Annotated in this window: 58 protein-coding genes, 2 tRNA genes and 1 pseudogene (1 of these 61 cut by a window edge); 23 read left to right on the top strand and 38 right to left on the bottom strand. The window is 69.8% G+C overall.

The window, feature by feature from the left end:
* Positions 1–170 precede the first annotated feature (170 nt).
* From urtD to LXN57_RS23000, 5 genes are all read left to right on the top strand, one after another.
* The gene (urtD, locus tag LXN57_RS22980) at positions 171–974 is read left to right on the top strand and encodes an urea ABC transporter ATP-binding protein UrtD (protein ID WP_251800244.1); all 804 of its coding nucleotides are present in this window, start codon (positions 171–173) and stop codon (positions 972–974) included.
* A gap of 1 nt (position 975) precedes the next feature.
* Entirely contained in the window at positions 976–1659 is a 684-nt protein-coding gene (locus LXN57_RS22985) for an ATP-binding cassette domain-containing protein (RefSeq protein ID WP_251800245.1), read from the top strand.
* Between the two features lie 90 nt (positions 1660–1749).
* Complete coding sequence (locus tag LXN57_RS22990) at positions 1750–3441, top strand: purine-cytosine permease family protein (RefSeq protein WP_251800246.1); 1692 nt, start codon at positions 1750–1752, stop codon at positions 3439–3441.
* Positions 3441–4007 carry a TetR/AcrR family transcriptional regulator gene (locus LXN57_RS22995; protein ID WP_251800247.1) on the top strand — a complete coding sequence of 189 codons (567 nt, stop codon included), beginning with the start codon at positions 3441–3443 and terminating at the stop codon, positions 4005–4007. Before LXN57_RS22990 ends, LXN57_RS22995 begins: the two co-directional genes overlap by 1 nt.
* Positions 4008–4015: 8 nt before the next feature.
* On the top strand, positions 4016–4591 hold the full coding sequence (locus LXN57_RS23000) for a TetR/AcrR family transcriptional regulator (RefSeq protein WP_251800248.1): 576 nt from the start codon (positions 4016–4018) through the stop codon (positions 4589–4591).
* A 124-nt stretch (positions 4592–4715) separates the two neighbouring features.
* Here LXN57_RS23000 and LXN57_RS23005 read toward each other — a convergent pair whose 3' ends face one another.
* From LXN57_RS23005 to LXN57_RS23060, 13 genes and pseudogenes are all read right to left on the bottom strand, one after another.
* Positions 4716–8543, bottom strand: a complete 3828-nt coding sequence (locus LXN57_RS23005; RefSeq protein ID WP_251800390.1) for a ThuA domain-containing protein — start codon at positions 8541–8543, stop codon at positions 4716–4718.
* Between the two features lie 973 nt (positions 8544–9516).
* Positions 9517–9672 carry a hypothetical protein gene (locus tag LXN57_RS23010; RefSeq protein WP_251800249.1) on the bottom strand — a complete coding sequence of 52 codons (156 nt, stop codon included), beginning with the start codon at positions 9670–9672 and terminating at the stop codon, positions 9517–9519.
* A gap of 8 nt (positions 9673–9680) precedes the next feature.
* Entirely contained in the window at positions 9681–9812 is a 132-nt protein-coding gene (locus tag LXN57_RS47960; protein WP_285904663.1) for a hypothetical protein, read from the bottom strand.
* A gap of 142 nt (positions 9813–9954) precedes the next feature.
* Positions 9955–10302, bottom strand: coding sequence for a hypothetical protein (locus tag LXN57_RS23015; RefSeq protein ID WP_251800250.1), 348 nt, complete (start codon positions 10300–10302; stop codon positions 9955–9957).
* 170 nt (positions 10303–10472) lie between these two features.
* Positions 10473–10982: a hypothetical protein gene (locus LXN57_RS23020; protein WP_251800251.1), complete on the bottom strand. Its 510-nt coding sequence runs from the start codon at positions 10980–10982 to the stop codon at positions 10473–10475.
* 64 nt (positions 10983–11046) lie between these two features.
* Positions 11047–11337: pseudogene (locus LXN57_RS23025) on the bottom strand (hypothetical protein); the annotation flags it as partial.
* A gap of 49 nt (positions 11338–11386) precedes the next feature.
* Entirely contained in the window at positions 11387–11941 is a 555-nt protein-coding gene (locus LXN57_RS23030) for a Uma2 family endonuclease (RefSeq protein WP_251800252.1), read from the bottom strand.
* A 215-nt stretch (positions 11942–12156) separates the two neighbouring features.
* Positions 12157–12230, bottom strand: a tRNA-Ile gene (locus LXN57_RS23035).
* A 56-nt stretch (positions 12231–12286) separates the two neighbouring features.
* Positions 12287–13549: an NAD(P)/FAD-dependent oxidoreductase gene (locus LXN57_RS23040; protein ID WP_251800253.1), complete on the bottom strand. Its 1263-nt coding sequence runs from the start codon at positions 13547–13549 to the stop codon at positions 12287–12289.
* Between the two features lie 185 nt (positions 13550–13734).
* Positions 13735–14448, bottom strand: coding sequence for a chitinase (locus LXN57_RS23045; RefSeq protein WP_251800254.1), 714 nt, complete (start codon positions 14446–14448; stop codon positions 13735–13737).
* A 2-nt stretch (positions 14449–14450) separates the two neighbouring features.
* On the bottom strand, positions 14451–14966 hold the full coding sequence (locus tag LXN57_RS23050; protein ID WP_251800255.1) for a lytic polysaccharide monooxygenase auxiliary activity family 9 protein: 516 nt from the start codon (positions 14964–14966) through the stop codon (positions 14451–14453).
* Between the two features lie 59 nt (positions 14967–15025).
* On the bottom strand, positions 15026–16213 hold the full coding sequence (locus tag LXN57_RS23055; RefSeq protein WP_251800256.1) for a beta-1,3-glucanase family protein: 1188 nt from the start codon (positions 16211–16213) through the stop codon (positions 15026–15028).
* 571 nt (positions 16214–16784) lie between these two features.
* Positions 16785–16857 (bottom strand) — tRNA-Asn (locus LXN57_RS23060).
* A 190-nt stretch (positions 16858–17047) separates the two neighbouring features.
* Here LXN57_RS23060 and LXN57_RS23065 point away from each other — a divergent pair.
* Positions 17048–17362 carry a hypothetical protein gene (locus LXN57_RS23065; protein WP_251800257.1) on the top strand — a complete coding sequence of 105 codons (315 nt, stop codon included), beginning with the start codon at positions 17048–17050 and terminating at the stop codon, positions 17360–17362.
* Between the two features lie 70 nt (positions 17363–17432).
* Here LXN57_RS23065 and LXN57_RS23070 read toward each other — a convergent pair whose 3' ends face one another.
* The 3 genes from LXN57_RS23070 to LXN57_RS23080 all read right to left on the bottom strand — a co-directional run bounded on the left by LXN57_RS23070 (position 17433) and on the right by LXN57_RS23080 (position 20563).
* Positions 17433–18437, bottom strand: a complete 1005-nt coding sequence (locus tag LXN57_RS23070; RefSeq protein WP_251800258.1) for a sugar phosphate isomerase/epimerase family protein — start codon at positions 18435–18437, stop codon at positions 17433–17435.
* Positions 18438–18596: 159 nt separating this feature from the next.
* Entirely contained in the window at positions 18597–19511 is a 915-nt protein-coding gene (locus LXN57_RS23075; RefSeq protein WP_251800259.1) for a sugar phosphate isomerase/epimerase family protein, read from the bottom strand.
* Between the two features lie 410 nt (positions 19512–19921).
* On the bottom strand, positions 19922–20563 hold the full coding sequence (locus LXN57_RS23080) for a response regulator (RefSeq protein WP_251800260.1): 642 nt from the start codon (positions 20561–20563) through the stop codon (positions 19922–19924).
* Positions 20564–20646: 83 nt separating this feature from the next.
* Here LXN57_RS23080 and LXN57_RS23085 point away from each other — a divergent pair, with 83 nt between their 5' ends.
* From LXN57_RS23085 to LXN57_RS23095, 3 genes are all read left to right on the top strand, one after another.
* Positions 20647–22305 carry a GAF domain-containing sensor histidine kinase gene (locus LXN57_RS23085; protein ID WP_251800391.1) on the top strand — a complete coding sequence of 553 codons (1659 nt, stop codon included), beginning with the start codon at positions 20647–20649 and terminating at the stop codon, positions 22303–22305.
* 75 nt (positions 22306–22380) lie between these two features.
* Positions 22381–23331: an Acg family FMN-binding oxidoreductase gene (locus tag LXN57_RS23090; protein ID WP_251800261.1), complete on the top strand. Its 951-nt coding sequence runs from the start codon at positions 22381–22383 to the stop codon at positions 23329–23331.
* A gap of 12 nt (positions 23332–23343) precedes the next feature.
* Positions 23344–24303 (top strand): Acg family FMN-binding oxidoreductase, encoded by a 960-nt coding sequence (locus LXN57_RS23095; RefSeq protein ID WP_438872902.1) that lies wholly within the window; start codon positions 23344–23346, stop codon positions 24301–24303.
* 62 nt (positions 24304–24365) lie between these two features.
* Here the strand turns inward: LXN57_RS23095 and LXN57_RS23100 are convergent, their stop codons facing one another.
* The 3 genes from LXN57_RS23100 to LXN57_RS23110 all read right to left on the bottom strand — a co-directional run bounded on the left by LXN57_RS23100 (position 24366) and on the right by LXN57_RS23110 (position 25951).
* Positions 24366–25091, bottom strand: coding sequence for a metallophosphoesterase family protein (locus tag LXN57_RS23100; RefSeq protein ID WP_251800262.1), 726 nt, complete (start codon positions 25089–25091; stop codon positions 24366–24368).
* 87 nt (positions 25092–25178) lie between these two features.
* Positions 25179–25514: a hypothetical protein gene (locus tag LXN57_RS23105; protein WP_251800263.1), complete on the bottom strand. Its 336-nt coding sequence runs from the start codon at positions 25512–25514 to the stop codon at positions 25179–25181.
* Positions 25515–25546: 32 nt separating this feature from the next.
* Positions 25547–25951: a hypothetical protein gene (locus tag LXN57_RS23110; RefSeq protein WP_251800264.1), complete on the bottom strand. Its 405-nt coding sequence runs from the start codon at positions 25949–25951 to the stop codon at positions 25547–25549.
* Between the two features lie 431 nt (positions 25952–26382).
* Between LXN57_RS23110 and LXN57_RS23115 the strand changes: the two genes are divergently transcribed.
* Positions 26383–26910 (top strand): hypothetical protein, encoded by a 528-nt coding sequence (locus LXN57_RS23115; protein WP_251800265.1) that lies wholly within the window; start codon positions 26383–26385, stop codon positions 26908–26910.
* 5 nt (positions 26911–26915) lie between these two features.
* Positions 26916–27248, top strand: a complete 333-nt coding sequence (locus LXN57_RS23120) for a hypothetical protein (protein ID WP_251800266.1) — start codon at positions 26916–26918, stop codon at positions 27246–27248.
* Between the two features lie 37 nt (positions 27249–27285).
* Here LXN57_RS23120 and LXN57_RS23125 read toward each other — a convergent pair whose 3' ends face one another.
* The 6 genes from LXN57_RS23125 to LXN57_RS23150 all read right to left on the bottom strand — a co-directional run bounded on the left by LXN57_RS23125 (position 27286) and on the right by LXN57_RS23150 (position 34505).
* The gene (locus LXN57_RS23125; protein WP_251800267.1) at positions 27286–28467 is read right to left on the bottom strand and encodes a DUF1996 domain-containing protein; all 1182 of its coding nucleotides are present in this window, start codon (positions 28465–28467) and stop codon (positions 27286–27288) included.
* 75 nt (positions 28468–28542) lie between these two features.
* Positions 28543–29133: a class I SAM-dependent methyltransferase gene (locus LXN57_RS23130; protein ID WP_251800268.1), complete on the bottom strand. Its 591-nt coding sequence runs from the start codon at positions 29131–29133 to the stop codon at positions 28543–28545.
* Between the two features lie 10 nt (positions 29134–29143).
* On the bottom strand, positions 29144–29560 hold the full coding sequence (locus LXN57_RS23135) for an iron chaperone (protein WP_251800269.1): 417 nt from the start codon (positions 29558–29560) through the stop codon (positions 29144–29146).
* Positions 29469–32750 (bottom strand): helicase HerA domain-containing protein, encoded by a 3282-nt coding sequence (locus tag LXN57_RS23140; protein ID WP_251800270.1) that lies wholly within the window; start codon positions 32748–32750, stop codon positions 29469–29471. The genes LXN57_RS23135 and LXN57_RS23140 overlap by 92 nt, the downstream gene beginning before the upstream one ends.
* On the bottom strand, positions 32750–33379 hold the full coding sequence (locus LXN57_RS23145) for a hypothetical protein (RefSeq protein ID WP_251800271.1): 630 nt from the start codon (positions 33377–33379) through the stop codon (positions 32750–32752). The genes LXN57_RS23140 and LXN57_RS23145 overlap by 1 nt, the downstream gene beginning before the upstream one ends.
* A complete protein-coding gene (locus LXN57_RS23150) occupies positions 33366–34505 on the bottom strand; it encodes an endonuclease domain-containing protein (RefSeq protein WP_251800272.1) in 1140 nt (379 codons plus the stop codon). The genes LXN57_RS23145 and LXN57_RS23150 overlap by 14 nt, the downstream gene beginning before the upstream one ends.
* 275 nt (positions 34506–34780) lie before the next feature.
* On the opposite strand from LXN57_RS23150, the gene LXN57_RS23155 reads away from it, so the two are divergent.
* The 7 genes from LXN57_RS23155 (at position 34781) to LXN57_RS23185 (ending at position 38003) form a co-directional block, all read left to right on the top strand.
* Positions 34781–35515 (top strand): hypothetical protein, encoded by a 735-nt coding sequence (locus LXN57_RS23155; RefSeq protein ID WP_251800273.1) that lies wholly within the window; start codon positions 34781–34783, stop codon positions 35513–35515.
* A 10-nt stretch (positions 35516–35525) separates the two neighbouring features.
* Positions 35526–35876, top strand: a complete 351-nt coding sequence (locus tag LXN57_RS23160) for a hypothetical protein (protein ID WP_251800393.1) — start codon at positions 35526–35528, stop codon at positions 35874–35876.
* 73 nt (positions 35877–35949) lie between these two features.
* On the top strand, positions 35950–36228 hold the full coding sequence (locus LXN57_RS23165; RefSeq protein WP_251800274.1) for a hypothetical protein: 279 nt from the start codon (positions 35950–35952) through the stop codon (positions 36226–36228).
* Positions 36229–36254: 26 nt separating this feature from the next.
* Positions 36255–36629, top strand: a complete 375-nt coding sequence (locus LXN57_RS23170) for a YbaB/EbfC family nucleoid-associated protein (RefSeq protein WP_251800275.1) — start codon at positions 36255–36257, stop codon at positions 36627–36629.
* On the top strand, positions 36622–36936 hold the full coding sequence (locus LXN57_RS23175; protein ID WP_251800276.1) for a type VII secretion target: 315 nt from the start codon (positions 36622–36624) through the stop codon (positions 36934–36936). Before LXN57_RS23170 ends, LXN57_RS23175 begins: the two co-directional genes overlap by 8 nt.
* Positions 36933–37625 (top strand): WXG100 family type VII secretion target, encoded by a 693-nt coding sequence (locus tag LXN57_RS23180; protein WP_251800277.1) that lies wholly within the window; start codon positions 36933–36935, stop codon positions 37623–37625. The genes LXN57_RS23175 and LXN57_RS23180 overlap by 4 nt, the downstream gene beginning before the upstream one ends.
* A 66-nt stretch (positions 37626–37691) precedes the next feature.
* A complete protein-coding gene (locus tag LXN57_RS23185; protein WP_251800278.1) occupies positions 37692–38003 on the top strand; it encodes a hypothetical protein in 312 nt (103 codons plus the stop codon).
* A gap of 70 nt (positions 38004–38073) precedes the next feature.
* Here the strand turns inward: LXN57_RS23185 and LXN57_RS23190 are convergent, their stop codons facing one another.
* The 13 genes from LXN57_RS23190 to LXN57_RS23250 form a co-directional block, all read right to left on the bottom strand.
* On the bottom strand, positions 38074–39261 hold the full coding sequence (locus LXN57_RS23190; RefSeq protein ID WP_251800279.1) for a Gfo/Idh/MocA family protein: 1188 nt from the start codon (positions 39259–39261) through the stop codon (positions 38074–38076).
* A 41-nt stretch (positions 39262–39302) separates the two neighbouring features.
* Complete coding sequence (locus LXN57_RS23195; RefSeq protein ID WP_251800280.1) at positions 39303–40349, bottom strand: substrate-binding domain-containing protein; 1047 nt, start codon at positions 40347–40349, stop codon at positions 39303–39305.
* 48 nt (positions 40350–40397) lie between these two features.
* Complete coding sequence (locus LXN57_RS23200) at positions 40398–41414, bottom strand: ABC transporter permease (protein WP_251800281.1); 1017 nt, start codon at positions 41412–41414, stop codon at positions 40398–40400.
* Positions 41411–42928 carry a sugar ABC transporter ATP-binding protein gene (locus tag LXN57_RS23205; protein ID WP_251800394.1) on the bottom strand — a complete coding sequence of 506 codons (1518 nt, stop codon included), beginning with the start codon at positions 42926–42928 and terminating at the stop codon, positions 41411–41413. The genes LXN57_RS23200 and LXN57_RS23205 overlap by 4 nt, the downstream gene beginning before the upstream one ends.
* A 110-nt stretch (positions 42929–43038) precedes the next feature.
* Positions 43039–44283, bottom strand: a complete 1245-nt coding sequence (locus LXN57_RS23210) for an ROK family transcriptional regulator (protein WP_251800282.1) — start codon at positions 44281–44283, stop codon at positions 43039–43041.
* A gap of 245 nt (positions 44284–44528) precedes the next feature.
* Complete coding sequence (locus LXN57_RS23215; RefSeq protein ID WP_251800283.1) at positions 44529–45614, bottom strand: YihY/virulence factor BrkB family protein; 1086 nt, start codon at positions 45612–45614, stop codon at positions 44529–44531.
* A 164-nt stretch (positions 45615–45778) separates the two neighbouring features.
* On the bottom strand, positions 45779–46588 hold the full coding sequence (locus tag LXN57_RS23220) for an ABC transporter permease (RefSeq protein ID WP_251800284.1): 810 nt from the start codon (positions 46586–46588) through the stop codon (positions 45779–45781).
* A 2-nt stretch (positions 46589–46590) separates the two neighbouring features.
* On the bottom strand, positions 46591–47349 hold the full coding sequence (locus LXN57_RS23225; protein WP_251800285.1) for an ABC transporter permease: 759 nt from the start codon (positions 47347–47349) through the stop codon (positions 46591–46593).
* Positions 47349–48272 (bottom strand): ABC transporter ATP-binding protein, encoded by a 924-nt coding sequence (locus tag LXN57_RS23230; RefSeq protein ID WP_251800286.1) that lies wholly within the window; start codon positions 48270–48272, stop codon positions 47349–47351. Before LXN57_RS23230 ends, LXN57_RS23225 begins: the two co-directional genes overlap by 1 nt.
* 43 nt (positions 48273–48315) lie before the next feature.
* Positions 48316–48846: a hypothetical protein gene (locus tag LXN57_RS23235; RefSeq protein WP_251800287.1), complete on the bottom strand. Its 531-nt coding sequence runs from the start codon at positions 48844–48846 to the stop codon at positions 48316–48318.
* The gene (gene dnaG, locus LXN57_RS23240) at positions 48843–50705 is read right to left on the bottom strand and encodes a DNA primase (protein ID WP_251800288.1); all 1863 of its coding nucleotides are present in this window, start codon (positions 50703–50705) and stop codon (positions 48843–48845) included. Before dnaG ends, LXN57_RS23235 begins: the two co-directional genes overlap by 4 nt.
* 11 nt (positions 50706–50716) lie before the next feature.
* Positions 50717–51931, bottom strand: coding sequence for a deoxyguanosinetriphosphate triphosphohydrolase (locus LXN57_RS23245; protein ID WP_251800289.1), 1215 nt, complete (start codon positions 51929–51931; stop codon positions 50717–50719).
* A 20-nt stretch (positions 51932–51951) separates the two neighbouring features.
* Positions 51952–52305, bottom strand: coding sequence for a VOC family protein (locus LXN57_RS23250; RefSeq protein ID WP_251800290.1), 354 nt, complete (start codon positions 52303–52305; stop codon positions 51952–51954).
* Positions 52306–52767: 462 nt separating this feature from the next.
* Between LXN57_RS23250 and LXN57_RS23255 the strand changes: the two genes are divergently transcribed.
* The 5 genes from LXN57_RS23255 to LXN57_RS23275 form a co-directional block, all read left to right on the top strand.
* Positions 52768–53115, top strand: coding sequence for a roadblock/LC7 domain-containing protein (locus LXN57_RS23255; protein ID WP_251800291.1), 348 nt, complete (start codon positions 52768–52770; stop codon positions 53113–53115).
* Between the two features lie 17 nt (positions 53116–53132).
* The gene (locus LXN57_RS23260; RefSeq protein ID WP_251800292.1) at positions 53133–54155 is read left to right on the top strand and encodes a DUF4388 domain-containing protein; all 1023 of its coding nucleotides are present in this window, start codon (positions 53133–53135) and stop codon (positions 54153–54155) included.
* A 36-nt stretch (positions 54156–54191) separates the two neighbouring features.
* Positions 54192–54680, top strand: a complete 489-nt coding sequence (locus LXN57_RS23265) for a roadblock/LC7 domain-containing protein (RefSeq protein WP_251800293.1) — start codon at positions 54192–54194, stop codon at positions 54678–54680.
* Between the two features lie 70 nt (positions 54681–54750).
* Positions 54751–55122: a hypothetical protein gene (locus tag LXN57_RS23270; RefSeq protein ID WP_221376489.1), complete on the top strand. Its 372-nt coding sequence runs from the start codon at positions 54751–54753 to the stop codon at positions 55120–55122.
* Between the two features lie 71 nt (positions 55123–55193).
* Positions 55194–56083, top strand: the 5' portion of a protein-coding gene (locus LXN57_RS23275) for a DUF2786 domain-containing protein (protein ID WP_251800294.1). It continues 196 nt past the right edge of the window; the window shows 890 of its 1086 coding nt (coding positions 1–890); the start codon lies at positions 55194–55196; the stop codon falls past the right edge of the window.

The following is a 56083-nucleotide window of genomic DNA, read 5'->3' on the forward strand; positions in this document are numbered from 1 at the left end:
CTGCACCGAGCAGCACTTGCATAAGTTGCACGCCCAGGCCACAGGCGAGGGCCAGAAGGGCACGACAAAGGAGGCTCGGTCGTGACCGCCTGCACCGAGCAGCACTTGCATAAGTTGCACGCCCAGGCCACAGGCGAGGGCCAGAAGGGCACGACAAAGGAGGCTCAGTCATGACCGACGCTTCACTCGTTGTCACCGACCTCCGCGTCGAGTTCTCGGGTTTCGTCGCGGTCGGCGGCGTCTCCTTCGACGCGCATCCCGGCGAGGTCCGGTTCCTCATCGGCCCGAACGGCGCCGGCAAGACGACCTGCATCGACGCCATCACGGGGCTGACCAAGGGCACCGGGTCGGCCAAGCTCGGCGAGAAAGAGCTGCTGGGCAAGCAGGTACACAAGATCGTCCGGCTCGGGGTCGGCCGTACGTTCCAGACCGCGAGCGTCTTCGACGAGCTGACCGTGCTGCAGAATCTCGACATCGCCGCCGGGCTCCACCGCTCCTCGGCCTCGCTGCTGCGGGCCCGGCGCGGCGTCGACCCGTCGATCGAGCAGGCGCTGGAGGAGACCGGCCTCGCCGGCGAGCTCGCCACGCCGGCCGGCATCCTGTCGCACGGCCAGAAGCAGTGGCTGGAGATCGCGATGCTGCTCGTGCAGGACGCGAAGGTGCTACTGCTCGACGAGCCCGTCGCCGGCATGAGCCACGACGAGCGCACCGCGACCGGCGAGCTCCTTCAGCGCATCGCGGCGAAGCGGATCGTGCTCGTGGTCGAACACGACATGGACTTCATGCGCCGTTTCGCCACCCGCGTGACCGTTCTTCACCAGGGCAAGGTGCTCTCGCAGGGCACGGTGGCCGAGGTCCAGGCCGATCCCCAGGTGCAGGAGGTCTACCTCGGTACCGCGGGCGCCGCCACCACGGCCGCCATGTCGGTCGTGCCCGAACCGGTGGCCGAGACGCTGAAGCTGACGGAGGACTGACATGCTCGAGATCACCGACATCGAGGCCGGCTATGGGCGTACACGGGTGCTGCACGGCGTGACGGTGCCGGCCGGCAAGGTGGTGGCCGTGCTCGGCCACAACGGCGCCGGCAAGACGACCCTGCTGCGCCTCGCGATCGGCCTCATCAAGCCGACGAAGGGCCGCGTGCTGTTCGACGGCGAGGACATCTCGTCGCTCGCCCCCAACAAGCGTGTTGCCCGCGGTATGGCGTACGTGCCGCAGGGTCAGCAGTCGTTCGGCCAGCTCACGACAATGGAGAATCTCCAGCTCGTCGCGGACGGGCGCCGGCGCGGCAAGGCGCTCATCGACGCGCAGCTGGCCCGCTTCCCCGCCCTGGAGAAGTTCGCGACCCGGAAGGCGGGCCTGCTCTCCGGCGGGCAGCGCCAGCAGCTCGCGATCGCCCGCGCCCTCATCACCGAGCCGAAGCTGCTCATCCTCGACGAGCCGACCGAGGGCATCCAGCCCACGATCGTCGCCGAGATCGAACAGACGATCATGCAGCTGGCCGGCGAGGGCATCCACGTGCTGCTCGTCGAGCAGCACATCGGCTTCGCCCTCGAGGCTGCCGAACGCTACGTCGTGCTCGCCTCGGGCTTCGTCACACACACCGGCGAGGGCGGTTCGGCCGCCGCCTCCACCGTGCGAGCCGCCATGGCGATCTGAGCCGACATGACCGGCTTCCACGCCGGAAATACCGTCGTAACGCGGGACAGGGAGCATGCCTTACGCGAAGGTGCCTTAGGGGATGCCACTGTGTCGACGGACAACGCGCGTGCGGCCGCGGAGGACAGCCTCGAGGACTACGCCTTCCGCTATGTGCCACGCACATTCCGGCGCTGGAGCGCGGCCTCCGTCGGCGCGACCGCCCTCGGGTCCATCGCGTTCCTCGCCGACTTCTCGATCGGCGCGAGCATCGGCATCGACCACGGCACGGACAACGCCGTGCTCGGCATCCTGTTCGCGTCGGTCATCATCCTCATCGTGGGCGTGCCCGTCGCCTACTATGCCGCCCGCTACAACCTCGACCTCGACCTCATCGCCCGTGGCTCGGGATTCGGCTACTACGGCTCGATGATCACGACCGTGATCTTCGCGGGCTTCACCTGCATCTTCTTCGCCCTGGAGGGCGCCATCATGGCGCAGGGGCTGCAGGTGGCGACGGAGCTGCCGCTGTGGCTCGGCTACCTCATCTCGACCGTCGTCGTGATCCCGATCGTCATCTACGGCATGCGGGCGCTGGAACGCCTGCAGTTCTGGACCACGCCCCTGTGGCTCGCTCTCGCCCTGCTGCCGCTGCTGTGGATCCTCGTCTCCGACCCCGAGTCGGTGCGCGCCTTCACGTCGTTCACCGGCAACTCCGACGGCTCGGTCAGCTTCGGCGCCGTCGTCTCGAGCGCGGCCGTGTGCTTCGCCCTCACCCCGCAGCTGGCGGAACAGATCGACTATCTCCGCGCCATGCCGCCGCGCACGCCGTCGAACGCCCGCTCGTGGTGGACGTCGTTCGTGTTCTCCGGCCCGGGCTGGATCATCTTCAGCGGCACCAAGCAGGTGATCGGGGTGTTTCTCGCCGTCTACCTGCTCGTGAAGGTCGAACCCGCTCTCGGGCACCGCGCGGCCGAACCGGTCAAACAGTTCGTCGGGATGTACCAGACCCTCATCCCCGACTGGCTCGCGATCATCCTCGCCGTCGTGCTCATCGTGGTCGCGCAGGTGAAGATCAACGTGACGAACGCGTACTCGGGCTCACTCGCGTGGTCCAACGTCTTCACCCGGGTGGCGAAGCACTACCCGGGTCGTACGGTCTTCGTGCTGTTCAACCTCGTGATCGCGTACGTGCTCATGATGTTGGACGTCTTCACCCTCATCACGTTCGTGCTGAGCCTGTACGCGAACGTCGTCATGGCGTGGCTCGTGACGATCGCCACCGATATCGCGATCAACAAGTGGTTGCTGCGCATCTCGCCGCGCTACCCCGAGTTCCGTCGCGGCATGCTGCACGACTGGAACCCGGTGGGGCTCGTGTCGGTGGGGCTCGCCTCGGTGCTGTCGCTGCTCGCGTTCGCCGGGCTGCTCGGCGCCGCCGTCAAGCCGTTCTCGGTGCTCATCGCGATCGGCGTCGCGGTCGTCACCACGCCGGTCATGGCCGTCGCCACACGGGGGCGCTACTACCTGCGCCGCCGGTCCGACGGCATCGACTCCCCCCGGTTCGACGACGACGGCAACCCATCGGGCGAGCGGCTCCGCTGCCATGTCACCGGGTACACCTTCGAGCGGCCGGATATGCTGGCCTCGGCTGAGAGAGGACCGCACGGCCAGGTGCAGTACGTCTCGTCGCTGGCGCTAGCACTCGACGATTCCGACCGCTACGTGCTCCCGCCGGAAGTCACCGGGCCCCCACGCTGGGCGACCGCCCGCAGAGCATCCCAACGACGGGGGGAGTCGTGATGGAGGAGTCGGTCGACACCGCGACCGCGATTCTCGCGAGCGCCGCGGTGCTGCTGCGCGAGCGCATGTTCGACGACATCTCCTATCGTGCCCTCGCCGACGAGGTCGGCATCTCGGAGCGCACGATCTACCGCCAGTACCCCACGCGCGCGCACCTGCTCGCCGCCCTCTCGAACTGGATCGAGCAGACCAGCTTCCCGCTGCCGCCATTCGTGACCGTGTCCGATTTCCGCGCTGCCGTCCACCAGCGCTTCCGGGCCTTCGACGCGTTGCCCGCGTACGCGTACGTCAGCGCACGGGCATCCGCGATCTCGCCGACGCTCGACACCGAGCCGGCCTACATCACCCGTGCGATCGAGGCGATGCTCGACGTGGCGGCGCCGACGCTCAACCGACGGGATCGGCGACGGGTCGCGGCGTCCCTGCGCTACTTCTCGTCGGCGATGTTCTGGGCGCGCCTGCGCACGGGCTTCGACCTGGATGCCGGCGACATCTGCGACGCGTTCGATCGCGCCGTCGACACCGTGCTCGCCAAGCTTCCCGACCCGACGTGGGCGGAACGGTGACCGGGTCGATGACCATCCCGGAGCTGAGCGGCACGCAGGCGGCCATCCTCGCCGCCTACGCCGAACTGATCGAGGAGGTCGGCAGCGACGACGTGTCGTACCGGGTCATCGCGCGCCGCGCCGGCATCGCCGAGCGCACGGTGTTCCGCAACTACCCCACGCGCGTCGATCTGCTGCTGGCGAGCGCAGAGTGGATCGAGGCGACGCTGTTCGCCCGCGAGGAGTCGCATTCGATCTTCGACATCCCCCTCGCGATCCGCGACGCGATGCAACGGTACGACGCGCGACCGGAGCTCGCGCACGTCGTCGCGGAGACGGCGATGCGCGGCGTGAGCGGCGCGGCGCCCTCGCCCGGCCGGGCGCAACTCGAGCGGCTGCTGGATGCCGAGGTGCCATCCCTCGACGCGGCGCAGCGCAGGGCGATCATCGCGGCGCTGTCGCACCTCGACTCCGTCGGCGCCTGGGTGACGTTCCGCCGCGAGTTCGGTATGGACCGGCGAGACATCGCCGACGCCGCCGCGTGGGCGGCGGAGGCGGTGCTGGACACCATCCGCGACCGCGTCGCCCCGGAGCGGCACGCATAAGCCCAGTTCGCGGCCCGGCACGGCCGGTCCTTGGAGGCCGAGATCCGCCCAGCTCCCGCCAAGACAGACCAGGGTGCGGGAACCCCCGAAGGTCCCCGCACCCCGTCGTACGCGGTCTATCCGATCAGCGGTAGACCTCGAACTCGAACAGCGAGTAGCCCCAGGCGGTGGCACGGGTCGTGCCGTTGATCCGCACATACCGGCCGGTGGTGGCCAGCGCGGTGTGGTCGTCGACCCCACCGTCGCCGCCGGTGATCGTCCGGGCTGTGGTCCAGGTCGTCCCGTTGGCCGACGTCTGGATCTGGTACGCGGACCCGTACGCCCCCTCCCAGGTCAATTTGACCCGATTGAGGGGGTAGGACTGACCGAGGTCCACCTGGATCCACTGCGGGTCGGCGAAGGCGCTCGCCCACCTGCTGGTCAGCGAACCGTCCACCGCCGCGGAGGCCGGGAAGGCGACCGCCTCGGTGCTCGACGCCGTCGCCGGCTTGTTCAACGCCAGGTTGCCCGAGGGCTGCACGACAACGCCGCCGTACACCTCGAACTCGAACAGCGAGTAGCCCCAGGCGGTGCCGCGGGCTGTGCCGTTGATCCGAACGTAGCGACCGGTGGCGCCCAGCGCTGTGTTGTCGTCCACCCCACCGTCGCCGCCGGTGATCGTCCGTACCGTGGTCCAGGTCGTCCCGTTGGCCGACGTCTGGATCTGGTAGCCGGAGCCGTAGGCCGTCTCCCAGGTCAGCTTGACCCGGTCGATGGAGATCGACTGGCCGAGGTCCACCTGAATCCACTGCGGATCACTGGACGTGCTCGCCCATCTGGTGGTCGGCGAACCGTCCACCGCGGCCGACGCCGGGTAGGCGACGGACTCCGTGCTCGACGCCGTCACCGGCTTGTTCAACGCCAGGTTGCCCGTCTGCGGCGGGGTGGTGCCGCCGGAGGTGAACGTGAAGTCGTCGATGTCGAACAGCGATCCCGCGCCGCCGGTGAACACCAGGTACAACTGCTGCGTGCCGGCCGGTGGGCTGACCGTCCCGGTGACGTCGGCCCACGTCTCCCAGCCGCCGGTCGGGGCGACCTGCACCGTGCCGGCCACCGGGCCGGTCGGTGAGCCTGTCCGCACGGTCAGCGTGCCACCGACGCCGGCCGAGGCGACTCGCGCTTTGATACCGGTCACGCCGGCCAGGTTGTACCGGGCGAAGGAGATCCAGTCGCCGTTCTCGACGTACCCGATGGCATTGCCGCCGTGCGCGTTGGCCTTGGCGGCGACCTGGACGCCGTTCATGGTGCTGAAGTGTTCGGCCTGCCGAGTCCGCGGTTGCAGCAGGTGCTGAGCCGAGACCGCGACCCCGGTGACGGGGGTGTACTCCGCGGCGAGCACCCCGAAGATGTTCGCGCTCGCGTCGTGCTCACCGTCCACCGTGGTCTGGATCGAGCCGCTGCAACCGTTCTTGCTGGTGATCGGGTGACCGTGGCTGTCGTGGCCGAGCACGTAGTTGAGCACGACCCGGTTGCAGTCGATGGTGCCGGCATTCGGGTCGGTGACCCTGATCTCGTACGGCACCAGGTCGCCGAACTGGAACACCGATCCGTCGGGCGGTGCGATCAACTGGATCGAGGGCCGGCCGACTCCGACGACCGTACTGGCCGTCGAGGTCTTGCCGCCGGAATCCCGTACCGTCAGCGTCGCGGTGTATTCGCCGTTCGCCGGGTACGTGAACGTCGGGTTTGCCGCCGTGGAGTCGGTGCTGCCGTTACTGGTGAAATCCCAGGCGTACGTGATCGGGTCGCCGTCCGGGTCGTTGCTGCCCGCCGAACTGAACTGCACGGTCAGCGGCGCCGCGCCGGAGGACGGCGTGGCGCTGGCCTGTGCGATCGGAGCCCGGTTGCCGCCACTGCTGTACTCGATCCGGTAGAGAGCCGAGTTCTCATCTCCGCCGAACCAGGTCGTGCCGTAGTCGAGAACGTACAGGGCGCCGTCCGGCCCGAACTCCATGTCCATGATCGCCGTTCCGGTCCACGGAATCGGCTCGATCGCGCCGGCCGTGCCGTCGCCGTTCAGGGTGACCGCCTTGATCCAGCGACTCGTGAATTCCCCGAGCAAGACCTTTTTGTCGTACGACGCCGGGAACTTCACATCGGACGCCAGCGCCGGGTCGAAGTTGTAGACGGGGCCGCTCATGGGCCCGCCCCCACCCAGCTCGGGCCGCCAGGGACCCTGCCCACCGTAGGGCAGCCACGCCGCCTGCGACGCCGGCAGCGCCGTGATACCGGTGTTGTTCCGCGAGTTGTTCGTCGGCCCGCCGGCACAGTTGTACGCACCGGACGACGGCCCGGTGGGGAACGCGTACTCGTGGTAGGGGGTGTTGTAGTTGGAGCAGTACGGCCAGCCGAAGAAGCCCGGCCGGGTGATCCGCTCGAACGAGACGGTGCCCGCGGGCCCGCGCTGCGGGTCGGCAGCGCCGGCGTCGGGGCCGTAGTCACCGAGGTAGACGACGCCGGTGGCCTTGTCCACGCTCATCTTGAACGGGTTACGGAAGCCCATGGCATATACCTCGGGCCTGGTGTTCGGCGTGCCCGGGGCGAACATGTTGCCGCCCGGGACGGTGTAGCCGCCGGTCGCGCCCGGCTTGATCCGCAGCACCTTGCCGCGCAGGTCGTTGCTGTTGCCCGAGGTGCGCTGCGCGTCGTAGGCGGGATTGCGGTCGGCCCGCTCGTCGAGCGGCGCGAACCCGGCCGAGTCGAACGGGTTGGTGTCGTCACCGGTGGACAGGTACAGGTTGCCGGCGGCGTCGAAGTCGATGTCGCCACCGACGTGGCAGCACAGTCCACGACTGGTCGGCACGTCGAGGATCGTCACCAGCGAGGCCGGGTCGATCGTGTTGTCGTCCCGCACGGTGAACCGGCCCAGCTTGTTGGAGCCGTTGAACGGCGCGAACTGCGCCGCCGTACCCGTGGACGGAGCGTCGCCGCCTGGCGTGCTCAACGGTGGCGCGTAATAGACGTACACCCAGCGGTTGGTGGCGAAGTTCGGGTCGGCCTTGATGCTCTGCAGACCCTCCTCGTCGTGACTGTAGACCGGCAGCGTCAGCGCGACCTTGGTGTTGCCGTTGACATCGGTGTACCGGATGACGCCGTTTCGCGAGGTGTGCAGCACACCCCGGTTGGGCAGCACGGTGAGGCCCATCGGCTCACCGGTCTCCGCCACGCCCTTGGCCAGGTTCACCTGGCTGAACGTGCCGGCGGCACCCTGCACCGAGCAGTTGCCGACGTTCTGCGCGGCGTACTCGATGCCGCCGAGCAGGTGGGTGCGGAAGTGGGCCTCGGTGTAGCTCTCCTGAGTGTGGCCGAGGCCGGTGTACCAGGATCGGCCGCCGTCGTAGGGCCGGCACCACGAGATCGGGTGGTCGCCGTTCATACTGCCGCCGGTGTACGTGGCCTCGTTGAGATTCGCGAGGACGTGCACCTGCGAGCGGGGGTTGGTGCGGTAGTTGTACAGCTCGTCGGTGCGGTTCCAGTTCACCGGGATGCCCGCGTTGGACGGATGAGCGGTGTCCTCGATACGAACGGTGACCGGCTGGATCGCGGGGTGACTCGCGAAGTAGGCCCCGACGAGGTTGCCGTACCAGGGCCAGTCGTATTCGGTGTCGGAAGCGGCGTGTACGCCGACATAGCCGCCGCCTGCGCGAAGATAACGCTCGAACGCGGCCTGCTGGGTCGCGTCGAGCACGTCGCCGGTGGTGGACAGCCAGATCACCGCTTTGAACCGGGCCAGGTTCGTGTCGGTGAACTGTGCGGCGTCCTCGGTCGCCTCGACCGCGAAGTTGTTCTGCGCGCCGAGTTGCTGGATCGCGGTGATCCCCGCGGGGATAGCGTCATGCCGGAACCCCGCGGTCTTGCTGAAGATCAGCACCGAGAAGTCGGCAGCGAATGCCGGGGCGGCGTTGACACCCATCCCGGCCAGGACAAGGGCAACGATCAGTAGCACTCTGCGAATCATGATCGGTGGGGTCCCTCTCGTGAGGAAGCAGCCGAGACGTGCGCCGATCACGTCTCGAACGTGGCCGCGGTAGGCGCCCCCGCGATGGGTCCCTGAGCGCGCAGATGTCGCTTCTGTCCCAGCGGTGGAGGGTCGGCACGTCGCGCATCGGGGGACGTCGCGCGGCGCCGCGATGGGGGATGGAAGTGAGTCGGGTGGTCGTAGGCGGCTGCCGACGGCACCTGATCGGGGATGCGGTGCCGTCAGATCTTGAAGCTCGAACCCCTCGGAGAGCGCTTTCTCGAAGGTGCTGAAAAGTTAACAGATTCGTCATCGCCCAACAATGCTTTCATCGACCATCGTGAAACCAGACGTCCGAAGTTCGCCTCGGCCCGGAACGTAAGGTGCTGATCGCCGGAACACTTCGACGAGTAGGAGCTGGTCAGATCCGGGTCTGCCGTTGATCCAACGTCGACCGACGCAGGTGTGACATAAGCGCACGCCACATCTGCCCGTTGAGGCAACGCAACATCCGACTGGCCCACTGGGCGGAGAGCGCTTCCCGGGAGGCTTGCATCCCGACTGCCGACAAGTCCTCGGCCTCCATGCAGGCCGCCGCGCTTGCGGGACCCCAACGGCAGTGGATATTGGCAGGGCCACCCGAAGGGCTGGCCGCAGTCAGCGGCCTACAGCGGCTGGCTCGACTCTTCGACATCGCGCGGTTGTACGGCCCCGCACCGTGAACTGCCACGCGCCAGTTGCCTGCGCCGGGGACCGCGATGGGGCCGGCCGTAGGACGCAAGCCCGACGAGGGCGCGACCGACGCGTTCGACCGCGCCCACCGCAACGTGGGGCCTGAGGGCCGCCCCAGGGAAATACAGTGGGCCGGACGTTGCACCATGCGAACCGCACGGTTGCTGTACCAGGGAATTCGATGGCAGGACGTTTGCTAGCTCACGCCATGAGCGACGGTCGCCCACGGCAGAAACCCGCGGGTACGCGCTAGCGGGCCGGCGACGGTCAGCACACCCTCCTTGTAGGCCCAGCTCTCCGGTGCGGGTGACCAGCTCAGCGGGAACAACAGTTCAGGCACGTGGATGTCCATGCCGACCGTTATACCGGCCCGGCGCTGCCCACCAGGGGCAGCAGGCCGGCCAGATCGTCCACCGTGTACTCACAGACCGCGTCATCGGGGTCGACCCGGTATCGCGCCGCGCCCGGGACCAGCGCGTTCGTGACGAGCACTTCTCAGGGTGGACGGCGAGGCGCCGCGCCACCGGCGCATGGAGCCGCGGATCGAGCTTGCGGCATCGCTCCTGCCAGGACAAGACGAGCGGGACGAACGCGGTGGGGCCCCAGTACTCCGCCAGCTCGGCACCGCAGTCGCTCAGCAGGCCGATCCGGAACCCCTGCCGCCGGAGTTCCGCCAGGACGCCGAGCGCGTGGTGCCGCGGCTTGCGGAGGCAGGCCTGACTGCTCCGGTGATGCGCGAGCGCGACGGGGAGCTGGGCGGATGACGGGTTCGCTCCGCAGGAACGCGCCACCGCCTCAGCGTGCTCTCCGTCCCGCCGTGGACCCCGATGGTGCGCTCGCCGAAGCCCCCGGCCAGCGCCTCCCAGAACCGTGGCCGGCAGACGCCGAGCAGCTCGCCGGTGCGGTGCGCGAGGGGCTCGCGATACTCCTCAGCGCCGGGGTCGGTCAGCGTGCCGAAGTAGCCGAAGATCACCGCGCGCATGGCCTACACACGGACGCGCCGGAGACCCCCGTGGTGCGAGGGCCTCCGGCGAGGCGGTTCCATGCGGTGGATCAGGATCCGCGAAGGATCAGGTTGCCATTGTCCGCGGCGCCGCTCTGCGAGCCGCTTGTTTCGCTGGCGCGTTTTGCGGCGCCGCATTCCCTGCGGCTTTATCCCGCTGGCGTTTCGTTCAAATCCAAACCACGCAGGACGTCATCGCGGTTCGCGTTTGCGCGCAGCGCGGTCAAGGAATTCAAGCGGCCCAGCAAAGTCGTGGAAGATGCGGGGCATTTCAAGTCTTGAATCGCCGACAAGGTCTTTTCAAAACGCTGGATGCGGCTTTCAAGATCCGTTCCACTCGGAAGGTTCGCATTCTTGAGCGCTACCTGCGCGTTCACTTGGGCTTGAGTGGGTGGGCAGCGACCGGGAACATTTACCCCGGTGGGGCCCACGCGGTCGGCCGTCGCGTTCGGATCGCCCGGACTGAAACCCAGCGCCGGCACCAAAGCGTTGACGTTACCGGAGCCGGCTCCGGCGTTGCCCTGTTCGGCGGCCTGACTCATCCCCGTGCCGACCGCGAGAGCCGAGCCGAGCAGCGCTGCGGCGGCACCTCCAATCACCAGCTTGCGCGTCCGGCTGCTGACTCCGCGTCGATAGCTGCTGACTCCGCCTCGATACATGCACGGCTCCCTCTTCGTCCCGTACTGCTTGTGCCGAGATATACGAGCAACGATGTGCAGCAGTTCATGACGCTGAGCAAGCTTTTATTAAAGTTTCTTTAACGCAACTCCCGGGGCGGGCAGCCGCCAGCATCGTCGCGCCCACGTCCGCGGGCACCCGGCCGCGGGTCAGCAGCGAGCCCGCCACCATCACCGTGAACGCGAGCGGCACCGTCCACACGGCCGGCTGCGCGAACAGCTCGATCTGCCAGCCGGACAGCGGCGGCCCGAACACCGTGACCAGCACCGCGGCCTGGCATGGTGGGCCGAACCTTGCACCATGCGAACCGCCGACTGACAGTGGCAGGCGAGCCCCTACCTCGACTGTGGGTCAGACCACGTCCTTGAGGCGCGGATCGTGAGGTTCAGTCGAGGTGGTCACCGGGGCTGGTCTGCAACAGCCAGGCCAATGGCATCTTCGCGCGTTCGGCATAGGTAGCGTTCGAGGAGAGTTGGTACAGCGTCACCGTTTGAGCGTCGTCGCGGTCGACAACCCAGTACTGGGGGATCCCGGCGCTGGCGTACTCGCGGCGCTTGGTGACCTCGTCCATCGCCTCCGAGCCCGGCGAAACGATCTCAATGACGAGGAGGAGATCGGCGACCGATAGCCAGACCGCGCGTGACGGAGCCTTGCCCCACACGCTGACGTCCGGGATTCGGCCTCCGTCTCGACCTGCGCCCGGGACGCGGATGCCGGCAACCTGAAGTATCTGCTCGGCCGGCCAGCCGGCCATGAGCAACCATGCGAAAAGGCGGCTGGCGATCTGTGCATGTTCCGAGTCCGCAGGCGGCATGACGGACAGCACTCCCTCAGGGCTGGTCTCGTAACGGTGGCCGTTCGGATCTGAGGCGTTCATCGCCGCCAGGTCGTCGAGCGTCACCATGGCGGGCATGTGCATGCCAACGGTCTCCGCGCTCATGCGCTCATCGTACGAGACCGCATAGCGCTCATGCGGTATCTGCTCACCAGCGAAGTGCAGCTGAGCACGACGTACGCATCCGCGGGGACCCGACGTCCTGTGGCCCCAGACGCTCCCGCGCACGGAAAGAGCGCTGCCCCAGACAGCCCGGCGCCGGCGCACACAGCGCGCCCACCGCACCGTGGGGTCTGGGGGTCGCCCCCAGGCAAATACAGTGGGGCGGGCGGGACTCGAACCCGCGACCGAGGGATTATGAGTCCCCTGCTCTAACCCACTGAGCTACCGCCCCTTACCGGCGGCGATAGTAACCCGTGCCGCATACCCACAGCCAGCGATCTCCCCGGGTCAGACGCTGACCCGGGTTCCCAGCCAGGAAAGCACAGCCCCGGCCGTACGCCATCCGCCTGCCAGCGCGCCCTGGATGGATGGGCTGTCTCGGTGGTCGCCGGCTACGAACAGGCCCTCGCCCAGATCGACCGGTTTGCGCAGTTGCGCCTGCGGGACACGGGCGGCGGGCAGCGCCTCGGGGATGTTCACGACCTCGAGCAGGTCCCAATCGTCGGTGGGCACCCCGTACAGGCGGGAGAGCTCGACCCGGATCACCGTCTCGGACGCCGAGGAGGGGGCGGAGACGCCGACCACGGACGCGGCGATCAGGGACTTGCCGGTCGGCGCGTATTCGGGCGCGGCGTTGCTGACTACGACCGTGTTGGCGATGATCTCGCGGCGGTCGCCGTCGAGGATCAGGGTGGGTTCGTTGATGGGGGCGCGGTCGGCGCCGAAGTAGAACGTCGTCAGGCCGTGCATGTCGACCTGGGGCAGCTGGGGTAGCAGGGCTGTGGCCGTGGACGGGTCGGTTGCGACGATCACGGCCCGGCAGTGCAGTTCGCCGGCCTCGGTGACCACCACGCCGGGACCGACCGAAAGCGTACGGGCGCCGATCAACAGCTGGGGGTACGGGAGTGGGCCGGCGATCGCGGCGGGCAGGGCTGCCATGCCGGCCGAGGGCACCCCTATCTTTCCGCGGGCGAACGAGCGCAGCACCATCGCGAGGACGTGGCTCGACGTCTCGAGGGAACGGTCGCCGAAGACGCCGGAGAAGAACGGGCGCAGCACCTCTTCGATCATGCGGTGGGACAGGCCGGCCTTGCGCAGCATCTCTTGGGCCGTGACCTCGCGCGCGTCGAGCAGCTTCGAGGGCGGCAGCGTCGCGCAGCGGGTGGCCAGCGCCGCGAACTTGAGGCGGTCGCTGAGCGTGCCGACCCCGGCGTTCAGGGTCTGAGCTGCGGACAGCGGCTCGCGCACCGGATTCTCGAGCCGGTGCAGTTCGCCGCCGCGGCGTACCAGCACGCCGGACGTGAAGTAGCGCATGTCGAGCGCGTCGATGTCGACCAGGGCCGGCACCCGCGGGTAGGCCGTGTTGAGCACCTGGAAGCCGCGGTCGAAGTGCCAGCCGTCGACGACGTCGGTGGCGACGCGGCCGCCGATCCGGTCGGAGGCCTCGACGAGCAGCCACTCGACCCCGGCTCGGTCGAGCCGGCGGGCAGCGGAGAGTCCGGCGAGACCGCCGCCGACAATGACGACGTCCACCTCAACAGGTTGCGACACGTGCACCTCACAAGGGGACGAACCAGGCAGCCCCAAGACTAACCGCGGCACGTGTCCCCGGCAGCGGAAAGGCCAAGAGCCGCGCTCAAGCCCCTCGGAGCGCACTGCCCGAGCCGCGGCCGGCCTCCGGCGGTTGCGACGACGCCGGCCGGCGCTGAACGGCCGGCCGGCGTACGGGAAAGGGGTCAGCAGGAGAGGTTGCCGCCCGGATCCACGCCGAGGATCTGCGCGAACCGCTGGTAGGCGTCGATCCGGCTCTGCACCTGGGCCGGGTTGCCGCCGTCGCACTCCAGCGCGCCGTTGATGCTGCGGATCGTCTCGCCGAAGCCGGCCCCGCCGACCATCGCGGCGTGCGGGGTCATCGAGCCCGGACCGGTCTGGGTCATCCAGTACCAGAGGCCGGTCTGCCAGGCCACGGACGCGTCGTTCTTCACCTGGTCCGGGTTGTTCAGCAGGTCGACGCCGAGCGCGTCGCCGGCCGCCTTGTAGTTGAAGTTCCAGCTCAGCTGGATGGGACCCCGACCGTGGTACGCGTCCTGACCGGCCGGGCAACCGTACGGCTGGGTGGCGTCACAATAGTGCGGCCAGTTCGCCTGGTTCAGCTCCTCGACGTACACCAGGCCGCCGGACTCGTGGTTGATGTTGGCCAGGAACGCCGCGGCCTCCCGCTTCTGCACGTCCTCGCCGTCGGCCCCGGTGAACTCGGGGAACTTGTTCATGGCGTCGAGCAGGCCCGCGTACGTGTAGAACGGGATCCGGTTCGGGAACATCTGCTGGAACTGGGCTTCGGACACCGGCAGTGTCGCCGCCGAGGCGCCCGTGCCGGGGAGCAGCGCGGCCAGGCCCGCTGTTACAGCCACGGCCACTGCGCCGGCCGCCGCAAGAAAACGACGCTTCATGATCAGCCTCCGATGTTCACGTCGACGCAGGCGTAGAACGCCATCGCGGTGTCGGCCACGTTCCAGCGGGCCAGCACGGTCTGCCGGCCGGTGAAGCCCTGCATGTCCACCGTGTGCGATTTGGTGGCGCCGGGCTGCGCGCCGCCGTCGTCGAACGCGGCGAGCCGGGTGTCGCCGATGAAGTACTCCCAGGTGGCGGTCGAGTGCCGGGCCGTGAGCACCCAGTCGAACGTCACCGGGTTCCCGACCGTGGCGGCCGGCCAGTTCTTGCTGTTGTCGTTGAGTTCGGCGAACCGTCCGCCGCCGCCGTTGCACTCCTTCGAGCCCTTCGCGGCCTCGACGCTCTGCGGCTCGTACTGGACGTCGCCGCAACCGCTGACCGCACCGGAGGCGCAGTTGGCCTGGCGGCTGGGCGGGGACGAGATGTAGCCGTGGGCCGCAGCCGGGGAGACTCCGACGGTCAGGGCGGCCACGGTGGCGCCGACGGACAACGCCGGCAGTGCGAGTCTGCGATGCATGACAAACTCCTTCGCTCTGAAGACTCCGGGGCGCCGCGGAAGCGCCCCGGAGCAGGGGCTCAGTTGAAGGGCGAGAGGGTGATGCCGATCGACGCCGGGTCGCCGCTGTGCACGAGCGACTCCTGGTTGGCGACGTCGTCGAAGGCGAACGCGTAGGCCTTGCCGTCGGCCATGTTGGCGTGGATCAGCTTCGCGTACAGGTTGGTGGGGGTGTTCTGATAGAACGTCGCCGGGTCGGTGCTGGGCTCGACCGGCTGCGACCCGAGGGTGCCGCGGGTCAGCGCCGCGCACAGGCTCCGCGCGATCGGGCCCACGACCAGGTCGTTCGGCGCGCCCAGGTTTCCGTCGCAGCCCCACACGTTCGACGAGGTCGGCTTGGTGAAACTGGCGACCCGCGCGCCGGTGCTGTCGGTGAAGCTCATGACGTCACCGCTGGTGCGACCCGTGAACACCTTGTCCGGCTGATCGGCGAACGGCTTGACGGTGAGATCGGTGTTCGCGTACGCGGCCCAGGCCTCATCGATGTAGCCGCCGAGGTAATCGGGGTCGAACCCGCCGGCGTCGGCGCCCTTGCCGGGGGCGAGCACCCGCAGCACGGTCCCGTCGGCGCGGGTCTGGATCAGCTTGGCGAACTCGGGGTCGGCCCGCAGCCCGTCGATGACGGCTCTGTGGCCGCCCGGCTTGAGCTCACCGGTCTGCGCGGTCCGCCCGTCGGAGCCGGTCACGCTGACCTTGTGCGGCACGGCGAACATGTCCACCTGAGAGCTGTTCAGCCACACGCCGGAGTCGTTGTAGGTGAACTCGCTCCAGTCGAACAGGACGTCCCGGCTGGGGTCACCGCCGGCCCACGGCGCGGGTTGCACCAGGCCGCCGTCCTGCGAGAGGCGGAAGTCGAGCTTGTCGCCGAACGCCATGTACATGCGCCCGGAGAGACCCTTGGGCACCTGGATGGTCTTGCTGGCGCCGTTGCCGGGCCCGGCGATGGCCACGTCGGGCGCGGGCGTCGGCGGGGTGCCGCCGCCCGGCCACGGCGTGAAGGTTCCGCCCTCGGTCACGTACCCGAGCCGTCCGCCGGATTCGCCGAGCACGTAGAGGTGCACGGCCTCGCTCCGGCCGGAGTCGTTCGTGACGGTGAGCGGCAGCAGATCCGGTCCGGCCGCGTTCGCGTTCGGCACGCCGGCGATGACACCGGCCACGGCGACGGCCGCCACGGCCGCTCCGAGCAGGGATTTGCGCTTGGTACGCATAGGCACTCCACAGTCCGGCCCCCTGATGACGCAGGCCCGGCGAGCCGGAGGGGATCCCGCGTCGGCCGGAACGCTTCGGGGGCGGACAGGGAAGGGGGCTGCGCCCGGCCGTGACGCTCCGTCACCGACGAGAGCGCTCTCACCACCTTCACCCCGCCACCACACCGTGTCAATCGATGACTGTCACGCCATACCACACTCGCCCGGCGGCCCCTACGCGCCTCATTTGAGCAGCTCAGAGCCTCGATACGACCTATCGGGAAAGATTGTGGCCAGAAGGGCAGACCCACTCAAAACCCGGGCAACAACAACGCGCTCCGCGACCAACACCGGGCCACACCGCCCACCAAACCGCCAACCCACCGCGTACGAGAAGAAAGCGCAGGCAAAATCCCGCACCACACCCACCGCACCGCGGGGTTCGGGAAGTCTCGCCCCCGCACAAGCGCAGGCGGAATCCCGCACCGCGCCCATCGCAACGTGGGGTTTCAGGGGGCTCGGCCCCCTGAGCAGATATGCGACAAAGGCCCCCGGTTCGCGCGTTCCGCGAACAGGAGGCCCCGCCGACTCGCTCCCCCGATTGGACTCGAACCAATAACCTGCCGGTTAACAGCCGGCTGCTCTGCCAATTGAGCTACAGGGGATTGCTGTGTTGCTTGAGGCTTGCCCCAAGCGACGGAGAACAGACTACATGACACTCGGGGTGGGGCGCGAAGGGGTTACCCGCCACGCCGCCGGGGACGGTAAACGCAGGACGCAGGCATACGAAAGCGGCAGCATGGGTAAGCACCGAGCAACGACGCACGCGCGTCACGAATGGAAGGAGCCGCCATCATGCGCGGAAAGCTGATGTTCATCACCGGTCTCGCGGCGGGCTTCGTCCTGGGCAGCCGTGCCGGCCGGGAGAAGTATGAGGAGATCGCGGCCAACGCCAAGAAGGTGTGGGAGCACCCGACGGTCCAGGAGGCCGCCGGCGTCGCCCAGGCGCAGGCCAACAAGCTGTACAGCGAGAGCAAGGACAAGATCCAGTCGTCCAAGCTGGGCGAGAAGCTCAACACGACGTCCTCGACGTCCAGCACCACCAGCGACTCGGACCTGACCCAGCCGCTCGCCTCCTCGAACAGCAAGCCCGGCGGCACCACTCTCTGAACGCCGGACGGATAAAGGCTCTGGGGCCGCCCTCAACGACGAGGGCGGCCCCAGCCTTGTCCGGGAGGCGTCAGGACCGCGAGAAGGCCGCGTCGAACGCCGCCGTCGGGGCGTCGAAGGCCAGCCGCCGCACGAACTCGAGCGCCTCGGGCGCGCCGATCAGGCGGTCCATGCCGGCGTCCTCCCACTCGATCGAGATCGGGCCGTCGTAGCCGATCGCGTTCAGGGCGCGGAAGCAGTCCTCCCACGGCACGTCGCCGTGACCGGTGGAGACGAAGTCCCAGCCGCGGCGCAGGTCGGCCCAGGGCAGGTGGGAGCTCATCCGTCCGCGCCGGCCGTCGCCCGTGCGAACCTTGGCGTCCTTGCAGTCGACGTGGTAGATCCGGTCCTTGAACTCGAGGATGAAGTTGACCGGGTCGAGGTCCTGCCACACGAAGTGCGACGGGTCCCAGTTCAGCCCGAAGGCGGGCCGGTTGCCGATCGCCTCCAGCGTGCGGCGGGTGGTCCAGTAGTCGTAGGCGATCTCGCTGGGGTGCACCTCGTGCGCGAACCGCACGCCCACCTCGTCGAACACGTCGAGGATCGGGTTCCATCGGTCGGCGAAGTCCTGGTAGCCGCGCTCGATCATGGCCGGCGGCACGGGCGGGAACATGGCCACCGTGTGCCAGATCGACGAGCCGGTGAAGCCGACAACCGTCTTCACGCCCAGCCGGGCGGCGGCGCGGGCCGTGTCCTTCATGCGCTCGGCGGCCCGCTGGCGTACGCCCTCGGCCTCCCCGTCGCCCCAGATGTCGGCGGACAGGATGTCCTGGTGGCGCTCGTCGATCGGGTGGTCGCAGACGGCCTGCCCGACCAGGTGGTTGCTGATCGCGTACACCTTGAGGTTGTACTTGGCGAGTTGCTCGCGCTTGCGGTCGATGTAGTCGGGTTCGGCCAGGGCCCGGTCGACCTCGAAGTGATCACCCCAGCAGGCGATCTCGAGCCCGTCGTAGCCCCACTCGGAGGCGAGCCGGCAGACCTCTTCGAAGGGCAGGTCGGCCCATTGGCCGGTGAAGAGCGTGATGGGTCGCGCCATGGTGTTTCTCCCTCGGAAATGAGCAGCTGGAGATTGGGCGGCGAGGGCGGCCGCCCGGCGGCACGACTGGCTGCGGGGTGTCACGACCGGCGGGGGTTGCGCCTCCCACGACCCGGACCACCCGTGGACAGCGGTGCCACGACTGACTCTAGACGGATTTCAGCGCACGGGGCAGGGCTCATTTTCCGGCGCCAGGCCGAGGGCGGCGAGCTCGGCCAACAGGTACGCCACATCGCCCGCGATCTGTTCGACCGGCTGGTCCGGAGCCCGGCCGACCAGGGTGAGGTTCTCGGTGAGCGGGCCCTGCCGGCCGAACAACCGGCTCAGGCCCTCGCGCCAGGCGCCGGTGGTCGACCCGGCCACAGCGCTCAACCGCACCTCGACGATGGCCAGGCCGGCGTCCGTGAGGGTCTCGACGCCGGCGGCCGGATCGTCCCAGTGCTCGGCGACGTGGCCCAGGTCGAGGCTGACGCCCAGCCTGTCCTTGTCGATCCGGCTGAGCGCGGCCACCGTCTGCTCGGGGCTGTCGAGCACCTGCCCGGCGGCGGGCTGGAAACCCACCCGGACGGCGCGGCCGTTCTGCCAGGCGAGGTCGGCGAGGCCGTGCGACAGGCGGCGCAGGATGCCGGCGGCCGCCTTCTCCTCCGCCTCGCCCCAGCCCTCGCGGGCGCCAAGACCGATGGTGCTGACGTTGCCGCGCACGGCGTCCTCGTCGAGCAGGTCGAGCAGGATGCGGGCGAGGTCGAGGGTGTACTCGCGGCGGGCGGGCTCGGTCCAGGCGGGGGTCTCGCCGCCGCCCTCGCCGAAGGGCGCGCCGCTCAACGTGACGACTTCGAGCCGACGGGCGTCGAGTTCGGCACGAAGCCGGGTACGGGCGCGGCTCTCCACGGCAAGGGCGGCGGCGAGCGCGGGGGGAAGCCAGAGGCACACGCCGAGGGCGTCGACGCCGAGCCGGGCCCGGACGGCGCCGTAGGTGTCGAGCTGGGCGACGACGGCGGGTAGATTGCTCGCCACGGCGGGGGTGATCTCGCAGGAAAGGTGCACGATTCGGCCGGAAGGATGTCTCAGCCGCATCAGAGTCCTCCCCGGACAAGAGCACCGGCGCATCTGCACGTGCATCCGCACGTGCTCACTGGTCCAGTATGGACCACGTGGCGGCTGTTGCTCGACGCGCGCGTGGCGGGCTTGCGCGTGGTCATGTTGTCTCCATCCGTGGACTCACCTGCCCACGGATACGAGAGTCATGCGTTCTCAGGATCAGCGGCGTACGCGCCGTGCGACGCCGTGACCGGCCCGAACATGATCGAAGAGGCCTCGAGAAATAGGCAAGGGTCGATCGTCACGGCCGTGGTGACCTGCCGGTAGAACCGGAAAGGGTGCTGCTGAATCGGTTCCACGACGGTCGATCGATGTGCACCATGTGGTAATTCGGGCGCGCACAGAACGATCACACGTGCGAATGCCAGCGGATCTTGTCGCGTGCGTCAGTGCGGGTGCTCCCCGAGCAGCCGGGTGGCCAGGACGGCGGCCTGCGTGCGGCGCTCCAGGCCCAGCTTGGCGAGCATGCTCGAGACGTAGTTCTTGACCGTCTTCTCGGCCAGGAACATGCGGTTGGCGATCTCGCGGTTCGTCAGGCCCTCGGCCACGAACTCGAGGATCCGGCGCTCCTGGTCGGTCAGAGCGGCCAGCTCACGGGGCTGCTCCACACCGTTGCGGATGCGTTCGAGCACCCGCTGGGTCACCGCCGGGTCGAGCAGCGACTGCCCCTGGGCGACCCGGCGCACCGCATCGACCAGGTCGGTGCCGCGGATCTGCTTGAGCACGTAGCCGGAGGCGCCGGCCATGATCGCCGCGAACAGGGCCTCGTCATCCTCGTACGAGGTGAGAATGAGGCCCCGGATCGAGGAGTCGACCGCGCGGACGTCGCGGCACACGTCGATGCCGTTGCCGTCGGGCAGCCGCGCGTCGAGGATCGCCACGTCGGGGCGCAGGGCGGGGATGCGCCGAGCCGCCTCCTGCGCGGAGCCGGACTCGCCCACGACCTCGATGTCACCGCCGGACTGGAGCAGGTCGACGAGGCCGCGGCGGACGACCTCGTGGTCGTCCAGGAGGAAGACTCGGATCATTCGACCTTCCTATCGCGCACGGAAGCCCCGGCCCAAGGGTCTTAGGTCCCCGCCACCGTTAATCTTCAGTGGTGGCGGAGCAGATGAAGCCCTCCCTCGGACTCGGTCCACTCTCCCGGGTGCACCTCGACGAACTCCTGCAGGAGATGCTCGACCGCGTCGGCGAGGTGATGACCAGCCGGGAACGCCTGCGCGCGCTGCTCGACGCCGTGGTCGGCATCGGCACCGACCTCGACCTGCGCAGCACCCTGCAGCGCATCGTCGAATCGGCCTGCGCCCTGGTCGGCGCGAAATACGGGGCGCTCGGGGTGATCGGGGGCGACCGCACCCAGTTGTCCGATTTCATCACGCACGGCATCGGGCCCGAGCTGCACGCCCGGATCGGCGACCTGCCGCACGGCCGCGGGGTGCTCGGGCTGCTCATCACCGATCCGCAACCCGTGCGTCTGCCCGACATCACCCGGCATCCCCACTCGTACGGCTTCCCGCCGCACCATCCCCCGATGCACAGCTTCCTGGGTGTGCCCGTGCGGATCCGCGACCACGTCTTCGGCAACCTCTATCTGGCCGAGAAGCAGGGCGCCGCCGAGTTCAGCGACGACGACGAGGAGATCGTGGTGGCGCTGGCCGCCGCGGCCGGCGTCGCGATCGACAACGCCCGGCTGTTCACGCTGGCGCAGCGGCGCGAACGCTGGCTCGCGGCCACCGCCGAGATCACCGGTGTGCTGCTCGGGACGGTTCGCCGTACGGAAGCTCTGCAGTTGATCGCGCGCCGCGCGCGGGAGGTCGCCGACGCCGACCTGGTGCTCGTGCTGCTGTTCGACGATTCCTCCTACACGATCGAGGTGGCCGACGGCGCCGACCCGGCGTGCGCGAGCCTGACCGGCGGCCGGATCGCCATGGACGACTTCGACCCCGGCGGCTACCGGGTGATCGACGACCTGCGCTCGGCAGCCGACTGGCCCGGTCCGGTGCCCGCCGGCCCGGCCGTCATCGCCCCGCTGACCGGCTCGGACACCCCGCACGGCCTGCTGATCGTCACCCAGGCGGCCGGACAGCCCGTCGCCGACGAGGACGCGGTGCTGCTGTCGACCTTCGCCGGCCAGGCTGCGCTGGCCCTCGAACGGGCCCGCGCCCAGGAGGAACGCGAACTTCTGGCCGTGCTGGCCGACCGCGAGCGGATCGCCCGCGACCTGCACGACGTCGTCATCCAGCGGCTGTTCGCCACCGGCATGCAGCTGCAGGGCGCCGCCTCGCAGACGTCCAAGGCCGAGACGACCAAGCGCATCAACGCCACCGTCGACGACCTCGACGAGACGATCCGCGACATCCGCCGATCGATCTTCGAGCTGCGGGCGCCGGTCGGGCCGTCGCTGCGGGCCGCGCTGCGCGAGACCGTCGAGGCGGCAGCGCTCGGGTTCCGCCCCACCCTCGACACCAGCGGGCCGGTCGACAGCGCGATCCCCGACGACATCGTTCCCGAACTGCTCGCCGTGCTGCGCGAGGCGCTGTCGAACGTGGCCCGGCATGCGAACGCGACGGCCGTACGGGTCTCCGTGCACGCGGGCTCGGCCGTGAGCCTGCGGGTCGAGGACAACGGGGTCGGCATCCCGCCCGAGGCGGCCCGGGGCGGCCTGCTCAACATGGCGGAGCGGGCCAACGACCTCGGTGGCTCCTTCACGGTCGAGCCCGGGCCGGGCGGCGGCACGGTGCTCACCTGGCGGGTGCCGTTCTCCTCCTGAGACGGGACTTTCGACCCTGCGTTCCGAGGGTGGGCGGGGCGCAGGCTGGGGGCGCACAGGAAATCGGAGGTCCCCATGACACCCCTCGAGCAGGCCGCCACCGCCGCGCTGCACGCCCCGTCCGTCTTCAACACCCAGCCCTGGAGCTGGCGGATCGACGGCGACACGATGGAGCTCCACGCCGACGCGTCCCGCCGGCTCGACGCCACCGACCGGGACGGCCGGCTGCTGGCGCTCAGCTGCGGTGCGGCTCTGCACCACGCGCTCACCAAGCTGGCCGCTCTGGGCTGGTCTTTTGAGGTGAGCCGGCTGCCCGACCCGGCGCAACCGTCGCTGCTGGCCCGCGTTCACCTCGGTTCGCCGGTGCCACCGACTTCAGTGCGCCTGGCTGAGGCGATTCCGCAGCGCCGCACCGACCGCCGTCCCTTCGGCGCCCGCACGGTCTCCGACGAGGAGCTGACGAAGCTACGGCTGCTCGTCGAGGCCTCCGGGGCGTATCTGCACGTGGTTCCCCGCGACGAGATCACCGCGCTGGCGATCTCGGCCGAACTGGCCGGCCACGCCGAGCTGAACGACCCCGAATACCGCGAGGAGCTGCGGCAGTGGACCCATCGCCCGGCAGGCTCGGGCGACGGCATTCCCGCGGCGACAGCGGTCGAGCCTGGCTTGCGCCGGGTTCCCGTACGGGACTACGTGCCGGACGAGCAGGCCGGCCTCACGGTCGGCGCCGCACACGACGAGGGCGCCTCGTTCGTGATCCTCTTCGGCCGCGGCGACACCCCCATCCAGCTGCTGCAGGCGGGCGAGGCCCTGTCGGCGCTGCTGCTGCAGGCAACGGCCGACGGCCTGGCGACCGCCCCGCTGAGCGACGCCATCGAGGTGGAGTGGCCGCGCGTCCTGGTCCGCGGTCTGCTGGCCGACCTGGGCGAGCCCTACCTGGCCGTCCGCCTCGGCTACACCGCCGACACCACCCCGCTCCCGCCGCGCCCGCGCCGCACCGCCGCCGACGTGATCGTCTCGTCCTGAGGGGAGTTGGTGATGATGGCCGGCTACGACCGGGAGGACCTGCTGCGCGCGGCCTCCGCCGGCATTCGCGCACCCTCCCTGCACAACACCCAGCCGTGGCTGTTCCGCCTGCGCGAAGGCACGATCGAGATCCTGGCCGACCCGTCCCGCCGGCTCGCCGTGGCCGACCGGGCGGGCTGGGCGGTGCGCCTGGCCTGCGGCGCCGCCACCCACAACGCGCGCCTGGCCCTGGCCACGGCCGGCCGCCCGGCTGAGGTCACGCTCCGCCCCGACCGCACCCAGCCCGACCTGATGGCCCGCCTGACCCCGGCCCTGTCCCGCCGCCCGACGTACGCCGAAAGCGACCTCTACGCGGCGATCCCCCGCCGCCACAGCCACCGAGCCCCCTTCTGGCCCGACCCGGTGCCGGCCGAGACCCGGCGACGCCTGCTGGACGCCGCCCGCGCCGAGAACGCATGGCTCGACCTGCTGGTGGGCATGGTCCCGCTGGCCGGCTTCGCCGAGATAGCGCAGAGCGCCGACCGCGTCCTCCGCCGAGACGCCCGCTACCAGCTCGAGATGGCCGGCTGGACCCACGCCGACACAGCCCTCGACGGCATACCGGTGGCCGCCGGCGCCCCCACCCCCGAACCCCAGGACCTGCTGCCGCAGAGATCCTTCACGGAACGCCACCGCTCCCCCGGCCGCGACTACGAGCCCGAGCCGCTGGTGGCCGTCCTGGGCTCGGCCGGCGACGGCCCGGCCGACCAACTACAGGCCGGCCAGGCCCTCCAACGAGTCCTGCTGACCGCCACCGACTCGGGCCTGGCCGCCTCGATGATCTCCCAGCCCATCGAGGTACCCGCCGCCCGGGAACAGCTACGCCGCTCCTTGAGCCGTTCCGGTTTCCCGCAGTTGGCCTTGCGAGTCGGCTACGGCCACCCCACGCCCTCCACACCCCGCCGCCCCGTCACCGACGTCCTCATCACCTGACGCTCGCGGCAACGCCCGAACGCATCTCGCAGCCCGGCATGTGGCCGATACCGGCGTCCTCGTCAGGCGGAAGACTCCGGGACGAGAACGACCACGCGCGCGTCCACGTTGATGACGTGACCGCTGCCCAGGGGCGCGATGGGACGCGCCCAGTGCACGTGGCCGCACAGCGTGAGGGCCGGAGCGCGACGCTCGATCAAGGCGCGGAGGGCAGGGTTGCCGCGCTGGTCGACGGAATCACCTGTGGGGCCCTCATGCAGGAGCAGGACGTCGGGGAGCGGAGTCATGGCCGCCTTCACGGCTCTGTGGAAGTCCTTTTCCGTACGCCGTAACGGACGGCCGGGATCGCCGATGACGCCGCTGACACCAGCGACCGTCAGACCCCCGAAGTGCCGCCGATCGCCATCGAGCAGCGCGACATCGGGTCCGAGCGCGGCGACCTGCGCGGCGGTCACCTCATCGTGATTGCCGGCGACGCCGAATACGGCGGAACACCCGGCAGCCACGAAGGCCAGCCAAACGTCGGCCACCGGGCCGGAGGCGCCGCGACGGTCCGCACCGGGAGCCGAATACAGGTCGCCGGCGAGAAGGACACCGACCTCGGACGGCGGCGGCAGCAAGCCTTGCCCGGCCCAGATCTCGAGATAGTCGGCGACCGCGATGCCCAGCAGCCCGGGCTGTCCACCGAGCGGCGACGGAGCGATGCCTTGCAGGTCCCCGGCTGCCAGGATCGCCCGGCACCCGTCCGGCACCGAGTCGACGCGCACCCGCTCGACCGCGAGTTGCACGCTTCCTGTTCCCCCACCGGGCGTAGCCGCCTGATAAGAGACAGTCGCCAGCCGCTCTGCCCGGCGGTCGAGCAGCCGCATCACCGGTCAGTCCAGCTCTCGCCGGCGCAGCAAGGCCCACTGCGGCAGGCCCGCCAGCCGCTGTCGTACCTCGTCGGGTTGCTGCGACTTGTTGACGAACAACAGGAAGCGGTGATCAGGAAAGTCGGGCAGTTGAAGGTACTCGCCGGTTTCATCCCGGAGGTCGTTGGACTGCAGAACCAGGCGACCACCGATCGGGGCCGGGCCCTGCGCTTGGAAGTATTCGCCGCGGTAGTCACTGCGCCGCTGCTCCCACGTGACGCCCAGGGCCTCGGCGAGCAGCGCCGGCTCGTTGCCGAGCGTGGGCTTGGCCAGCCCGTACACGTCATAGATGAAAGGCACGCCTGTCTTCCATTCATTCAGGCCCGGACCGGTCAAAACCATACCTTGATGGTCGGTTTACGGTCGGCGGCGTCGGCGATCGAACGGTAGATCATCACGTTGACGGGCCGACCGGCCTCGTCGGATGCGTCGCTGACGATGTCCTCGAGTCCCAGGATGTGGAGATCGTCGTCACCGAGCGGACCGGTCGACACGCCGTCGCCGCGGAACGGTACCCCCCGCTCACGAGCGGCGGCGTACAGGGAATGGCCGGAGATGGCGATGTCGAAGTCACTCGTACGGCCGAGGTCGAAAGGTTGGTGTTGGTCGGCGCTGCGGCCGGTGACCGCGCTGCCTTGAAAGCCCATCTCGAGGTCCGGATAGCGCTCACGCATGCGTTGTCGCAACGGCCCAGCGAAATTCTGGAAAGCCTGAAAGCTGTCAAAGCCGTGCGGCACAGTCCGACGGTCCGGCGGTCGCGTTGCGCCGGTGCCCGTCCCGGACGCGTCGAGACGCCCGCCCACGGCAGCGTCCCCCGCCTGCCCCTCTGCTGCCCGGATGCTACGCGGCGACCCGCTCCCACCGCCCCGCGGTCCACGACGTCGACCCGTCACGACAGCCGGCGCTTCGATCCGGCCTCTTCCTGTGTTCGGCCGTGGCTGCGAACGCGGTGAGAACAGAAAACCATGTGACATCCCCGATCCATGACAAGGCGACGCCCCTCTGCCGCTCATCGTATCGACGGCTGTCACGCGGATGTCGGCGATTCAAGGGTCTGCGTGGACTGCCCATCCTGGACGCGCGTTGTTAGCTTCACAGCCGTGGGAAGCCTCTCGAGGCGAAGACGGCCATGACTGGACGTCCTCGATCTCCGCACGAGGAAATGACCGTGGCCGGTACTGCAACGGGCCGCGGACGCAAGCCTGCCGAGCCGCCATCGCACAATGCCGGCAGCGTGACCCAAGCCCAAGAAGCCGTCACAAGCGTGGCGCGGAAGGGACGATCGAGCACCGATGACGGGCTGATAGGTCTGCGCCGAGAGGGCGACGGCATCGTCCGGAACAAGGAAAAGATCTTGATGAGTCGGGAGAACGTTCTCGCGGTCGCCGAGAAATACGGCGTGGACATGGACGGCGTCAGGTTCTCACTGGACATGCTTCGTCGCGGATCGGGGCCGGGGCGGGAATTCTTCGGGGTGACCATGCCCGACGGCGAGATCAAGCTGGCCCGCGACGCGTTCATGAACGAAGAGCAACTGGCTCGCACCCTCGCGCATGAGCGGTTCCACCTCGACGAGCTTCGGAGTGGCTACAAGTTCCCGTGGGAGGAAGCCGCCCGCGCCACCTACGAGAGTCGTGCGTACGCCTATGAGGAACGATGGTGGCAGGCGCACAAGCACCTGATGGATGCGGAGTAGATGGCATGGCCGAGATGACGGATTCCCAGCGCACCTGGGAGGCGTGGTTCGACGCCTTCACGAGAATCAGGGATGCGTGGCCCGCGCAGATCGATGTGCCCTGCCCGGACGGCGATGGCGGCCGCCTGCACATCACCTACACCGGGAGTTCCGAGACCCGTATCGGCTTCGCGACCCTGTGGTGCGACGTGGGACGCAACGGCATTTTTCTGTCCAGGGTCGGCATCCCGGAAGGCGCCGACATGCTCTCCTTCGACGCGACGCCCGAGCAGCGCACCGCCGTCATCCCTGACATCAGGCTCATTCCTACTGACCCCTATGTTCCCGACGAGGATTAGAGGGGCGCGGCTGAGACGCGCAGGAACAGCCCCGGAGCTATCGCAGATAGCCGTTGTTGTCGCAGGTGCGGCGCTGGAGGATGCAGTTCTTGGTCTGCTTGGCCATGAAGTCGGGGTCCCACATGACGAAGGCGTCGCCGTGCATGGAGGAGGCGCTCTTGCCCTGCTTGTCGGACGAGAGGTAGTAGCCGGCCTTCGTGCCCGTCACGCCGTACTGGATGTCGAAAGTGATGGCTGGAATGCGGACCGGATGGCTGGAGGGGCAGGCCCGGCCCGAGCCGAAGGTCACGTGCGCCTTGTGGGTCGGGCTGTCCAGGTTCTTGCCGTCCCAGCAGTCGGGGAACTGCATCATGAAGTGGAACGTGGCGCCCTTGCCGCAGATCGGCCAGTTGCCGTTGTCGCTGCGGGCGACGCCGTCGAGGTCGCCGGGGCCGTAGAAGGCGCAGTAGAACTGGCCCTGCGCGCCGCGTGGTGTCGGCTCCTTCTTCTTGGCGTCGCCGGCGATCATGCGGAGGCCGTTGGGCATCGGCAGCACGTCGCCTGAGTTGTCGCGCAGCGAGCGGTAGTACACCCGGAAGCCCGTGGTCTCGACCGGCTTGCCGGTGGCGTTGTCGTAGAGCGTCGGCACCCAGTACGCGGAGTGGTCCTGGGCCGGCTTGCAGGTGCTGGCGGTGAACCTCATCAGGTCACCGGCCGTCGTGTACGCGTCGAGCTTCTTGTTGCCGACGAACGAGTGCATGTGTGACGCGCCGGGCAGGCCGGGCAGCACGATCGGGTCGTCGGGCCGCCGGTGGCTGTACGTGCAGTCGGCCCGGAACTCGGGCAGATTGCCGACGCTGCCGGGCGCGGGGTCGATCTTCCTGCCTTTGTACGCCGCCACCTGCTTCTTCCATGCCGGCTGATCGACCGGGATCCAGCCCGCCTTGGGCACCGCGCGGGCGGGCGGCGCAGCCTCGGCCGTCTTGGAAGCACGGGCCGACGGCTTCGGGGCAGCGCTGGGCGAAGTGGCGGAGGGAACCTCTGCCGGTCGGGACGTGACGACCTCCGCCGGTGCTGCTGTCGGCGACTCACTACCCGTACCCGCCAAGGCGACCGCACCCACCGTCACCGCCACCGCGGTCACAGCGATGCCGGCGCAGACGACCGCCAGGGCCCGCCGGGGACGGCGGCGGTGCTGCGGCCCGGCCGCCTCGGGCCGGCTGTCCGTCGCATACGACACGGGCTTGCTCCTTACCAGGCGCTTGATCACTGGCTAGGGAGACGTGGTGCGAGGACACCGATAACCAAAAAAGCGCTACGCGATACGCAGAACCGCGACCAGGAACTCCGCCTCCGGCCCGAACGGGCGCAGGTCCCAGGTGCCCAGCAGGAGGTCGCTGGTCAACCCGGCGGTGGCCGCGTCGGTCAGGAAGTCGTCGAAGGGATAACCGCGGCCCGAGCCGAACCCGACGACCAGGCGTCCACCGTCGCCCAGGTGGCGCCCGCACCGGCGCAGGATCTCGACGCGGGTGCTGGGCGCCACGAAGGTCATCACGTTGCCGGCGCTGACGATGACGTCGAACCGCTCGGGCAGATCGAGCTCGCTGAGGTCCCCCACCAGCCACCGGGCGTCCGGATGGTTCGCCTGAGCCTCGGCGATCAGGGCCGGGTCGAGGTCGACGCCGACCACCTCGTGCCCCGCTGCGGCGAGATAGCCGCCGAGCCGGCCGGTGCCGCACCCGGCGTCGAGCACCCGGGCTCCGCGCCCGAGCATCGCGTCGACGAAGCGCGCCTCCCCGGCCAGGTCGGCGCCGGCCTCGGCCATCGACCGGAACCGGTCGATGTACCACTGCGAGTGCTGGGGGTTCTCGTCGAGCAGCTTGAGCCAGCCGTTCTGATCACTCATTTCCCCGATGCTAACCGGCGGCCCGCTTCACCAACTCGGCAATGCGCGCTTCCACCTCCGGCGTGAGCTCGGTCAGCGCGAACGCGGTCGGCCACATCGCGCCGTCGTCGAGCTGTGCGTCCTCGTTGAAGCCGAGCGTGGCGTACCGCGCCTTGAACTTCGCGGCGGCCTGGAAGAAGACGGTCGCTTTACCCCCTTTCCCGTACGCCGGCATGCCGTACCACAACCGAGGCAGGAGCTCCGGCGCGGACTCTGTCACGATCGCGTGCACCCGCTCCGCCAGTTCCCGATCAGTCCCCGACATCTCGGCGATCTTCTCGAGCACAGCCGGCTCCTCATCCTTCTTCTTGGCGCCGCGGCTCTTCCTGACCTCCTGCGCCCGCTCCTTCATCGCGGCCCGCTCCTCGGCGGTGAAGTTCTCGGCCATCTCCGGCTCCTCCCACGTTTTCGCTGGTTACGAGCCTTACGGTAGGGGGCTCAGCGGTCGGGCCGCTTCTTGAAAACTGATCACTTGCGCGGGCCCGTTCCAGCACCTCCTCGGCGGTCAGCGGGCTGCGCGGGTGGTGTGTGAGGGACAGCGGCGTACGGATCTTGCGGGGTGCGGCGCCCTCGGCGGCCAGGTAGAACTCGCCGACCGTGAGGCGGGAGATGTCGGGGACGTCGCCGCCCTTGGCCTTGGCCATGTCGCGGGCGGCCTCGATCTGGATGGGGCTGTTCATGAGGCCGTACATCTGGGTGGCGGCGTTGCCGGGGATGCGGTTGTGCAGGCCCTTGGGCGCCTGGGTGGCGAAGACGAGGCCCAGGCCGTACTTGCGGGCCTGCGCAGCCAGGGCCAGCGTGCTCTGGGTGCAGGCGGTCATGGCGCCGGACGGGGCGAACGTCTGGGCCTCGTCCATGATGAGCAGGCCGAGCAGCGGGCGGTCGCCGGCCGGGTTCTTCCTGATCCAGGCGAACAGCGCCATCTGCAGTTGATTGACGAAGCTCTGGCGTACGTCGTCGGACGGCAGCCCGACCAGGCTGACCACCGAGACGCGGGCCCGCTTGCCCGCGGCCGGGGTGAGCAGCAGCCCCGGATCCATGGGGGTGCCGTGGCCGCCGAACAACGGGTCGTTGACCATCGCCGCGGTGAGGGTCTGCGACAGCGCGAGCCCGATCTTCTCGGCGTCGTCGATGTCGATGAGGCCGTCGGGCAGGTTGCCGAGCGTGTCGATCAGCCCCTTGAGGCGGGCGCCGCCCCGCCGGCCGTAGTGCTCGACGGCTTTGCGCAGCACGGCCAGACCCAACTGCGTTTTGTTCGTACGACCGGTGAGCCCCGCCCGTGGCGTGAGGGCGGCGACGGCAGCCTCGACCGCCTCGTGGAACTCGTCCTCGTCGTCGCGAACGCTCCGGAAGTCGGGCAGCGGCTGAAAGCTGAGCGGCCGGCCGGATGCGCGCCGCGGCGTCCATACGACGACGTCGGTGTTCGCGAGATAGTCGGTGGCCTGGGCGGCGTCGTCCGGGCCCCACTGCGGAGGCGGTGACGGCCAGCCCTCGCCGAGGCGAGCCAGGTCGTTGTTGGGGTCGAGCACGATCGCGGAGACGCCCTGCAGCGCGCACTCCTCGACGATCCGCCGGATCAGCACCGTCTTGCCGGACCCGGAGCCCGCGAAGATGGTCGCGTGCTTCCGTAAGGCCTCGAGCGGCAGCCGCGCCGCCGAGCCGTCCTGATAGTCGTACCCGACGGTGAACGCGGGCCCGGCAACGGAACCAGCCACCGGCGGCCGGGCCCGAGTCGGCAGCGCTCCAATGACGGGCAATTCCACATCGGACAGTGCCTGCTGCAGAAAGGAAAGGCCGTGCGCCGGCCGACGCTCGGTCAACCAGCCCTGCAAGTCCATTGTGGCCTCGGCCAGCATGACCCGGAGCGCCGACATCGTCCGCAGGTCGTCCTCGCTCAGCGTGAGCGTTGCCCCGCTCCCCTCCGCCAGCTTCGCGATCGCGGCCCGGGTCCGCTCCCCCGCCGCCCATTTCCCGTTACGCAGCAGGAAAAGCCGCCGCTTGGGAGTGCCCGCATCCACCGCGGCCGCCATCGAAGCCTTGCGGATGCGCGACAACGCCGCGCTGTGGTGGTGCTCGTCGCTGATCGCGCGGAAGCACCAGTGCGCCTGGTCCTCGGTGCTCTCGTCCAGCGTAAGCCGCAGCCGGGCGTGCAGCGGCGGATCGTTGCTCGGCGGCGGATCCACGCTGAACGCCTCGTCACCGCGTTCGAGGATCCAGGCCGTGAGCCCGGCCGCCAGCAACGGCGGCACCGTCTGATCCTCGGTCGCCCGGCCCAGCGGAGCCAGCACGTCGGCCGTCTTCCGCAGTTCGGCGAACCTCAAGTCGTACGCCTGAAGGTCTCCGCCCTGGGCGGGCAAAGGCCCCGGAGCGGATTCCCGGGGCTCGCCCAGCCGTTCCAGGATGCGCACCTCACCGTCGGCGAGGCAGGCGCGGACGTGCTGGTCGATCTCGATCAGCAGCTGACGCGGGGTGAACTGGCCCGCGTCGGCGAAGGCCGCCGCGGCGATCGGCCACGTCGGGAACGGCGGTTCGAAACCCGCCTCCGCGTAGCGCAACCGGAACCGTTTCTCGATGATGGCCCGGGCCAGATCGTCGTCGTTGATGCGCTTGAGCTGCGGCGTCAGCCGGAACCGGTCGGCCACGGTGTCGGCGGCGGTCGACGAGACGATGGTCCACGAGTTGGGGATGCAGGCCAGGACCGTCAACGTACGACGGGTGAGCTGCCGCAATGTCATGAGCCCGTCGGCCATCCGGGCCAGCATGAGCGCCTGCTCCGGCTCGACCACCGCCGTCGCGGCCAGGCTGGGGTCGCTCAGCACCGCGACCTGCGCGATGAGCGTGTCGATCTGGTCGATCGCGATCACCGACGGACCGGTGAGCGCGAGCAGCCACGACAGGTCCTGCACGATGAGCCGCGCCGGGCGTGGTGAGCGGCGCATGCCCCAGGCATGGCGTTCGCCCGGCACGTTCTCCTCGCCCGAGACGAAGTAGTTCTCGGCGAGGTCGCGGTGGGCGACGTCCTCCGAGGCGCTCAGCGCGAGCGCCCGGGCCGTCTCCTGACTCGAACGCGCGACCTGCCGGTCGAACTCGCCGAGTCCCTCGATGAAGGCATCCAGATCGGCGCGGGTCAGCTCGGTGTCCCCCATGACCGCGCGCCGCGACTTGCGGGGCGCGCCGACCATCGCCGACAGGCGGCGCAGCAGCACGGTGAGCTGGGTCTGATCGGCCCCGGGAATCGGCCGGGACAGCCCGTCGAGCATCGCGGCGAGCACACTGTCCCAGAACCCGCCGGCGTCGAGCAGGCTGACGAGGAAGAAGTATCCGCCCCGCTCCTGGACCTGCTGCCGCACCCAGCCGAGCAGGTGCGTCTTGCCGGAGCCGCGCTGCCCTTGAACGACCAGGCCGATGGGACTGGCGTCGCGGCTGGCCGCGGCATCGGCGAATCCGTCCGCGATGTCGCGCAGCGCCGGCAGATGCAGCCCTTCGACGTGGAACGGCAGCGGCCGCCAGATGTCGTCCGGCACCGGCGCCCAGTCGAACCGCAGGGAGGCCAGCGCCGCTCGTTGCTCCTCGTTCATCACACGCCGATCGCCAGCAGGTGATTCTCCTGACCCCCGAGCCGCAGGGCGGCTTCGCGGTCGGCCGGGGTGAGAGCCTTCTGGTTCGACTCGGGCACGATGTTCACGCCGTCGGAGCGACTGAGGTCACGCAGGGCCTCGTCGAGGTCGTCCCGGGCGACGTCGGCGAAGAACGGGCGCAACCGGCGCAGGCTCACCCACGCTCCCGGCTCGTCCGCCAAAGCGCTGTAGGCACTGGTGATACGCGGCCCCAGCCCGCCGGCCGGCGCGCGCATCTCGGTCTGGGCGAACAGCTCGGTCAGGTTGGCGGCGCCGCTGCGGCCGAGGATGTGCTCGCGCAGGTTGGCGTGCAGGGCGGTCAGCGCGGCCCCCAGAGCCTTCGCGCCACGCGCGTTGAAGTCGAAGTCGCTCTGCATCCGGACCCAGCCCTTGTCGTCCAGCTGCATCGCGACCGTGCGGCCGCTGCGGCGGCTCGACACGTAGTGCAGGCGGCCGAGTTTGTCGCGCTGTTCCTTGCGTACGTCGAGCCCGTACCGCTCTTTGAGCTCGGTGTTCAGCACCTCGCGGGCCTCGACCATCAGCACCATCAGGATCGCGCCCTCGGACGGGGTCAGGTCATCGCCGGCCATAATTGTTTCCTTCCGCTGCATCGCGCCGCCGGCCCCGCACAAAGGTGCCGATCTGGTGAACCACGGCGCCGACATCATGAACGATTCGGGCATTGGTGAAACGCAGAACGGCATAACCGTCCAGAGTCAGTCGCACGTCACGCCGCCGGTCGAGCTCGTACCGCTCGGGCCGGCAGTGTTCCGGCCCGTCGATCTCCACCACGCACCGTTCAGCAGGCCACCAGAGATCCAGCCGTACGGGTGGGGTCAGCGCATTCGACCGGTAATCCTGATTCCAGCGGCGACCCGTCGCCCACGACTCCCGCGCCAGCGCCGCCTCGAGAGCAGCCTCGACCGCGCTGGCGGGATGGGGACGGCCCGCCTCGGCGACGCTGCCTTTCACAGGCTCGATTCCCACTCGTACGGAGGGAAGCCGCTCATTCCGAACGCCGACCAACCAGACGGCAGGCCCACCGCTGCTCACCAGCCATTCGGCGCCGGCCACCACCGCGTCGCCGTTGATCCCGCCCACGCTGCCCGCGTCGCCCACGCCGTCGCGTACCTCACCCGCGCCGCCCACGCCGCGCCCGCAGCCACACCCGCTGTCGGCCGCGCCGCACCCACTGTGGCAACCGCCGTCGGCCGCGCCGCACCCGCCGTTACCCTTTCCGCTTGCGCCGTCAACCAGCAGGCTTGCGCCGTCGACCAGCAGCACCGTGTGGCGGCGGCCGAATGCCTGCGCGACCAACCGGGCCAGTTCCCGGGCGCGGATCCGGAGCGGTAGCGAGCGGTGCGGGCGGCGACCGGTGAGCGCAAGGACAGCGAGGTCGGCGAGAAAGGCATGCGGGTAGCGGCTCGTGCGGGCGGTGTCGGCCGCGAGCAGCCGGGCAGCGGCAAGGCCGCCGACGTCGGGCCGGCTCTCGTTCACGCCGGGCAGCCAGGCCGGCAGCAGCCCGACGGCAGCCCGTTCCAGCTCTTCGACCGCGGCCTCGGCAAAAGCGCCCGGAGTGGCCCCGCGAAACGGAGTGCGCACCACCAGGGGAGCCAATTCACCGCGCCCCGCAGCGAGCGAATGTGCGAGATCATCAATATCGGCATCGGGCAGCGCGACGACACGGTCGACCGGGATATCCGACAGTGTTCTCAACCCTTTCCCAGCCCGCGCCGCACGTCCCGAACAGCCTACGAATCGCCCCCGGGCGACGCCATAGCGCGGATGTGACGCTTTTCTCGCCGAACGGCTGATTGCCGTGACGCCGGTCTCGGCCGAGTCGCCTTTCCGACCGTTTCTCCGCCTTGTTTGCTTGATCGCATTCCGCCGTTCCGCGTCCCGAAGATCCACAATGCGCGAACCAGATCGATTGCCGTCTGTTGTTACGCTGCCCGCGACCCGATGACCAGCGGCGATGAACGGACCGACCTGTGCCGACCCGTCCACGAAGCCACGGCGGCTCCGGCGGCGACACCCCGGACCCACCGTCCAGCGGCGGCTCCCGCCCCCACGGCGCCGGCGGCCCCCGCCCGGCCGGCAACATTGCCGCCGCCCAACAGTCCACCCAGTCGGTGGCCCACCAGGGACGCGCCGGCGCAGGCCACAACACCGCCGCCAACATCGGGCCGGGCAGCACCGGGTCATCGCCATCGGCCGACGATCTCAGGCTCAGCGCGATGATGGACCGCTACGACCAGTTGGGCGACACGCCGCCGACCTTCAACCTCGCCCGCAACGACGACGCGTTCAGCAGCGAGGGTGCGCACACGGTCGAGCGGCACGGGCCGGACGTCCCGGTGCGGCGTGATCCGAACACGCGAACCGTCGAGGGCCGCATCTACGGCGATCCGCCGTGGCCGCACACCGAGAACCGGTCTTACAAGTGGACCGACCATACGACCATGAACCGCGAGGTCAACCGCTACGTGCAGGAGAACTGGCAGACCATCCGCAGCAACCTCGCGCAGGACGGCCGACATGACGGCGGTTTCGACGCCCACCATCGCGTCGGTGAGGGCTACTACAACAAAGGGATGTTCGGCGCCGGGCCACGTCAGGCCGAGTACGGGACGACCAGCCTGGTCACTGTTCGCATCAGGCTGGTGCCGGACTCGGATCCGCCTCAGCCGTTCATCGTCACTGCTTTCCCGTCCGGTTTACTGTGAGACCGTGGATATGAGTCAGCTCCCGGAGCCGTTGCGCGCCAGCATCGCTGAGCGGGACGCTCGCCCACCGATTCAGAAGGTGCGTGACCTGCTGAGGGCCTACGTACTGGACACCGACGGGTTTCACGAGACGCGCGCCGGAATGGCCGACACAGCCCGCTACTCCACCCGGTCCCTGCGTCAGGAACTCGAGGCGCTGGAGTGGGCCCTGGAGGCCGACCTCCCTCCCGGAACATTGCTCCACCTTGTCGAGGACGACGCCAACCGCGGCATGGACGACGATCCGACCGATGCTGGCGCGGCCGTGTTCCTCCGACAGGTCGCCGTGATCCTCCGCGAGGTTCTGGACTCAGCGCGGTAGGCGGCGATGACCGAGCCGACGCGTGACCGGACCCGCGAGGTGGACGCATAGGCCGCGGTCGAAAAGTGGTTGGTTGATCCGCGGGAACGTTGCCGACACCGTCAGTGACGACGAGGTCCGCGACGAACTGGGGATGACCGCCCGGCACAGCACGCTTTCGCTCCACCAGGCGCTGGAGGCCCTCGACGAACTCCTGGCCAACGAACAGCCGCCGGGCACCCTGTTGGATCTGGTCGTGTGGGACGGCGGCCGGGCCTTGGACGACGTCCAGACCGATGGCAACGCGGCGGTCTACCTGCGACAGCTGGCGGGCTGGGTGCGCGAAGCCGTGGCGGAGGCGGGACATCGATGATTGACGTGGCGCGGTAGAAAGAAACGATGACCGAGCCTCTCCTGGACCCGGACAGTTCGCGGGAATACCTGCGGGACTGGAAAGGGCGCGTCGACCGGGCCGCCGCGGCCACTCAGGCCATGGCCGACCGGCTGGGTGACCTGCGGATCAGCGCCGTCGACGGGAACGGCCTGGTCGAGGTGACGATCGATTCCGGCGGCGTGCTGATCGACGTGCGGTTCACCGAGCGCATTCAGCGGGTCGCGCCCGACGTGGTGTCGCGGGCCGTCATGACCGCGCTGGGGATCGCGCGGCGCAAGGTGGCTGCGCTCAGCAAGGAAATCATCGATGAGACGCTGGGGCCGGGGTCGGCGGCGGGGCGTGCGATCGAGGATCGGCTGCGGGGTGCGGTCGATGAGTGACGGGTTCCAGGTCGACGCGCAGCAGATCCGGGCGCACGCCACCAAGGTCGACGCCCTTCAGCAGCGGTTCGCGGCCGTCAAGGCGGCCAGTTCGGCCATCGTTCAGGACGATGCCGCGTACGGGCTGCTGTGCGGCTGGATGGCGGGCATTCTCGAGTCGCGGCACGCCAAGCAGGACGAGCTCTACGCGTACGTCGAAGAGAATCTCCGCCTGGCTTCGGACGCTCTCGTCCGCACCAGTCAGGACTACGAGCGTGCCGATGACGACGCGGCCAACCGGCTACGCCGGGCCGGGGGTCTGTTGTGACCAACCTGATCGCTGTCGCGTCGACCGGACCGGGGACGTCCGGCGCCTCTCTGGTCGACAGCTTCCAGGGGCTGCAGCAGTCGATCTCGGGTGGCGGCTGGGTCGACCAGGCGCTCGCGGGTGGCGCGTTCGCGCTCGAGGCCGCCTCGGCCGTGCTCGACCCGTTCAGCACGCTGCTGGCCAACGGACTGGGCTGGGCGATGGAGTATTTCGAGCCGCTGCGCGAGGTTCTCGACAAGCTGGCGGGCATGCCCGACCGGGTCGCCGCGCACGCCGCCACCTGGGAGAACATGGCCCGTGAGCTGTCCGCCATGTCGGCCGACCTGCAGGGCGCCCTGGCCGCCGACGTGCCCGACTGGACGGGCCCGGCCGCGATGACCTACCAGAGCCTGATGGCGAACAACGTCGACGCCCTCGGCGGCCTCTCCTCCTTGGCCGCCACGATGTCCTCGGCCACCCAGGCCGCCGGCAACCTGGTCATGTTCACCCGTGACCTGGTCCGCGACCTGATCGCCGACCTGGTGGCCCGGGTTATCGTGTGGGCCGCCGAGGCGTTGCTGGTCGTGACCATCCCCATCGTCGCCGCTCAGATCGCCTCGGCCGTGGTCAAGTGGGCCGGCCGCATCCTCGGCTACACGACCGCGCTGGTGACGAGCCTCACCAACCTGACCCGCCTCGTGAACGGGTGACATCCGATCACTCCGCCGTGTGAGACCGGTAATCACTTCGGCCGGTAACCGTGTCATGGTTCGCATGTGAATGATCAGCGCCGGGCGCCCGCCTACCTCGACGAGCTGCGCCCGCTGATGAGCCGGGTGATCGCGTCCGACGACCCGTCGATCCCGGCCGCCGGGATACTGGCCGCCCTGCACGATCATCTGGAGACCGAGGCGTTCGCGACCAGTCTCTATCTGGTGTGGGGCTGCCTGGGCGAGAGCGAGTGGGAATCCGACCGGGCCGCGGACGCCGCCCGCGAGTGGCTGGCCCTCGACCACCACGACCTCGACGCCGTGCGTCGCTACTACGACCACTGGCTGTACGACGTCTGCGGCTACCAGCGGCCTTGAGTTCCGTCACGGGCCGGCCTGGCGTGGGGCGCAACCACGCCTTCCCTCGCCGGCCCGCGACGGACGTCTGTCAGACGGCGGGCTCGAGCGCCGGCTCCACCGTGGCCCACTGGGCGGTTTCGGCCGAGCGGCTCACCGCGTCCAGCACGAGTTGCACCTGCAGGGCGTCGGCGAACGACGGGGTCGGCTGCTGACCGGCGGCGATCGCCTCGATCAGGTCGCGGACCTCGTGGGTGAAGGTGTGCTCGTAGCCGATGCCGTGGCCCGGCGGCCACCAGGCCGACATGTACGGGTGCTCGGACTCGGTCACCTGGATGAGGCTGAAGCCCTGCTCGGCGCTGGGCAGCGTGGCGTCGTAGAACTCGAGCTCGTTGAGCCGCTCGAAGTCGAACGCCAGCGAACCCAGTGAGCCGTTCAGCTCGACCCGCAGGGCGTTCTTGTGGCCGGTCGCGAAACGGGTCGCCTCGTACGTGGCCACTGCTCCCCCGTCGAGCCGGGCCAGGAACAGGGCGGCGTCGTCGACCGTCACGTCGCCCAGGTTGTTGCCGTCGGACGCGGCCGACAGCCCGGACGAGCCGGACGTGAGCGGCCGCTGCTTGACGAACGTCTCGGTCAGCGCCGACACCGAGCTGATCGACTGACCGGTCACGAACTGGGTCAGGTCGATGATGTGGGCGCCGATGTCACCCAGCGCCCCCGAGCCCGCCAGTTCCTTCTGCAGGCGCCAGACCAGCGGGAACTGCGGGTCGACGATCCAGTCCTGCAGGTAGCTGGCCCGGACGTGGCGGATCGTGCCGATGCGGCCGTCCCGCACGAGCTGCCGCATGAGAGCAACGGCGGGCACCCGGCGATAGTTGAAGGCGCACATGGCCCGTACGCCGGAAGACGCCGCCTTGGCCGCCGCGGCCGCCATTTCGCGGGCCTCGGCCACCGTGTTGGCCAGCGGCTTCTCGCACAGCACGTGCTTGCCGGCGGCCAGCGCGGCCAGGGCGATCTCGGCGTGGGTGTCGCCGGGGGTGCAGATGTCGATCAGGTCGATGTCGTCCCGGTCGATCAGCGTGCGCCAGTCCGTCGTGTGTTCAGCCCATCCGAGTTTCGCGGCGGCGGCCGCCACCCCTTCCGGGGAGCGGCCGCTCACCGCGGTCATCTGTGCCGACAGCGGCAGGTCGAAGGCGTGGTTGACAGTGCGCCAGGCCACCGAGTGCGTGGCGCCCATGAAGGCGTAGCCGACCATGCCGACCCGCAGCTGCTCCGACATCGATTCTCCTCTGTTCGTAAAGACCCGGCCGGGAGGCTCGGTCAGAAGCCGAGCTTCGCGTACTGCGCGGCGTTGTCCTTGGTGATCGTCTCGGAGGCGAGAGTGATCTCCTGGGGCACCTGCAGCTCGACCAGGTCGCTCATGCCCTTGCCCTGCCCGATGAGCCGGGCCAGCGAGATGGCGGACGACGCCATCGACGGGCTGTAGGTGACCGTCGCCTTGAGCACCGAGTCGTCCTTGGCGATCGCGTCGATGGCCGCCTTCGAGCCGGCCCCGCCGACCATGAAGAACTCGCTGCGGTTGGCCTGGTTGATCGCCGCGAGCACGCCGATGCCCTGGTCGTCGTCGTGGTTCCAGAGGGCGTCCATCTTGGGCAGCGCCTGGAGCAGCGCCGTCGCGGCGGCCTGACCGGAGTCGGCGGTGAACTCGGCCGGGCGCCGGTTGGCGACCTTGAAGCCGGACTGGGCCAGGGCGACCTTGAAGCCCTCGCTGCGCTCCTGGGTGAGTTCGAGCGAGTCGATGCCCGGGATCTCGCCGATGACCGGGTTGGCGACGTTCTTGGCCTTGAGCTGCTCGGCGATGTAGTGGCCGGCGGCCAGGCCCATGCCGTAGTTGTCACCCTTGATCTGCAGACGGAACGCCGCCCGGGACGGGAACGCGCGGTCGAGGTTGACGACCGGGATGCCCGCGTTCATCGCATCGAGGGCGGCCGCGTCGAGCTCCTTGCCGTCGGCCGGGAGCATCACGATGACGGTGGGCTTCTGCGCGACCAGCGTCGCGATCGCGGCGCGCTGGGCGGCGGCGTCGGCGCCCGACTCGACGGGCTTGAATTCGACGTCGGGGTACGCCGCGGCCTGCGCCTTGGCGTTGTTGGTGATCGCCGCGAGCCAGCCGTGATCGGCGGCCGGAGCCGAGAAGCCGATGATGACCTTCTCGCCGGCCGCGGCGTTCGGGTTGGCGTTCGTGTCGGTGTTGGTGTTGACCTGTGCGGTGTTGTCGGGCTCGTTGCTCGTGCAGGCGGTGAGAAGGGCGCCGGCGCCGACGGCCGCGCCGCCGAACAGAACGCGCCTACGGGACAAAGCGGACATGATTCCTCCCAAGGGGGTACCCGGCCGGGCGGATCCGGGCGAAGAAGATCAGCGCTTGAACAATTGCGTGAGTGATTTGTAGCGGAACTGCTGGATCAGGACGGCGGCCACGATGATCGCGCCCTTCACCATGTTCTGGACCTCGGTGGAGAGGTTGTTGATGGCGAACAGGTTGGTGATGGTGGAGAAGACCAGCACCCCGAAGAGGGCGCCGACGATGGTGCCGCGGCCGCCGCTGAGCAGCGTGCCGCCGATGATGGCCGCGGCGATCGCGTCCAGCTCGTACAGGTTGGCCATGGCGGCCTGAGCGCTGGTCGCCTGCGAGGTGAGCATGATCGCGCCGATGCCGCAGCACAGGCCGGACAGCGCGTACAGCAGCATCGTGTGCCGCTTGACGTTGATGCCGGCCAGCCGGGCGGCCTCGGGGTTGCCGCCGACCGCGACCGTGCGCCGGCCGAAGGTGGTGCGGTTGAGCAGCACCCAGCCCGCGGCGACGACCAGGCCCAGGATCCAGACCAGCAGCGGGATACCGAGCAGACGCTCACTGGCCAGGCTGTTGATCGTGTCGTTGGCCGAGACCTGAGTCTGCTTGGCGGAGATCTGAGCGGCCAGGCCCCGCGCCGCGACCAGCATCGCCAGGGTCGCGATGAAGGGCACCAGTTTCCCGTACGAGATGAGGACGCCGTTGACGAGGCCGACCGCGATGCCGACGACCAGCGCCGTGAAGATCATGCCGCCGGCGCCGTAGCTCTGGGTCGCGAGTGTCGTGGCCCAGACCCCGGCCAGGGCGATGATCGCGCCGACCGACAGGTCGATGCCGCCCCCGATGATCACGAAGGTCATGCCGACCGTGACCACGCCGATCGCCGACGCCTGCTGCAGGATCGTCAGGAAGTTGTTCTTGACCCAGGTCGGGTCGCTGTAGAGGTCGGGCTTGGTGACGATGCCGACCACGATCAGGAGGACGAGCACGCCGACCAGGCCCAGATTACGCAGGACCCCTTCGTCGAGCTTCCGGCGTTCCTGCTTGGCAGGCGCCTCCGGGGGCGCCGTCTGGGTAGTCATGCTGGCTCCCCTTCCAGAAAGGACTCAGTCGTGAGCGATGCGGCCATGATGAGGTCGAGAACGGCTTCCTCGTCGATCTCGCCGGCCGGGGCCTCATGGATGATCCGGCCCTCGCGCATCACCAGCACCCGGTCGGCCAGACCGAGCACCTCGGGTACCTCGCTGGAGACCAGCAGCACCCCGACGCCGCGTTCGGCCAAGTCGTGGATGACCTGGTAGAGCTCGGCCCGGGCACCGACATCGACACCGCGGGTGGGCTCGTCGAGCAGCAACAGCTTCGTGTCCTCGAGCAGCCACCGGCCGACGACGACCTTCTGCTGGTTGCCACCCGAGAGGGTGCGGATCGGGCGGTTCACGTCGCGCGGCCGCAGTTCCAGCGCGTCGGCCGTCCGTTCGGCGGCCTTCCGCTCGCCGCCGGTGTCGGTGAACCCGGCCTTGGCGAAGTTGCTGAACGACGCGAGCGTCATGTTCTTGTAGACCGGCTCGTCGAGCAGCAGGGCCTGGCTCTTGCGTTCCTCGGGCGCCATGCCCATGCCCTTGCGGACCGCGCTGCCGACGCTGGTGATCCGCTTGCCGTCGAGGGTGACGGTCCCGGCGTCGGCCCGGCGGGCGCCGAAGATGGTCTCGAGCAGCTCGGAGCGCCCCGACCCGACCAGTCCGGCGATGCCGACGATCTCGCCCGGCGCCACGGTGAGGCTCGCGTCGACGAACTCGCCCGAGCGGCTCAGCCCGTCGACCACCAGCAGCGGGTCGCGCTGCTCGGCCGGGCGGCGGGGCGGGAAGACGTACTCGATGGTGCGGCCGGTCATGCGGCTCACCAGGTCGCGCGTCGGCGTGCTGCGGGCCGGCAGGTTGGCCGCCGTGGTGCGGCCGTCCTTGAGCACCGTCACGCGATCGCCGATCTCGCGGATCTCCTCGAGCCGGTGCGAGATGTAGATGACCGCGATGCCCTGGGCCGTGAGCTCCCGGATGATGCGGAACAGGTTTTCCACCTCGTCATGAGCGAGCACAGCGCTGGGCTCGTCCATGACGATCAGCCGGGCGTCGTGCGAGAGCGCACGGGCCATGCTGACGACCTGCTTGCCCGCGGCCGGCAACGACCGCACCGTCTGCCGCGGCGGGATCTCGGCATGACCGAGACGGGTCAGGATCTCGCGGGTCCGGGACGCTGTGGAGCGCCGGCGGGTGAAGCCGAACCGGGTGTCCTCATGGCCCAGGAACGCGTTCTCGGCGACGGAAAGGTCGTCGACGAGGTCGAGCTCCTGGTAGATCGTGGCGATCCCGGCGCGCATGGCGGCCTGCGGCGTGGCCGGCGCGAACGGCTCGCCCAGCCAGGTGATCTCGCCACCGTCGGCGTGGTGCACGCCGGCCAGCGTCTTGATCAGGGTGGACTTGCCGGCGCCGTTCTGCCCGAGAAGGCAGTGCACCTCACCGGCGCGCACCTCGAGCTGCACGCCGTCGAGGGCACGGACGCCCGGGAAGGTCTTGACCACGTCGGTCAGGCGCAGGACCACGTCGCCGGGGCCCTCACCATTGTCGTCGACCGGCGGGGCGGGCACTGTCTCATCGGTCTTGAGGGCGGTGGACGCGTCGGCCGTTGCGCCGTCGCGCGGGGCGGGAATGGTCATGATGCCTGCTCGAAAGCCGTGTCGCTGGCCAGCACGGCGGCGCCGGTGACGCCGGCCCGGCTGCCCAACTCCGAAAGGACAACGGGGAGGTTGCCGGTAGCCAGAGGCAGCGACCGGCGGTAGACCACACTGCGGATCTCGGCGAGCAGCACATGACCCAGCAGGGCCAGGCCCCCGCCGATGACAATCATCGAAGGGTTGGAGAAGGACACCAGGGTGGCCAGGACGCCGCCGACGCGGCGGCCGCCCTCGCGGATCAGACGGATGCAGGTGACGTCACCCTCGGCGGCGCCCTCGGCGACGTCGCGGGCGGAGATGTGGACGGCCGGCTCGGGGCGCTCGTCGTCGCCCTCGCCCCCGGCCTCGCCGGCCGCCTGGAGCGCGGCCTGGTAGGCGGCGAGGCGCTCGGCCAGGGCCGGTGACTCGCCGGAGCGGGCGACCGCCAGCGCGTCGCGGGCCAGGGCGAAGCCGCTGAACAGCGCCTCGAGACAGCCGGTGTTGCCGCAGGAACAGACCGGGCCGTTCGGGTCGACCTGGATGTGGCCGATGTCGCCCGCGCAACCGTCGACACCGCGGTAGACGGTGCCGCCGAGGTGGATGCCGCAGCCGATGCCGGTACCGATCTTGACGAACAGGAAGTCGTCGACCGAGTGGGCGACGCCGCCGTGGCGCTCGCCGATGGCCATGATGTTGACGTCGTTGTCGACGACGGCCGGGCAGCCGTGCTCGCGGGCCAGCAGCTCCCGTACGGGATAGCGGTCCCACCCCGGCATGATCGGGGGCGACACCGGGACGCCGTCGCGGTAACTCACCGGGCCGGGAACGCCGATGCCGACCGCGTCGAGCCGGTCGTAGGCGCCGTCGGTACGAGCCTTGTGCAGCAGCTCGTTGACCCGTTGCAGTATCTGCCGCGGCCCCGAGCGGATGTCGGCCGACTCGCGGTAGGTCGCCACGGGCTCGAGCCGGCCGTTGGTCACCTCGATGTCGATCGAGCTGGCGCCGAGGTCGACGGCCGCGAAGCGCAGCCGCGGGTGCAGTTCGACCAGCGTCGAGCGCCGCCCGCCGCGCGAGGCGGCCATGCCGGCCTCGGCGATCAGGCCCGCGGCGACGAGGCGCTCGACCTCGGCCAGCAACCGCGGCCGGGTCAACTCCAGGCGATCCCCCAGCTCCGCTCGGGACACCGGTCCCTCGTCCCTCAGCAGGCGAAGAACCCGCAGGTGGGGAGCGTCGGCGACGTGCACGAAAAGACCTCCGGAGGCGCTTAACACCGGGGTAACCCCTCGGTGTTGTGCCCGTCACAGTAGGCGCGTGGTGGCTCCGGAGTCCATACCTTCTCGAAGATCATCGCTAACTTTTGTCTACTGGAGCAAAAGTTAGGTTCGTTACCCGCCGTTGACCTAGCTCTGCTTGTGCCTTCGCGCGGGCCGCGCCGGGCACGAGAAGACCCCCGGCCCAGGGTGGTGGCCGGGGGTCTTTCGTTCTCGGATCAGTTCGTACTCAGGCCTTGTTCGCTGCCCTTCTTGAGCTTGCGGTCGTCGCGCAGCTCGAGGAACGGCTCGTCGGACGGGTCGTGGCCGGCGGCGATGGCGCGGCCCCGCTCGAGTTCGGCGTCGAGCTCGGCCCCGAGCAGGATCGCGATGTTCGAGATCCACAGCCAGACCAGGAAGGCGATGACACCACCCAGGGTCCCGTAAGTCTTGCTGTAGTTGGCGAAGTTGGCCAGGTAGATCGCGAAGGCGCCGGACGCGACCAGCCACAGCACCACGGCGAAGATGCCGCCCGGGCTGACCCAGCGGAAACCGCCCGTCTTGGCGTTCGGCGAGGCCCAGTAGAGGATCGCGAACATCAGGCTGACCAGCAGAATCAGCACCGGCCACTTGGCGATGCTCCACACCGTGACGGCGACGCCGCCGAGCCCGATCTTCTCGCCGACGACCTGGGCCAGGTCACCGGTGAAGACGACGATGACGGCCGAGAGGATCAGCATGATGCCGATGACCGCGGTGACGCCGACCCGGATCGGCAGCGTCTTCCAGATCGGCCGGCCCTCGGGCACGTCGTAGACCGCGTTCGAGGCGCGCATGAAGGCGGCCACGTAGCCGGACGCCGACCAGAATGCCAGGACCAGACCGACGATCGCCGCGAAACCGGCCGCGCCCGTGTCCTGCACCTGGCTGAGGACCGTGTTGACCAGGTCCTCGATCTGCTCGTTGTTGGCGATCTCACCCACGGTGTCCTGCACGGTCTGCTGGCCGTCGTCACTCAGCATGCCCAGGATCGAGACCAGCACCAGCGCGCCCGGGAAGATCGACAGCACGCCGTAGTAGGTGAGCGCGGCCGCCCAGTCGGAGACGTTGTCCTCCGAGAACTGCTTGAACGTCCGCTTCACAGCGGCGAACACGCCCTTGCCCTTGAGCCCGGCCGGGCTGTCCGGACCGGCGTCGGGCGACGGCGCCGACAGGTCGTTCGCCTTGTCCTCCCCGGTCTTCGTGGAGGCGACGTCGTAGTCCTCGGCGCCCTTCGTCCGGGCGCGCTCGGCGCCGGGCTCGTCGTGCTCGTGACGCAGCTTCATCGTGGTTCCTCCAGGCGCACACCGTCCTCGGCCGGGTCGCCCGGCCCGTCACCCCGGCTCCGCGGTGACGTTTCGCAACGGCCCACTGACGTGATGCCCGCCACCACCCCGCCCTAACCACCTTCTCCTCGATCGGGAACGCGGACGCTCAGGGCGCCGGTGGGCTATTTGCAGAGCTGCCGGGCCATCCGGCGACCGGCGATGGTGAGGCCGAGGGCCATCAGAGCCAGCAGATAGGCCACGTCGAGCAGTTGCAGCCAGCCCGTGGTGCCCGTGCTCAGGGCGCGGATCAGGTCGACCGAGCGGTAGAGCGGCGTCGCCTCGATCAGCCAGCGCACTATCGCGGGATAGGCCGTGGGCGGGACGAAAGTGCCGGAGAACAGGAACAGGGCGAACTGGCCGGCCGCGATGAGGTCGAAATCCTGCCAGCTGCGGATGATGGTCGCCACCGCCATGCCCAGCGCCCCGAAGGCCAGGCCCACCAGCAGCGTGGCCGGCAGCATGGCCAGCGCCCGGCCCCAGGTGGTCAGCCCCATCAACGTCATGATCACCACGAACGCGGCCGAGTAGATCACGCCGCGGGCCATGGCCCAGGCCAGCTCGCCCAGCGCGATCTCGATGGGGCGCACGGGTGTGGCCAGGATGCCCTCGTAGAGCCGGACGAACTTCATCTTGCCGAAGAAGTTGAACGTGGTCTCGGCCAGCGCGCCCGTCATGGCCGACGCCGCGAGCATGGCCGGCGCCACGAATTCGGCGTAGCCGACGACCTCGCCACCGGGCAGCGTGATGTCGCCGATCAGCGCGCCCACGCCGATCCCGATCGAGAACAGGTAGAGCACCGGCTCGAGGAAGCCGGACACCATGACCACCCAGTAGGCCGACCGCAGCGTCGAGATGTTGCGCTCGGTCACCGAGGCCGCCCGCCGTCCCGTGCCCTCGAAGGACAGCAGGCGCGGCATCACCAGACTCACCATGATCAGACCACCAGCCGTCGGCGGAAACGAGCGTTGGCCAGCAGCCAACCGGCCGCACACCAGGCCAGCAGCACGGCCACGTGCACGATGCCGAACAGGCCCGGGTCGCGGCCGAGCATCGCGTCGCGGCTCAGCTCGACGCCGTGCCACAGCGGGAACACGTAGGCCACCCAGCGCAGCAGCACGTGCAGCGATTCGACCGGGAAGAAGACGCCCGAGAACAACGACATCGGCAGCACGGCGAACCGCATCAGGATGATCAGATAGCTGTCGCTGGTGATGCCGGCCGCGTACGCCATGGTGGGCGCGGCCGAGGCCATGCCCACGAGCAGCGCCACGACCAGGGTCATCGGCGCCCACCACGAGTGCGGCGTGCCGAAGAGCGCCGCGATCGCCAGGAAGGCCGCCGCCGTGAGCAGCACCCGGAACAGCATGAAGGCGAGATGACCGCCGATGATGTCGGCCACCCGCAGGGGCGCCGCGGCCTGCGCGAAATAGACCTTGAGCCACTCGAAGTAGCTCAGCACCGGCCAGGTGGCCTCGCCGAACGCCGCCTGCATGGCCGTCGACGCGATCAGGCCCGGCACGATCCAGTCGATGTAGGGCACGCCGTCGATGCCGCCCCGCACGTAGGCGCCGACGCCGACGCCGAACCCGAGCAGCGTGAGCAGCGGCATGACGAGCGTCGACAGCGCGCTCGACCGCCAGGTGCGACGGTAGTTGACCAGGTGGTATTCGAGAACGGAGAGCGTGGCCGTCATCAGTCCACCAGCGTCCGGCCGGTGAGGTGCAGGAACACGTCTTCCAGGCTGCTGCGGCGCACGAGCACGCCGGCCGGGCTGAGCGAGCGGCGGTTGACCTCGTCGACCGCGCCGTCACCGTCACCGACGTAGAGCAGGATGCGGTCGGGCAGCACCTCGAGCCGCTCGCCGATGCCGGCCAGCTTGTCGGCGTAGGCCGCCTGATCGTCGGTGTTGAAGCGCAGCTCGACGACCTCGCGGGTCGAATACCGCTCGATCAGCGCCCGCGGCGAGCCCTCGGCGACGATGCGGCCGCCGTCCATCACCACGAGCCGGTCGCACAGCTGCTCGGCCTCATCCATGTAGTGGGTGGTGAGCACCAGCGTCACGCCCTGCTGCTTGAGCCGGAACAATCGCTCCCACACCAGGTGGCGGGCCTGCGGGTCGAGGCCGGTGGTGGGCTCGTCGAGCAGCACCATCTCGGGCTGGTTGACCATCGCGCGGGCGATCGTGAGCCGGCGTTTCATGCCGCCCGAGAGCGGCTCGACCTTGCTGTCGGCCCGCTCGGCGAGCTGGACGAACTCGAGCAGCTCGTCGGCCCGGCGGCGGGCCTCTTTACGCGGGATGCCGAAGAAGCGCGCGTAGGTGGTGAGGTTCTCCCGCACCGTCAGCTCGATGTCGAGGTTGTCGAGCTGGGGGCAGACGCCCAGCTTGGCCCGGATCCGCGGGCCGTCACGCCGCGGGTCGAGGCCCAGAATCTCGAGCACGCCGCCGGTCGGCGGCGACACACACCCGATCATGCGCATGGTCGAGCTCTTGCCCGCGCCGTTGGGCCCGAGGAAGCCGAACGCCTCACCGCGGCGCACGTCGACGTCGATGCCGTCGACCGCCGTGAAGTCGCCGAACCGCTTGATCAGGCCGCGGGCGTGAATAAGAGAGTCCACCGGGCAGACCCTAGAGAGGGGGTACGACAGAAACGACCGGAATTCAGTCCGGCGCGGCCATCGTGCCCTGGGCCGTGGCCACCAGCTGGTCGGTCAGCTCGACGACGGCGGGCAGCTCGACCGGCGTCCCCGCGTCGTAGCGGACCGCCCACGTAAGCCCGTTGCGACCGGCGACGCGCCGCCCCACCACCCGCACCCCGCCCGCGCCGGACGCGAGCGGGTGGTGCGTCGTGTACGCCACCGACTTCGTCACCCGGGTGCGTACCTGGTCGGGCAGGTCACCCGGCTCGAGCAGCAGGAACGTCAGGATCGGGCCGTCGACGTAGACCGTGTAGCTTTCCCGCTCCTCGGCGATCTCGGCCGGGGTGATCCGCAGCTCACGCCCCGACCAGGCCGCCTTGTGGATGTCGTGCCAGCCCAGGAACTCGGGCGAGCCGGGCAGCCACAGGCCGTGGTTGGTCGCGACGACCGCCTTGTCGCCGGCGACCAGCGACCACGCCACCACCCGCTCGTCGGGCGAGAGCCGGGGCTTGAGCGCCGCCGGGAGGGACGGCTTCCGCCGAAGGAAGTTCACTCTGCACCTGCTGACTGGTCGCGCAGGGCACGGGCCTGCTGTTCGAGCGAGAAGAGCTCGCCGGCGAGGGCGAGATAGGCGTCCTTGTTGGCCACCGGGTTCATCCGCTGCACCTTGGACTTGAGATCACGGATCCGGGTCGTCACCGCGCCCCACTGGAGGCGGGCCAGCGTCTTGCGGACGTAGATCGGGTCGACCGCGCCGTCGACGCGCAGCGGCTCGACCGCAAGCTCGGAGATCAGGCCCTGCCCGGCCAGGTCGGTGCAAGTGTCACGCACCTTCTCGATCCACACGACGCCGCCGGACGACACCGAGGACGCCCCGCCCGCGCCGTCGACCGCCACGCGGATGGACGCGTAGACCGGGTCGGCGTAGTTCTCGGGGCCGACCACGTCGAACATCGGGCCGGCGAGCACCGGCTCCTGCAGGGCGAGCTTGAGCGCCTCACGTTCGACGAGCCGCTGCGGGGCCTCGGCGACCGGCGTGGGCCGGCGCGGCTGCTGCTCCGACTCGGCGCCGCGCTGGGCGGCGGCGACGGCCCGCTGCACCGGTTCCAGGTCCATCCCGAGGTCGCCGGCCAGCTTCCGCGCGTACTCGGGCCGCTTCTCCCGGTCTTTGATCTTGGCGACGAGGGGGGCCGCCTTGCGCATGGCCTCGACGCGACCCTCGACCGTGTCCAGGTCGAAGCGGCTGATGGTGTGCCGCAGCGCGAAGTCGACCAGCGGCTCACGCCCGGCGATCATGTCGCGGACGGCCAGGTCACCCCGGGCCAGCCGCAGCTCGCAGGGGTCCATGTTGTCGGGGCTGACCGCGATGAACGTGCGCCCGACGAAGCGCTGGTCCTCCTCGAAGGCGCGCAGGGCGGCCTTCTGCCCGGCGGCGTCACCGTCGAACGTGTAGATGATCTCGCCGGTGAAGCTGTCGCTGTCCATCAGCAGCCGCCGCAGCACGCCGATGTGATCGATGCCGAACGCCGTGCCGCAGGTGGCGACCGCGGTCGGCTCGCCCGCCTCGTGACAGGCCATCACGTCGGTGTAGCCCTCGACGATCACCGCCCGGCCGCGCTTGGCGATCTCGCGCTTGGCGTGGTCGATGCCGTAGAGCACGTGCGACTTCTTGTAGAGCGGTGACTCGGGCGTGTTGAGGTATTTCGGGCCGTCGTCGTCGTCGAACAGCTTGCGGGCGCCGAAGCCGATCACGTCGCCCGAGAGGTCGCGGATCGGCCACAGCAGACGACGCCGGAACCGGTCGATGAGCGAGCCCGATCGGGCCGGCTTGGTCAGCCCGGCCGTGTTCAGCTCCTCGGCGGTGAAGCCCTTCTGCCGCAGGTGCTTGGCCAGCGCGTCCCACGAGTCGGGCGCGAAGCCGCAGCCGTAGCGCTCGGCCGCCTCCCGCCCGAAGCCGCGCTGAGCCAGGAACTCGCGGGCCTTGCGGGCCCCCGGCGTGCCGAGCTGGTCGCGATAGAAGTCGGCCGCGGCGGTGTGCGCGGCGAGCAGCCGCTGCTTCTGCCCGACCTGCGGCCGCGGCCCGCTGGGAGCCCCGTCGAGGTCGTAGCGCAACTGGATGCCGGCCCGCCCGGCCAGCCGTTCGATCGACTCGATGAACGACAGGTGCTCCGCGTCCATGAGGAACTTGATGGCGTCGCCACCGGCGCCGCAGCCGTGGCAGTAGTAGACGCCGCGGGCCGGTGCCACCGTGAACGACGGGGTTTTCTCGTCGTGGAAGGGGCACAGCCCCTTGAGGTTGCCGCCGCCCGCGGGACGCAGCGTCACCGACTCACTGATGATGTCGGCGATCGACGTGCGGTCGCGGACGAGCGCGATGTCTTCGTCCTTGACCCGTCCCGCCACGGCATACATCCTGCCTCGCCTCAGGCCCGGGCTGCCACCAGGGTCCGGTGCCAGTTCACGGCGGCCGTGTCGGTCAGCGACGCCACCTGGTCGATCACCACCCGCAACGCCTCGGCATCACTCTGCGCAGCCTTGAAGATCGGGGCAAAGACCTGGTCAAGAGCGTCCGGCGTACGCAGGATCGCCGCCACCAGCTCGACCAGGATGACCCTCTGCTCCTCGTACCAGCCCTCGGCCGCTCTCGTCCGCATCACGTACCGCAACGCCATGCCCTTGAGAAGCGCGCACTGATTACGCACCGTGCGCGGCACGATCAGGTCGGCGGCGTAGCGCCGTACCGGATCCGTCCCGTACCGGCTCTGGGTCGCGCCGACCGCCGAGGCGACGAACCGGCCGGTCAGCACGCTGGTCATCCGTTTGAGGCCGACCTGCGCGGCGTAGCTGCCGTCGTAGCCGGCGACCTCCCGCACCACCGGATCGGCCAGCAGTTGATCGAGGGCCGCGGCCAGCTCGTCGACCGGCGCGTCGGAATAGGCGGCGGCGACGTCGGCGCACAGCGCGGCCCGCTCGTCGGGGTCGCTGAGCAGCGGCAACAGCTTGATGTACTCGCCGTGCACCCCGTCCTCGACGTCGTGCACCGAGTAGGCGACGTCGTCGGCCCAGTCCATCACCTGCGCCTCCAGGCACCGCCGTTCGCCCAGCTCGGCCGGCCGCACCCAGTCGAAGACGGGCCGGTCGTCGGCGTACACCCCGAACTTGCGCCGCCCGGGCCCGAGCGCCCACGGATATTTGCAGCACGCGTCGAGCGAGGCCCGGGTCAAGTTGAGCCCGGCCCCGGGCACCTTCGCCTCGAGCCGGGTGAGCACGCGCAACGTCTGCGCGTTGCCCTCGAAGCCGCCGCACGACTCGGCGACCTGGTGCAACGCGTGCTCGCCGTTGTGGCCGAACGGCGGGTGGCCGAGGTCGTGGGCCAGCCCGGCCACGTCGACCACGTCCGGGTCGCAGCCGAGCCGCTCGCCCATCTCGCGCGAGATCTGCGCCACCTCGAGGGAGTGCGTCAGCCTGGTCCGCGGGAAGTCGTCGGACCCGGCCGTGTGCACCTGGGTCTTGGCGGCGAGCCGGCGGAACCCGGCGGAGTGCAGCACCCGGGCCCGGTCGCGTTGATAGGGCGTACGTCCGTAGCCGCTGTCCTTCGCGGGCTCGGGGATCCAGCGCTGGGCCTCGAACGCCTGCATGGGGTCAACCCTAGGGCTGCCTATTCGCGCTTCGAGGACAGGACGCAGAACTCGTTGCCCTCGGGGTCGGCCAGCACGACCCAGCTCACCTCGCCCTGGCCGATGTCGACGTGCCGGGCCCCCATGTCGACCAGGCGCTCGACCTCGGCCTCCTGGTCGTCCGGGCGCAGGTCGATGTGCAGGCGGTTCTTGACCGTCTTGGCCTCGGCCGACACGCCGAAGAGCAGGCCGGGCAACTCGTCGCGGCTGCGGCGGATCTCCACCTCGCCCGGCTGGTCGTGCACGATCACGTAGCCGAGCGCCTCGGCCCACCACCGGCCCAGCCGCGCGGGGTCCTCCGCGTCGACGACGATCTGCTCCCATTGGCTCGGCATACACGTTCCCTTCATCGAGAAGTGGCGATCATGTTACGCGCCACACTGAATTGTGCCTTGCTGGAAACAGCGCACCCGGCGTCCGGCGACGGTCCTCGATGCCGCTGAGCTCGATGCCGCTGAGGATGTGTCCGTGATTCCAGCCGGCCCTGCGCGTGGTGGCGGCGGTCCGGGTGCTCTCGGCCACCTCACCGCCCGCCGCCTTCGGGTCGGCCCGAAGCGCAACACGCGCTTCCCGGGCCCTGCCGCACGGCCGCCGACCATGACGCACAGCGGGTGCGACTGACCGCCGTCCCCCGGCCGGAGGATGGCCCACGGTGACGGCGAGGCGACGTGAAGCGGCGCGGCGCCCGAACCGACCGGAGGCTCGCCGATGACCGCGGCAACGATGCACGGCACGGCGGGAGCAGCGCAGCGCTGAGGAGAGATGTGCCCGGCGTCGACCACTGTCTACAGGAGGCCATGGCGATTCCTGGCGCTGTCGGCGCCAGCATCGTCGACTACACCACCGGCTTCCCGGTCGCCACGACCGGGGCCGCACCGAATTCCGACCACGAGGCCGCGGCGGCCGGCACGGCTGACGTGGTGCAGGCCGCGAACAGCCGCTCGCTGTACGTCTCGGCCCTGCCGCACGACCTGCTGGAAGACCTGATCATCACAACCGCCGGCGGCTACCACCTGCTGCGGATGGTCCGGACCGACTTCGACAGCCGGCTCGTGCTCTACGTCTGGCTCGACCGGGCGCAGGGCAACCTCGCGGTGGCCCGCCGCCGCATGCAGAAACTCGCCGACGAACTCGTCGCTTCCTAACGAGGATGGGATTGACCGTGACAGCCTCGAAGACCGTTCCGCCGGGACGCCTGCTCACGCAGGTGGCCGGCGAACGGCAGACCGGCGTGCTGGTGGTCGGCGGCCACCCCGGCGGCGCGGTCTACGTCCTCGAGGGCCGGGTCATCTACGCCGAGTCGCCGGCCGCGCCCGGGGTCGGCGAGCTGCTCACCGCGTCCGGCCGGTTGGCCGGGCGCACCTGGCAGAACGCGCTCGACCTGGGCACCTCGACCGCCCGGGTCGGCCGGCTGCTGGTCGAGCAGGGTCACCTGACCCAGGGCGAGCTGGAGCTCTGCGTGCTGGGGGCGATCTACGACGCGGCCTATTTTGTGCTCTCGTCGGCGGCGGCGCCGGTGGAGTTCCTGACCGGGGCGACGCACTGGCTGGGTCCGGTGGTGCACGTCGATCCGGCGGCGATCAACCGCGAGGTGGGCCGCCGGGTGGGCCTGCTCGACGAGATCTTCCCGGACGGCCGGGTCGACACCGCCGCGGTCGCCCCGGTGACCCGTCCGCCGCGGGAGCGGGTCACGCTCACCTCGTTGCAGTGGGAGCTGCTGGTGCACGCGGACGGCCAGCGCACGCCGGCCGATCTGGCGCTGCTGCTCGGCCGGGCCGGCTACGCCACGATCCAGGAGCTGCGCCGGATGGCGGCCATGGGCCTGCTCGAACTGCCCGAGGCCCGCACCGAGACGCCGGAGTTCGTGCGGCTGCCCCGGGCCCGGGGCACCGCCGTGGACGTGCAGCGCCCGGTCGTACGGCCGCAGGAGACCCCGGCCGTTCCGGTGGTGGCCGGCGCACGCGCCTCCGTACCGGCTCCCGATCCACCCCCCGACCCGCCGCGTCACCCCCTCGCCGAGGAGTCCGGGGCCAATCAGCTGGTCTATCGGCCGCCCCGCCTGGCCCGCCGCAAACCCGGAGCCAAGCTGCCCAAGGAGCTCGCCGGCGAACCTCCGCCGGTGCATCAGGGCACCGACGAAGTCCTGCTCAAGCGCATCCGCACCGCATTGCGGGCCTTGCGGTGACACGCGCACCCCCGCACGAGAAGGAGTGAGGCTCCGATGACGGTGGACCCGGCGGTGCTCGAGGAGCTCGACCGCCTGCGAGGACGGCTGCACGAACTCTCCGGCAGCGTGCTGGCCACCACGGACGGGCTGGTGGTCGCCCACGACGCCCACGGCATCGAGCCGGACAGCATCGCCGCGCTGGCCGCCGCGCACCTGGCGCTGGCCCGCCGCTTCGCGCACGCCGTCAGCCACGGCGAGCTGCGGGAGTCGGTGGTGGAGTGCGACCGCGGCTACATCACCTCGTACACCGCGGGCCCGGACGCCCTGCTCACCCTGGTCACCACGGGCGACGCCAACCTGGCCATGGTGCACCTGGAAGCGCGCCGGTGCGTCCGCCGGCTCGTGCGGATCCTGAAATTGGAGAACAAGCCGCTCGTACGGCCGGAGATCCCGCAACAGGCGGGACCGCCGAGCCCCCTCGCCCGGCGCACACCCATGGCCACCCTGTCGACCAATGCCCGCCGTCGGCAGGCAGCGGGCTGAGCCCCGCTCGTTCCGAACGGTCCGCCGACGAGACGCGGACCGCCATCCCACCGCGTGAGAGGACAAATCCATGGCTGACATGGACACCGCACTCAAAGAGATCATGGAAATCGACGGCGCCGTCGGCGTCGCGCTGGTCGACCACACGAGCGGCATGGCCCTCGGCACCGTGGGCGGCGGCAAGGAGCTCGACCTGACGGTCGCCGCGGCCGGCAACACCGATGTGGTGCGGGCCAAGCTGCGGGCGATGGAGATGCTCAACATCACCGAGAAGATCGAGGACATCCTCATCACCCTGGACAGCCAGTATCACCTGATCCGGCCGCTGACGAGCCGGGCCGGGAAGGGGCTGTTCCTCTACGTGGCGCTACGACGCGACCGGTCGAACCTGGCCATGGCCCGGCACCAGCTCAAGCGCATCGAGAACGACATGGACGTCTGATCCTCGGACGCCAGGCACGGTGGGGAGGGCCACGTTGGCCCTCCCCACCTGCGTTCTCTAGGGTTTGACCTGTGTCTGTGCCGGAGGTCCTGCGCGACGTCGTGGGCGGCGCGATCGCGTACGAGGCCGGTCTGGACGCTCTGACCGTCGCCCCGGCCGCTGAGGTCGACGCGGCGCTGGGCGCCGCGCTCCGCGATGCCCTGGAAAGGCTGTTCCGGGGCGGCTGGCAGCCGGCCGAGCTGCACCGGGTGGTGGCCCGGCTCGGCGACCCGGTGAAGGCCGGGCTCGTCGCCTCCGGCGCGGCGGCGTACGCGTCCCGGTTCTCCGACACCGATCCCCGCTGGCAGCAGCAGGTCTCCTCCCTGCCGGCGGCGCCGTCGCGGCGGCCCGACCGGATCACGCTGCTCGACTCGTCGCTCGGGCTGCTCACCGAATTGCGCCGGCTCCCGGCCGTCGAGGTGCTCATTCCCCCACCCGGAACAATCGGCGTGAACCGGTCACCCGCCGCGGATGACCGCGTTCTGGAACGGGTGCGAGCCCTGCTGGCCAAGGCCGAGTCGACCGACTTCCCGGCCGAGGCCGAGGCGTATTCGGCCAAGGCGCAGGAACTGATCGCCCGGCACAGCATCGCCGAGGCGCTGACCAGCGTGAACCGAGCCGAGGTGGTGCCTTTCGCGCGGCGGATAGGCGTCGACCACCCCTACGAGAGCGAGAAGGCGAGCCTGCTCGACGCGGTGGCGCGGGCCAACCACTGTCACACCGTGTGGTCGCCCGAGCTGGGCTTCTCGACGCTCTTCGGCTTCGACGCCGACATCGACGGGGTCGAACTGCTCTACACGTCGCTGCTGGTGCAGGCCAACCGGGCGATGGCGCGCGACGAGCCGGCCAAGGGCAAGGCGCGGATCAAGGCCTTCCGGCGAAGCTTCCTGGTGGCGTACGGTGCCCGGATCGGCGAGCGTCT

It is taken from the genome of Paractinoplanes hotanensis, assembly GCF_023717965.1.
Lineage (GTDB): Bacteria > Actinomycetota > Actinomycetes > Mycobacteriales > Micromonosporaceae > Actinoplanes > Actinoplanes polyasparticus.

Coding starts and splice junctions, on each gene's coding strand:
- urtD (WP_251800244.1), top strand. CDS start 171: ATGACCGACGCTTCACTCGTTGTCACCGACCTCCGCGTCGAGTTCTCG.
- LXN57_RS22985 (WP_251800245.1), top strand. CDS start 976: ATGCTCGAGATCACCGACATCGAGGCCGGCTATGGGCGTACACGGGTG.
- LXN57_RS22995 (WP_251800247.1), top strand. CDS start 3,441: ATGGAGGAGTCGGTCGACACCGCGACCGCGATTCTCGCGAGCGCCGCG.
- LXN57_RS23000 (WP_251800248.1), top strand. CDS start 4,016: ATGACCATCCCGGAGCTGAGCGGCACGCAGGCGGCCATCCTCGCCGCC.
- LXN57_RS23005 (WP_251800390.1), bottom strand. CDS start 8,543: ATGGGTGTCAACGCCGCCCCGGCATTCGCTGCCGACTTCTCGGTGCTG.
- LXN57_RS23010 (WP_251800249.1), bottom strand. CDS start 9,672: ATGGACATCCACGTGCCTGAACTGTTGTTCCCGCTGAGCTGGTCACCC.
- LXN57_RS23015 (WP_251800250.1), bottom strand. CDS start 10,302: ATGCGCGCGGTGATCTTCGGCTACTTCGGCACGCTGACCGACCCCGGC.
- LXN57_RS23020 (WP_251800251.1), bottom strand. CDS start 10,982: ATGTATCGAGGCGGAGTCAGCAGCTATCGACGCGGAGTCAGCAGCCGG.
- LXN57_RS23030 (WP_251800252.1), bottom strand. CDS start 11,941: ATGAGCGCGGAGACCGTTGGCATGCACATGCCCGCCATGGTGACGCTC.
- LXN57_RS23045 (WP_251800254.1), bottom strand. CDS start 14,448: ATGAAGCGTCGTTTTCTTGCGGCGGCCGGCGCAGTGGCCGTGGCTGTA.
- LXN57_RS23050 (WP_251800255.1), bottom strand. CDS start 14,966: ATGCATCGCAGACTCGCACTGCCGGCGTTGTCCGTCGGCGCCACCGTG.
- LXN57_RS23055 (WP_251800256.1), bottom strand. CDS start 16,213: ATGCGTACCAAGCGCAAATCCCTGCTCGGAGCGGCCGTGGCGGCCGTC.
- LXN57_RS23065 (WP_251800257.1), top strand. CDS start 17,048: ATGCGCGGAAAGCTGATGTTCATCACCGGTCTCGCGGCGGGCTTCGTC.
- LXN57_RS23070 (WP_251800258.1), bottom strand. CDS start 18,437: ATGGCGCGACCCATCACGCTCTTCACCGGCCAATGGGCCGACCTGCCC.
- LXN57_RS23075 (WP_251800259.1), bottom strand. CDS start 19,511: ATGCGGCTGAGACATCCTTCCGGCCGAATCGTGCACCTTTCCTGCGAG.
- LXN57_RS23080 (WP_251800260.1), bottom strand. CDS start 20,563: ATGATCCGAGTCTTCCTCCTGGACGACCACGAGGTCGTCCGCCGCGGC.
- LXN57_RS23085 (WP_251800391.1), top strand. CDS start 20,647: ATGAAGCCCTCCCTCGGACTCGGTCCACTCTCCCGGGTGCACCTCGAC.
- LXN57_RS23090 (WP_251800261.1), top strand. CDS start 22,381: ATGACACCCCTCGAGCAGGCCGCCACCGCCGCGCTGCACGCCCCGTCC.
- LXN57_RS23095 (WP_438872902.1), top strand. CDS start 23,344: ATGATGGCCGGCTACGACCGGGAGGACCTGCTGCGCGCGGCCTCCGCC.
- LXN57_RS23120 (WP_251800266.1), top strand. CDS start 26,916: ATGGCCGAGATGACGGATTCCCAGCGCACCTGGGAGGCGTGGTTCGAC.
- LXN57_RS23130 (WP_251800268.1), bottom strand. CDS start 29,133: ATGAGTGATCAGAACGGCTGGCTCAAGCTGCTCGACGAGAACCCCCAG.
- LXN57_RS23135 (WP_251800269.1), bottom strand. CDS start 29,560: ATGGCCGAGAACTTCACCGCCGAGGAGCGGGCCGCGATGAAGGAGCGG.
- LXN57_RS23140 (WP_251800270.1), bottom strand. CDS start 32,750: ATGAACGAGGAGCAACGAGCGGCGCTGGCCTCCCTGCGGTTCGACTGG.
- LXN57_RS23145 (WP_251800271.1), bottom strand. CDS start 33,379: ATGGCCGGCGATGACCTGACCCCGTCCGAGGGCGCGATCCTGATGGTG.
- LXN57_RS23160 (WP_251800393.1), top strand. CDS start 35,526: ATGAGTCAGCTCCCGGAGCCGTTGCGCGCCAGCATCGCTGAGCGGGAC.
- LXN57_RS23170 (WP_251800275.1), top strand. CDS start 36,255: ATGACCGAGCCTCTCCTGGACCCGGACAGTTCGCGGGAATACCTGCGG.
- LXN57_RS23175 (WP_251800276.1), top strand. CDS start 36,622: ATGAGTGACGGGTTCCAGGTCGACGCGCAGCAGATCCGGGCGCACGCC.
- LXN57_RS23190 (WP_251800279.1), bottom strand. CDS start 39,261: ATGTCGGAGCAGCTGCGGGTCGGCATGGTCGGCTACGCCTTCATGGGC.
- LXN57_RS23195 (WP_251800280.1), bottom strand. CDS start 40,349: ATGTCCGCTTTGTCCCGTAGGCGCGTTCTGTTCGGCGGCGCGGCCGTC.
- LXN57_RS23200 (WP_251800281.1), bottom strand. CDS start 41,414: ATGACTACCCAGACGGCGCCCCCGGAGGCGCCTGCCAAGCAGGAACGC.
- LXN57_RS23215 (WP_251800283.1), bottom strand. CDS start 45,614: ATGAAGCTGCGTCACGAGCACGACGAGCCCGGCGCCGAGCGCGCCCGG.
- LXN57_RS23220 (WP_251800284.1), bottom strand. CDS start 46,588: ATGGTGAGTCTGGTGATGCCGCGCCTGCTGTCCTTCGAGGGCACGGGA.
- LXN57_RS23225 (WP_251800285.1), bottom strand. CDS start 47,349: ATGACGGCCACGCTCTCCGTTCTCGAATACCACCTGGTCAACTACCGT.
- dnaG (WP_251800288.1), bottom strand. CDS start 50,705: ATGTATGCCGTGGCGGGACGGGTCAAGGACGAAGACATCGCGCTCGTC.
- LXN57_RS23245 (WP_251800289.1), bottom strand. CDS start 51,931: ATGCAGGCGTTCGAGGCCCAGCGCTGGATCCCCGAGCCCGCGAAGGAC.
- LXN57_RS23250 (WP_251800290.1), bottom strand. CDS start 52,305: ATGCCGAGCCAATGGGAGCAGATCGTCGTCGACGCGGAGGACCCCGCG.
- LXN57_RS23255 (WP_251800291.1), top strand. CDS start 52,768: ATGGCGATTCCTGGCGCTGTCGGCGCCAGCATCGTCGACTACACCACC.
- LXN57_RS23265 (WP_251800293.1), top strand. CDS start 54,192: ATGACGGTGGACCCGGCGGTGCTCGAGGAGCTCGACCGCCTGCGAGGA.
- LXN57_RS23270 (WP_221376489.1), top strand. CDS start 54,751: ATGGCTGACATGGACACCGCACTCAAAGAGATCATGGAAATCGACGGC.